Source organism: Vibrio sp. 10N.261.51.F11 (assembly GCF_041471665.1).
GTDB classification, from domain to species: domain Bacteria; phylum Pseudomonadota; class Gammaproteobacteria; order Enterobacterales; family Vibrionaceae; genus Vibrio; species Vibrio crassostreae_C.
Genome location: NZ_JBFROW010000045.1, coordinates 1 through 57671 on the forward strand (window position 1 = coordinate 1; position 57671 = coordinate 57671).

The window sequence follows — 57671 nt, forward strand, 5'->3', positions numbered from 1 at the left end:
TTATGGAACAATTAATCTCAATAAATGGAATTTAAAGATGAAGGCGATTGAACGGATTATTGATAAAGCTCATTTAGATCGTAAGCGCGTTGTTTTGAGTGAAGCGGAGGACCCGCGAGTGCTAGCTGCTGCAAGAATAGCAATCGACAAACAGCTCGCTCACATCACACTTGTGGGCGATGAATCGGCGATCATCGCTGCTGCAGAACTTCACCACATTAACCTCGCTGGCATTCATATTGTTTCTCCACAGGCGTCGTCACTCAAAGAAGTGCTCGCTGAGCGGCTGTATACATTAAGAAAAGCTAAAGGCATGACTTATGATGACGCCCTAGAGCTGGTTCAAGATCCACTTGTTTTTGCCAATTTGATGGTAAGGGAAGGACTGGTAGACGGCACAGTTAATGGCGCGGTTTATACCACGTCTGATGTGGTGCGAGCTGCGCTGCAGATTATCGGCCCTGCACCGGACAGCGAATTGGTGTCGAGTTTCTTCTTGATGATGCTGTGTGAGCCTTTCCATAATCTTAAAGGCGGTATGATTTTCAGCGATTGTGGTTTGGTGATTAACCCCACTGAAACCGAGCTGGCATCGATTGCCGTGGCCGCATCAAACAGTGCTCAAACGCTACTGATGGAAGAGCCTAAAGTAGCGATGCTGTCGTTTTCGACCAACGGGAGTGCCAAACACGAATCGGTTGATAAGGTTCGTAATGCTGCTCAACTCGTGAAACAACGTTGTCCCGGAATCGCCGTCGATCAGGACGTTCAACTCGATGCGGCGATTGTCACTGAAATAGCGGCGAAAAAGTTGCCTGATTCAGAGGTCAAAGGTCAATCTAACGTGTTGATATTTCCTAACTTAGAAGCCGGTAATATCGGTTATAAGCTTGCGGAAAGGCTAGGTGGGGCTGTTGCGATTGGCCCGTTGCTGCAAGGGCTGAATCAACCAGCGAATGACTTGTCCAGAGGCTGTAGTGCCGAAGATATCTTTAATGTCATTGCCGTTACCGCGGTACAAGCGCAGCAAGGGAAAGCATCTGACTCTAAGGCTGACTCTGAAGCTGATGTTGAAGAAAGAGAAGAGTCGGAGTTTGAATTCCGGTATTAACACTCGTTGCTTAAACTAATGCGGAATCTTGCACTCATATTTACCCCCAAATAACCTAATTAGGATAGCTAATGGAGTTACCTGTTTTACTCGCCATTCTTGCCACCATTGCGGTAGGTACTTATTTCCAAACTGTCACTGGATTTGGCCTCGGTATCATCGTGATTGGTTTGACGGTCAGCCTTAATCTGGTTTCTTTACCCGTCATAGCCGCTGTGGTCAGTATTGTGACCTTGTTCAATTGCTTGATCGCGTTGATGGGTAAACCATTACTTGGGGAGCTCAAGATTCTGGTGGTGTTAGTTATCGGTATTATTCCAGGCGTATCGATGGGCGTGTACTTGCTGGACGCGTTGAGCGAGTCGGCAACCCAAATCCTACGAGGGCTATTGGGTGCCATGGTGTTGTTCGCTGGTTTGAGCTTTATGTTTAAACCTAAAACTAGAACGGTCCGTTCGACAACCGTATCTTTCCTTGTCTCAGGATTTAGCTCTGGGTTAGCGGGGGGATTATTTGGGATGGCAGGTCCACCGATTGTTTATCATCTCTATCGGCAACCTTTTTCGCTCGATCTGGTGCGAAGCACACTGCTGATGGTTTTCGCTTGTACGTCGATGTCCCGTACGGTCAATGTCTATGCGGCGGGCGACATGGAACAGAGCATATTGTGGTTATCCGCTATTGCTGTTCCTCTGGTGGCGCTTGTCACAATGTTTGCTCGGCGTTTCCCACCGCCGTTGTCTAATGATCAACTCAGAAAGCTGGTGTTTACGGTGTTAATGCTGATAGGCGGATATTTGATGGCTGTCTCTGCATGGTCGTTGTTTGGCTCCTCGTAAAACCATTCTCGACAAAGGAGGCTAGTGATTCGCTAGCCTAAGCTTCCCTGTTTAAACACGCTTTAGCATCTCAAATATGCTCCTAGATAGCCCAAACAAGCAGCTCTCTTGTACATCTAACGTGATGTTGCTGCGATAGTACGGGCTCAAATCCACTCCCATTCCCACACCATGAATCTCAATACCGTTTTTGGTCGACTCACGTTCAATCACCTGTTTGAGATGGTTATCTAAATAGAACTGATCGTTGGCGGTACTGGTAGCGGTATCCATCGGGCAGCCGTCTGAGAACACAATCAAAACCTTTCGCTGGGCGGTGTGCTGCTGCAATCGATGACTCGCGAACTGAACCGCTTCGCCATCAATCCCTTCTTTAAAGATGTCGGCTTTACGAAGACTCGCAATGCCAAGTCGAGAACGTCTCCAATGGGTATCAAAATCCTTAAACACGATGTGCCGAACTTCGTTTAAGCGGCCCGGGTGCTTTGGTTGGCCTTGTTTAAGCCACTGCCGATAGACCTTGCCACCGTTCCAGTTATTGGTCGTAAAGCCAATAATCTCGAAAGGGATGTTGGCCAGTCCAACGGATTTGAGAATTGTATCAATCAGTAGGCTTAGCTTGTGACTGTGCTTTTGCATTGAGCCAGAGCAGTCCATCAAAAATGTGGTGGCACATTGATGAGATGTACCGATGTCAGGTTGATAAAAGACAGTGCTATCCAATGGCGATGTGACGAGCTTGGTGATGGTGGTGGCGTTAACAATGCCTTCTTCTAAATGGTCCTGACGTCGGTTCCTCTGTGGTGTGGCAACAAAGCTAGTAAGCATAGCGGCTAAACGGCGAGTGTTGACTTGTCTCGCCATGATGTCATCGGTTAGCTTTTGTCTCAGTTCGAGTAATAGGGTACGCCTGACGAGTTTGTCTGCGGCGATGACTTGATCAAATTCTGAATTAAAGACCTGATAATTGGCGCCCGACAACTCGAATACCTTGCTACTGCCTGTGATGTCGGTATCGACGTCTTGATCTTGAATGTCACCATCAACAATCAAGGCAAGCTGTGCAAGGATCTTGATGTCTTCTTCAACGGTTGGTGTGGGTGAGTTATCACTTTCCTGTTCTTGGATGATTAACTCTTGTGCAAGGGCTGCAAGCTCATTGGCACTGTGTGCAAACTGTTCTTGGTCTGTTCTATGTTGCTTTAAGCGTTTAAAGCTGTGACCGAAGGTAGGTACGATGCCGGCGCGAGTCGATTCAATGGTCTCAGCAATGGGTTCCGAAACCGGAACACCGGTTAAGCGGGTGTGGATGACTTGCATCAGAGTAAACAGCAACATGCCTATTCGTGATTCGGTGAAGCCATTCTGATGATATTGGTCGCTCCAATACGCAAAGTTGAACTGAATGCTGGTGGTCACGCCTTTTAGATAAGACGGGATTTGCGATTCAATTCGTACCTGTTCGCAGAAATCATATAACAGACGCTCGACTTCGCTTTTCGGTCGCAATGAATAATGAAGAGCAGCATCTGAAAGTAAGAGTCGTAATGCTGATGAATCGATCTTGCCTTGCATCGAAAGCTTGCTGTTTTTCAACTCGTGGCGAGAAACAAAGGTGAGATCGTTAGTATGTGCGGACTGGTAATAACAGGGGCTATTGCCTTTATAGAGACGTTCTCCCCGATAATTCAGACTCAACTCACCGCTGATCGCTCTGGCGACAGACACGCCAAGATCGAGGATCTTTTTCTGCTGGGAAGAAACATTGGCCATGGTTTACGACTCCGAATGCGAATAGTTTTGAGTAGGCGTTTCTAAATCTTCACCAAAGCAACGGAAATAATATTCGCTAACCAGTTCTTTCTCTTCGTCTTCGCAGCGATTTAAGAATGACAGTCTAAATGCCGTTGCTACATCGTCGAATATTTGGATGTTTTCGGCCCAAGTGAGTACCGTTCTCGGAGACATCACCGTTGAAAGGTCGCCAGCCCGAAACCCGTTACGCGTTAATCCTGCCGTTGCGATCATTTTCTCAACCAGTTGTCGGCCGCTTTCACTATTCAGATTTGGAAGCTTGGATAACACGATCTTGATTTCGTGTTGCGGATCTAAATAGTTGAGCGTAGCGATGATGTTCCATCTATCTAACTGACTGTGGTTAAGCACTTGAGTACCCGAATACAAACCTGAAAAGTTACCCAAGCCAAGCGTGTTACAGGTAGCAAACAGGCGGAAAGAAGGGTGAGGTGTGATCACTCGGTTTTGTTCTAAAGAGGTGTACTTTCCGTCTTGCTCTAACAACTGCTGAATCACAAACATCACATCAGGACGACCAGCGTCGTACTCATCCAATACCAGTGCGATGGGTTGTTGAACGCTCTGAGGAAGAATACCTTCTTTAAACTCAGTCACCTGCATTCCGTCTTTAATGACGATGCTGTCTTTACCAATGAAATCCAAGCGACTTAAGTGTCCGTCTAGGTTGATCCTCAAGCATGGCCAGTTCAATCTCGCGGCGATTTGTTCAATGTGAGATGACTTGCCCGTTCCGTGTGTGCCTTGAATCAGCGTGCGACGATTGGAGGTGAACCCTGCCAATATAGCCAGCGTCACTTCGGGGTCAAAACAGTAATTAGGATCGACTCTCGGCACATATTCACCCGGATGTTCAAATGCCATCACCGTTAGGTTACTGTCGATGCCAAAGCGTTCTCTCACGCTTACCGGCTGCGTTGGTACCAATTCCGCCTCTTTCATCATATTTCCCTCTATATAGCTCATCACTTGTCGCTGCTATCGCGATATGTCATCGATTATTAACAGCTCCAGTTAAGTTAACGACACTTTTTGTACGAAAAACCACCAATAATGTGATCTAGTTTTATTAATTAGAATGAATTGTTCCAATTTAATATAAAAAGTTGACGTGCAAAAATTCTACTACTAAGGTGAAAATGAATTCGAAAAAGAGACAATTCATTCCGAAAAATGAAATTTTGGTTAACTCAGGAGAATGGAAGAATGAGCGAGCAAGAAAAACGTACGGTTGTTTCCGGCACAGTAACAATGACACCATCAGAAGCGTTCGTTGAAACTATGGTTGCTAATGATGTTACCGATATGTTCGGCATCATGGGGTCGGCATTTATGGACGCAATGGATATCTTTGCTCCTGCTGGCATTCGATTGGTCCCAGTAGTACACGAGCAAGGCGCTGCCCACATGGCAGATGGTTACTCTCGTGTATCTGGTCGCCATGGCGTGGTTATCGGGCAAAATGGCCCAGGTATCAGTAACTGTGTAACAGCAATTGCAGCTGCGTTCTGGGCACATAGCCCGGTCGTAATTGTGACGCCAGAGACAGGCACTAAAACAATGGGCTTAGGTGGTTTCCAAGAATGTAACCAGCTTCCAATGTTCCAAGAGTTTACTAAGTATCAAGGACACGTAACGCACCCAGACCGTATGGCGGAATACACAGGCCGATGCTTCGACCGTGCGATGAGTGAAATGGGTCCAACTCAACTGAATATTCCACGTGACTATTTCTACGGTGAAACTCAAACCGAGATCCCTAAACCAGCGCGTTTAGACCGTGGTCCAGGTGGTGAGAAGTCTCTGAATGAAGCGGCAGACCTGATTGCTGAAGCTAAATTCCCAGTCATCATTTCTGGTGGCGGCGTGGTCATGGCCGATGCAGTTCAAGAGTGTGCAGCGTTGGCAGAAAGACTAGGTGCACCTGTAGTGAACAGCTACCTACACAATGACTCTTTCCCTGCTAGTCACCCATTATGGTGTGGTCCTTTAGGCTACCAAGGTTCGAAAGCAGCAATGAAATTGATGGCTCAAGCGGATGTGGTTATCGCTTTGGGTACACGTCTTGGTCCATTTGGTACCTTGCCTCAACATGGCATGGACTACTGGCCGAAGAACGCGAAAATCATTCAGATTGATGCAGACAACAAGATGCTTGGTCTGGTTAAGAAGATTTCGGTTGGTATCTGTGGTGATGCAAAAGCAGCAGCGGTTGCTCTATCTGAAAGGTTGGAAGGTCGTGCACTGTTGTGTGATGACAACAAAGGCGCTCGCCAAGATACCGTCGCTACAGAAAAAGCACTTTGGGAAAAAGAGCTTGATGAGTGGACACACGAACGTGACTCTTTCAGCTTGGATATGATTGAGGAAAACTCACACGAGACTCCGTTCTCTGGTGGCGAATACTTACACCCACGCCAAGTATTGCGTGAGCTAGAAAAAGCGATGCCAGAAGACGTAATGGTCTCAACCGATATCGGTAACATCAACTCAGTGGCAAACAGCTACTTACGCTTTGAGAAACCACGTAGCTTCTTTGCTGCAATGAGTTTCGGTAACTGTGGTTACGCATTCCCGACCATCATTGGTGCGAAAGCAGCGGCACCTCATCGCCCCGCTATTTCATATGCAGGCGACGGTGCGTGGGGCATGAGCTTGATGGAAACCATGACATGTGTTCGCCATAACATTCCAGTGACAGCCGTGGTATTCCACAACCGTCAATGGGGTGCGGAGAAGAAGAACCAAGTCGACTTCTACAACCGACGCTTTGTTGCCGGTGAACTTGAAAACCAAAGCTTTGCAGAAATCGCACGAGCTATGGGCGCTGAAGGTATCACGGTTGATAAGCTAGAAGATGTAGGTCCAACCCTGCAAAAAGCCATCGACATGCAGATGAACGAAGGCAAAACAACCATCATTGAAATCATGTGTACTCAGGAATTGGGTGACCCGTTCCGCCGAGATGCACTATCAACACCGGTTCGTTTCCTAGATAAATACAAAGATTACGTATAAGTCATAGGAAGTTTGTCCGGCCGTAGATATCTCGAGAGTGTTAGAGAAAGTGCTATCGAGAATGTGGTCGGGCAATACCAACGGGTATTGGCAAAGGACTTAGGTGAAGAACGTAAACGCTTAGTTCAATAATTTCCAGTTAAACATTAGAACACTAATTAAATGTTCATTAGGGAAATAAGTGGTTATTGCTATATAAACTTTGTTACTCGTTATTATTAATCGACCATTAACTCATAGCTACTTAGTGAATGGTTCTAATACTGATACTTGTTTATGAAGATATATACTTATTATCATTTTAGAAAAAATAAAATAACGACACTAGTTGACTATTGGTCAATCGTTATTATTGGTTGATTTTTATCATCGATTGATAGGGTTGTTGATATTTTGATCTTACCGAATTTAAATTAAGTGAATCGTAGTATGTATGTTGTGAAAAATAAACATTATATAAGCTCACTCGACGAGCTGTATAAAATAATCGACTCACTCATTAAAGAGTGTAATGGGCATCGTGGTTTGATTTATAACGTGTGTGATTATGAAAATAATAACTTGATGCCAAGCTTAGGTCGCTCAAATCGAAAGAATATTCGCCGTGTCGAACAAGAGTTTCTTTCGACCGTGAGAGTTTATGGCGGGCATTCGTTGAATGCACACCAGATAAACGATTGGTTATTGATGTGTTTAGCCAAGAAACAGGGGTTTCCAACCCGTTTACTTGAGTGGACAGATAACCTGATTAATGCGCTGTGGTCTGTATGTCATAGCCAAAGTAAAGACTGTATCAATATTATTAAAGCCATTGATTATCATAAGGTTAGTGTTTTTAACTCACCATGTGACTTCAATAAGACTCAGATATTCAATGTGGCTGATTGTGATCAGCAAGAGCAAAGAAAGGATAAGTGGTATTCCATTCACCCATTTAAGGAAGGTGGCAATGATGCCATTCAGCCTTTGTACGATGAGAAAGAATATTCAAACGGTCTAGTGTCCGTTCATATTCTTCCATCAGCGAAAGTAAACCTGATAAAGGAATTAACCTCCATGAATGTTTTAAATGAACCGACAGAATATATTGAAGAGAAACTGGCTGATTTGAAAAATGAAGCCCATGTAGATGGTAATCAAGCAATTAATAAAGGTGAGGGTAATATCGAATTACAAGTTAATACTCATGATCGCCAGCTTGAGCAGTATGGCCGAAAGTACCATCAAGATTTTGACTTCGACTAAAGTCTAATATTTCTAATTATTTTATTTAGACCTCGTATAAATCTAGTGAGTGACTGTGTAAATAAAATTAGAACACTAATTAATTTATAAAAAGATGAAATCTGTGAGCTTAAAAATTGTTTATAAAGTAACTCGAAGTTAGAGTGGTGAAGCTTGTTATCAAGTTGTTAAATTTCACAGATCTAGTTTAAACACTCAAATGAAAAAGTGGCGCAAAGCTACTGAAATTTAAACCAATAACGAAAACATAAAGGATTCTGGAATATGAATATGCAAACCAATGCAGCGACATTCGTGCTGGAAAACCAAGTCGACACCGCCTTTTTACAGTCTTTTAGTGATGCATGGAATAACCATGATATTGAAGCGCTGATGTCGTTTATGACTGAAGACTGTGTCTTCCACACCGTGGCAGGAGAAGGCGTACTTGGAAACACTATCGAAGGGTACGAAGCCGTTCGCAATAGCTTTGAATTGGTTTGGCAGAACTTTCCAGATGCAGCCTGGAGCGACCCTGTCCACTTTGTGTGCGGTGACCGCGCGGTAAGCGAATCAACGTTCTCTGCGACTAACCCAGATGGCACCGTCATCGAAGCTCGCATGGTCGACGTGTTTACTCTGAAAGATGGAAAAATCAGCGTAAAAATCTAAGCCCTGACGATAAGCCAATTCTTACTGAGATGTTAAATCGAGCCAAAGAAAATGGTCGTGGCGTTTACACCTATCGATGGTTAAACCCGCTGTCGAGCAAAGTGGAAACTAAGCACACTTACTATCGAGTTATCGACAATAAGTTGGTTGGGGTGGGTTATTACACAAATTCAAACAACACGTAAACGCGTTTCTACGGAACCCTCAACCCAGTTAAATAAAGGGCTAGGGGCTCGAAATGCCGGTTTGTGTAAAAAAGCAATTTAGTAAAATTCACACTGTGTAATTTTTGTTGTGAAATTGTTTCAAAAATAACAGTAGTATGAAAAACATGGAAACCACACAGTAAAGAACAATTTTGAAAAGGGTCAATTGGGATGTTTGACCTTAATGAAATTTAAAGCCGTACGAGGGATAGACTATGAATATGCTGACACTAGACAAAACAGAACTTCACAGAAACCATTCAACTTTTATTGCTGAAGCTGTCTTTGCCGTCGAAATGGTGAAAGCAGACAAGCAACTCGAAAAGCAGAAAATGGCGAAACAGTTGCTTGATACTCTATTCCCTCTCGAGTCTGGTTCTCACGAAGATGTAGTGAGCTACGAGATTGACTACCGACATGTTCAGGTTTACTTCAAAAATGGCGAACATACTGGCCTAAAACGAGCGAAGCACTTTGTTGCTTTCACCGGCGATAAGTCTAAGCCTTCAGCAATCCTATTTCGTGATGAAAGCGGTACACACGTTGAAGTGACAATCGGTGCTCGTAAAGGCACTGGCTACTTAGAATTGGTTGATATTCAAGATATCCAGTTAGAGACATGCACCACGTTTGGCCAAACTGAGGCGAGCCGTTCTTCTGGCATCCGTCACTGGGTGAGCTTAGTGAAAGGCGATGAAAGCGGTCGACCGAACGCTTCAAGTGAAGATAAAGAGTTTACGGCAAAAAATGGCGAAGACTACAACCTAGGTTTTTGCTTCGCGATCTAATGTGCTGTCCTTGAAATGTACTGTCTTTGAAATGTACAGTGCTGCTCTGCTAGACGTAGCACTGACATTTGAATACTGATTTCTCTTTTACCTTTGGTAATTTCCCCGCCCCTATAGCGGGGCTTTTTTGTTAGAGCTATAAATAAATTAGGCTGTTGTTGATTTTATCTTTAGAAAGTTTGAATGAGATTTTACGGTGCGTTATTTTAATTTAAAGCACTGTATTTAAACATTTTTATTTGTTTATTTTATTCTGTTTTTATTGGCTTAACTATCACTATTGACGGTGGTTTGGGTGACTATTGAGCTAAAACTCAGTCAAAATGCTTTGAGCTGTGCTATAATCCGCGCCTTGGGATTGAGCCAATAAGTCCATTTGTCACCAATTATTGTGATTTTTATCGCCTTTTTATTTAGGTGGTGCGGCGAGCCAATCAAGTAGTAATTGGATATGGAGAGCGTCCTTATATTCGTTAATTCGGATATGCGAACATCATAATTTATGAGTTTTAAATCAAAAAAATACAGTATTGATTCTACTGACTATCAAGTTGGTCAAGACAACGTCAGTAAATGGGGCATGGATGTCCATAACACAGTCTTCGTAGCCTCAGTAGGCTTATCTCTTCTCTTCATCATCACTCTTCTTGCTCTTCCTCCTGCAGATGCTAAAGCTGCTATTGATTCTATCAAGGGTGCTGTTTTATCAAAGTTTGACTTCCTCTTTATGTGGGGAGCTAACATCATGCTAGCGTTTGCCGTTGTTCTCGCGTTTTCACCTTTGGGTAAAATTCGTCTAGGTGGCGAAGACGCGACGGCGGATTACTCCATGTCATCTTGGATAGCAATGCTATTCGCAGCGGGTATGGGTATAGGACTTATTTTTTGGGGTGTTGCAGAGCCAACCGCGTTCTTCACGAACTGGTTCGGAACGCCACTCGGTGCAGAACCTTTTACAGAAGCTGGTCGTGAACTGGCGCTAGGCGCAACCGTATTCCACTGGGGTTTTCATGCATGGGCTATCTATGGCATGACGGCGCTTTGTCTGGCGTACTTTGTTTATAACAAAGGCTTACCGCTATCAATGCGTTCTGTGTTTTACCCAATTCTGGGTGAGCGTGTGTGGGGCAAAACAGGTGATGTGATCGACGTACTAACGGTACTGGTTACTCTGTTTGGCCTTGCGACTTCATTAGGCCTAGGTGGTACGCAGGCAGCAAGTGGTATTAGCCACGTGTTTGGCTTGGAAAACAACATCTACCTTCAGCAATCTATTATCGTTTTGATTATGGGCTTGGCGATCATCTCTGTTATGCGTGGCATGGACGGTGGTGTTAAGTTCCTAAGTAACCTGAACATGGTTATTGCGTTCGTATTCCTTGGTCTTATCGCTGTACTGAACTTCACAACCGTGCTTGATTCTGTGGCAACGGCGGTGACGGGTTATGCGAATAACATCGTAGCGTTGAGCCAAAGCTCTGGTCGTGAAGACACAACATGGCTGCATGGCTGGACTGTGTTCTACTGGGCATGGTGGGTTGCGTATGCACCTTTCTTCGGCATGTTTGTAGCGCGTATTTCTAAAGGCCGTACGGTTCGTGAGTTTTTACTTTGCGTACTGATTATCCCAACATTGGTAACGTCGGCTTGGATGGCTATCTTCGGCGGCGTGGCTATCGAGCAGGTGATTAATCATGTAGGGCAACTTGGCTTTGACCAAGGCATCACAGACGTGTCTCTAAGCTTGTTCTACATGCTAGATGCTTACTCGTTCGGTAGTATTCTGTCGGTTCTCGCAGTTGCACTGATCATTGTGTTCTTCGTTACAACGCTAGACTCAGGCTCTATCGTTATCGATGGTATGACTGCGGGTGGTAAACTAGAAGTGCCAGTGAAACAGAAAGTGGTTTGGGCGGTTATCTCAGGCGCTATCGCAATGGTAATGCTGTGGATTGGTGGTACTCAATCAATCCAAGCTCTGCAATCTATTACGATTATTGCAGCACTGCCGTTTACGATCATTCTTTTGATTGGTTGTGTGAGCTTGTTGAAAGGCCTACTGACAGAAGTCGGTAAAGGGCAAGAAACGGTTACTCCGGCCACTAAGTAAGTACCTCTAGATAGGAACTTACTCTAATCAGCAGATTCAAAGCTCCCTTGCACCGCGTGCAAGGGAGCTTTTTTATGCCGTAGAAGACATCAGCGAAAGAGAAACAAAAAAGAGCCACAAGTGAGTAGTCATTTGTGGCTCTTTTAGTTCTTGGCTCTTAGTTATTAGTCTAGGTGCCCGGTTCTAGCTATGAGCGGGTTTACGCTTACGCGTTCAATTCGTGCTGAATAACGTAATCCAAAGCACCAACAACAGCAGCAACTTGAGCATCGTTACACTCTTCGTCTGTTACTTTGTCACTGTCTGGGTAAACCTCTGTGGTTGTACCGTACTTACAGTCAGTCACGCCGCCACATAAGCCAAGCTTCTTCATTGGGTAGTTGATCACGCCGTGTTGAGTGACGTCTGAACCAATGATCTTGCCTTCGTCATCCGCAGGCGCAATGTGGGTTACTTTTTCAACTGAAGCGATGACAGCAGCTTGGAATTCAGGTTGTGGGTTTTCAGTATCGCCAACAGTGTAGAAACCGTCTGGGATCATACCTTCGATGTACTCAATGCCATCACGAGCTGCGAGTGCAGGTCGGAATTCAGTTTCATCAGAGTCAGTCGTCTCATGCAGGTCAACGTGAACCAATACTTCTGGCAGAGACGCTACTAGAGCTCGTAGGTTTGCTGATTCTTCTGCTGGCGTACCGTCGTAGAAAGAGCGGTTTGGATCAACAGCATTTGGATTCCAGCGGTTGATCACTTCGTAGCCCCAAGGGCTCACACAAGGTGCGACAACAATGTTGAAGTGCGCCGTGTATTTTTCTGCTTGAGTCGCAGCGAATTTGATCGCGCCATGCACGCCACTGGTTTCGTAACCGTGAACACCACCTGTTACCAGAATCGTCGGCTTTGACTCGTCCCAGTTTTTGCTCTTGATAGCGAAGAGTGGGAAGCGAGCTTCGTCGTAGCTCAGTGCGCCGTATTGTTCGATGTCAAAGCGGTCTGCCAGTGCTTTAATCTTTGGTACAACTTCTTGCTGGTATTCACGCTTAACCGTTCGTTGAGCTAACCATGCTTCACGTTCTGCTTGTTGCCATTTTTGCCCTAGCTTACCAATCGGGTAGGTAGATTCACTTTTCATCTATACTTTTTCTTTTATGTTCGTGAAAGATTAAGACAGATTATTCCTGTCTAACAGAGACAGCAATAGAAAACACAACTTGTGACTTTATTTTTTACAGACTCATAACTTTGATGAGTGAATTGATGGTGTTACATTTTATTGATGGTTCAATTCTTTATAAAGAGACAACAAAATGGCTGGAGCAAGTTTACTAACACTGTTAGATGACATTGCAACCGTGTTGGATGATGTCGCATTGATGTCTAAGGTAGCCGCTAAAAAAACCGCAGGCGTATTAGGTGACGATTTAGCCCTTAACGCCCAGCAGGTATCCGGTGTTTCTGCTGAAAGAGAAATCCCAGTGGTATGGGCGGTCGCCAAAGGCTCATTTAAAAACAAGCTGATTTTGGTTCCGGCAGCACTATTGATCAGTGCATTCATTCCTTGGTTGATCATGCCACTACTGGTGATTGGTGGTCTGTTTCTTTGTTTTGAAGGGGCAGAGAAAATCTTAGAAAAGCTTTTTCCTCATGCTCATCAACACGAAGAGAAAGATGAGGAAAGCAGCTCGGGTGAATCTGTTGAAGAGTATGAGAAGAGAAAGGTAGCAGGCGCGATTCGGACTGACTTTATCTTATCTGCGGAAATCATTGTAATTGCGCTGGGTACCGTAACGGGTACAAGTATCGTGACTCAGATTCTTGTGGTGAGTTTGATAGCGGTTGTGATGACGATTGGTGTTTATGGCTTAGTGGCAGGGATCGTTAAGCTGGATGATTTAGGTTTCTATCTCCAGCGAACATCGAATGGCAGTGGCATTAAAACTCGATTGGGTAACGGGCTAGTCGCGTTTGCGCCCAAGTTAATGAAGACGCTTGCGGTGGTCGGTACTGCGGCGATGTTCTTGGTTGGCGGCGGTATTGTGGTGCACAACGTTCCTGCGATTCATCATTTAATTGAACCGATTATTATGGATTTTAGTGGACATACGATTGCGACTGCGGTGGTACCAACGCTATTAAATGGTGTGATTGGGGTTTTATCTGGATTGATTGTCGTTGCTATTTGGACTGCTATCGGAAAAATTCGCGGTAAGTAATCGTTAAATTACTGCTGGGAATAAGACAGTCTTTCATCGAAACAAAAAAGGGTCACCATAATTACTATGGTGACCCTTTTCGCTAAATGGAGGGTGTTTATTTAACAGCCCAAGTGCTTATTTTACAGACCAAGCAATCGTCTCGCCGCCACGGATTGGCACAACGATGTCTGAACCGAAAGGCATGGTTTCAGCAACATTCCACTCTTCTTTAACTAGAGTGATGGTATCTGAGTTACGTGGCATGCCATAGAAGTCTGGGCCGTTGTGGCTCGCGAACGCTTCTAGGTTTTCAAGCTTACCCTCTAGTTCAAACACTTCAGTGTAAAGCTCTACTGCTGCGTGCGCAGTGTAAGAACCCGCACAACCACATGCTGACTCTTTTGCGCCTTTAGCATGTGGTGCAGAGTCTGTACCCAAGAAGAACTTCTTGCTGCCGCTTGTTGCCGCCTCGATAAGCGCTAATTGGTGAGTGTTACGCTTCAAAATAGGAAGGCAGTAGAAGTGTGGCTTAATGCCGCCAACCAACATGTGGTTGCGGTTGTAAAGCAGGTGGTGAGCGGTGATGGTTGCTGCTACGTTGTCGTTAGCGTTCTTAACGAAAGTCGCTGCGTCTGCAGTCGTGATGTGCTCAAGAACAATCTTCAGGTTAGGGAAGTCGTTCACAATCGGTGCTAGAACTGTGTCTAGGAACTCTTTTTCACGGTCAAAGATATCAACATCGTGAGCCGTTACTTCACCGTGTACCAGTAGCAACATATCCACTTCTTGCATTGCTTCTAACACGTGGTAAATCTTTTGTGCTGACGTCACGCCTGAATCGGAGTTAGTCGTCGCGCCCGCTGGGTAAAGCTTTGCAGCCACTACTGCACCAGACTCTTTCGCTTTGCGAATTTCGTCAGGAGTGGTGTTGTCTGTCAGGTAGAGTGCCATTAGAGGCTGGAATTGCTCGCTTGGCTGCTCTGCCATGATGCGTTCACGGTAAGCTAAAGCCATTTCGGTATCGGTTACCGGTGGGATGGTATTTGGCATGATTAACGCTCGACCATTGTAGCGGCTGATATCGCGCACTGTATCTTTTAATACTTCGCCATCGCGTAGATGAACGTGCCAGTCGTCAGGACGAGTAATCGTAAGTTGTGTCATTGAAGGCTCCCACCATTTGAAGTGTTATGTAGTTGGAGCCTAAACTCAGCGAAATCTGTGAAAGCAATCGCTTACGTTTAGGCGACAGGATGATAGTGGAAAAGTACTTTCATTTCATCCTATTTTTAACTCTTCATGGCTAGGAGCTTGTTTTTATGGATATTTTATTCGGTATCTATTTGTTAATAAGGGTTAGCGGGTGGCTACCCACAGACCATGGATCATTCCTGGAACCCAGAAGAAGAAAGTAAGAATGATATTAATCACCAAATCTTTCCCGGCGCCGCGAGCGAAGAACACGCCAACAGGCGGAAGCAGTACACATAAGATGATAATGACGAGTTTGTTCATGATAAATCCTTTTTATTCAATGAAAGTTCAATGCGGTAAACGTGTTCATATTATAGAACGTCTCGAGAGTGTTACGGCATTGCTGCCTTAATGTACCAAAATAGAAAGCTAAACATCTCAAGATACTAGCCTAGTATCAAGTGTTTAATGCCTGCCAGTTCGACTAAAGTTAGATTGGATGTAATAGTGAGGTTTGAGTTGAAATTGTTTAAATTGAAACATAAATAGTGTGCAGTCTAGCGTTAAACTAGTTACGAATAACTAGTTTAACGCTAGCGTCTTAGGATTATTCGGTATCAACCCAAAGCTCTAATCCATTTAGGTAGCTGTCTCCTGTGGCCCTAAAGCCTGTTAACTGCTCATCTGCGGTTAGAGTATATTCATCGCTATAGTGACCTGAGTAAGATTTGCTACCACAGGTTAACAGTAAGCCACCAGATTTATTATATAGAAAGAGTCGAGACATATCGTTTCCAGACCCAAACTCTGTGGGTCCCCAGACAGCTCTAACTCTACCTATGTCAGCAACGTTTATTGTATGTTTGGCTCCGCCAGTGCCTCCAATATGAGCACCTCCTACCTGCGAGATAGAATCTACAATAAACCCACAGCCAAACGTCACTTGAGCATTGATACGAGTATCAAATAGATAATCATTACCAATGTCATCACCAAGGAATTTAACTGGATACCCTAGAGGTGTTGCATCGACGCAAGCAGCAAATCGAACACTCGAATTGGCATCATATGTACTAACAACTCTATCTGCCATGTTTACGGAATGATGATAGCTAGTTCCACTTGCTCCTTGGTTACTAGCCCAGTAGCTAACGTCAATTGGCCAGTTGTGATTAGTAAACAAACGGCCACTAGTATTGCCATCATCATATAGGCTTCGAAGTTCCGTCACCGTTGGCAATCGTGCTCCTCTAGCTTGGCACAAGTGATTAGCAGTGTGCCAATCGTGAGAAGCCGTGGTGATACCATTTAAAGCGGTAGTACCGTTACCAACTTGAGGTGTGGCGATGATTTCAGCATCTTTAGCATCTGCGTACATCAACGGTGGTAGGTAGATATTCCCTGAGACGATTGGCTCATATGGGTTACCGACGTAACCTTGCAAAATTCCTGTGGCATAGCCCCCTTTTCCATCAGACACAACATAGGACACAGATGTTTCTCCAGGTTGGGTACTAGTGAAATCAAACTCAGTATCATTGAAAAGATTACCATCGTTGTTGGCATCGTTTGGAATTAAGATGGTTGCACCAAAGCTGTATATGTCAACGAGATGAAGAGTATCACCGTCAGGGTCACTTATAAGATCCGCAACATTGAACCTTAATTGTTTACCATAAGGAATTTTAGCTACCTCGTCACCAGAGTCTGGATCTATATAACTGATTTTCCTACGAGATTCTGCTGTTGGTGCACTGTTTGTGTCTGTTGAGACCGCGATATCAATACTACCAGCTAACACACTTGAACCATCACTATAGCTATATAGGATGCGTTCTACGCCGCTTGGTATGCCATCTCCTGGGGTGTAATCAATCGTATTAGTTGATGTGTTTGCAATAGCAGTTGAATTTGTCGCATCACCATTAGGCAATGTAACCGTGGTTGCTAATGCATATGTGCTTGTGTCTAGAGAGTCCCCCGCGTTCCCAAGCTCTTTAGCGATATCTATTTGTACAGATGTGAAAGAGGAGGTTAGTCCTGAAATCGGTGTAAGTTGCTCAGTTGACTCACCGACAGCCGCACGAACTGTCGCTTCAGCAAAACCATCTCCTGATGTTGCTGAAGTAGCGCTAATACGCGCCTCTCCATGGTTACTATGGGAGCTCATAGCGATGTCAGAAGGTAGCGCAGCGCCAACTCGATAGCGGTAGTCGCACACTTTTGCACTTTGAGCGCTAATGGTGAAGCCATTGGCATTTTGGGATACAACATTACAATCATAGCTATTATTCAAAGACGTAACTGTCGTTAATGTAACTGACGAATCATCAGATGACTCCATATTATTCGACAAATCAACAAAAAAGGTATTTGTGGGAGTGCTTTGACGAATTACATCCTGAGCATAGTAAAGGGTATCTCCTGATGTTGGAGATTCGGGTTTGGAGTTAGTAGTCGCTTCGTCGCTAGATGCACCACACCCAAACAGCGCCAATGATATCGCTACTGACAGGGATAATTTATGAAAAGGTGCGTATGTACTTATTCTCATCATGTATTTAATACTCATTAGTGAATGTTATGGGAATTAAGCAAAGAGAGCACAGCCCATTATTTATTTGCGTATTCTAACAAGGCTAAATCACTTTAAATTAGCACGAGCTAGTATCTGGCACTGGTGAGTGCCTAGTTGACAGCTGGCGCTATTAGCAATGATATAAGTTAAAACTCAAACTGTTATACGTCTCTAGTATTTATATTGAAGTGGGGTTGTTCATGTGAATAACTACTTTTATAAGATAAGACCGAAGGTGGGATCTAATACCAGTTACTAAATTAGCGAATGAGTAACCTAAGGAATTAAATGCCTAGGTTATTTTTTAGGTGAATGGTTTTCTTGCTCAAATATCCACTAGGCATATCGGAAGGTCACTTTTCTTTACTTGCTAACCAAAACGTTTATTCATTGCATATCATACACCCGAAGTTAGCAAGGGGCTAACTAATCATATTATGAATATATCGAAGGAAATAAAAGTGAAAAAACTAACACTTATTACACTGCTATCTGCAATTACATCTGTTCCAGCTTTTTCTGCACCTGGCGATACCTCTATTGGTTCTGTAGTATTCAGCGGCTTTGTTCCTGGTTTTGTATCCAACGGTGACATCCTTGTTACTGGTGCGGGCGGTAGTGAAGACCCTGCTTCTTTTGTTGGTACGTTACAGGTGAACGCTGACGGTACGTTCGCAACGACTAAAGCAGTTGTTTTGGAAGCGCATGACTACACGGGGGCTGTGCTTGGGGCTTTAACTCCAGCTAACTGGACGGTATCACAAGTAAATGTGCTTCCAGCTTCAATGGGTGAAGTACAGCCTAACATTGTCGTCGGCGATAACCTTTCAGCGACGGAACTTACTGCAGCTGACTACTTAGCTTCAACTCAACTTTCAGCAGGCGATACGATTCAACTGTATGTTGCTAACGATACAGCACACTCAACTCCAGATGATATTGCTGGTACAGAAGTTATCGTTAACGTTGATATGATTGCAACTTTGCCATAAGAAAAAATCTCATTATTTGATAGGCACTTAATTAATTAAGTGCCTTGTTTTTCGAGGCTGATGAAAATGAATATCTATATAAATTATTTCTTTCTATTATTGCTTGTTATTTTTAGTTTCAATAGCTTTGGCTATGAAAGCTATTCATTTCCAGTAAATACACAAATAAATAGAGCGAATTTGTATGACTATTCTATAAATGTAGATTTATCTGATGAGTTTATTGCACTGAAGTATGATGGTGAGAACGAAACCTTTCTAAATGGGCGTTTTTATTCTTATATTAGAACGAATATACCAACAAGCTCTGGGGATTCGTTTGAATACAGTTATAACATATCAGAGTTCACTTCTAAATGTGTTTTCAACGATAGCGGTGAGACTATGTATGATGATTTTGTCGATCTCTATATCGATAGAAAACATTACTCTGATATTTCAGATATACCAAACTTTGAATTTAATAATATTAAAAATACTGAATATGAAAACTCTACCAATGAATTTGAATTAGTGACAAATAAAAATATACCGAGTGATGAGCCATTAGATTGCAATGGTCGTATTACGTTCAATGTGGAGCTTCAACTATAATGTTTATTAGACTTTGGTTTGGTTTAAACTTAATTATCATATTTTTCTTGGCCATAATATATAGTTCAAAATCCGTCGCAAATATTCCAGATGGATTTGAAGATATGTTTGAAGAGAAGTTGATAAGAATGCCACTAATTCTCTCGGCTGATAACAACAAATTATTCTATTCGGAAGCTTTCATCTCGGGTGATGAAGTAAGAATTCCCACTTCACAAAAACAACTTGTAGCACAAGCATTGGCGAATGAACTTGGTATTGAGAAAGATGTTAGCGATGCGATGGCAACAACACTGGTAAATGGGGTTGAATCGAGCCTAGATTGTAAAGGTTATCGAAGTGAATGTGGTCTACTACCTGATTTATATGATTTTGTTTATGTGCCAGATAGCCAATCATTGATTATTCATGTTAACTCACAATTCTTAACTGAGATAATAGAAGAGTCAGAAATAAAATTTGTAAAAGAAGAGATCGATCAAAACGCGATCATTATGTCACATGGTTTGAATCTATCTGGTTCTTATAGCGACAACACTGATTATACATCGTCTTATTCTTATCAACATGAAAATTATGCAGGTTTTGGCAAGTATGGCTATTTGCATAATGATCTAAACTTTAGTGATGTCAATGGTTTCAGTTCGGATGACTCATCGTATAACTATGTTGGTGGTAATACTCGTTTCTCTGTCGGGTATAAATACCAAGAACGCCCTTGGAATAGTACTCAGTTTTTAGAAAATGGCAGCAAAACTTCTGGTTACATGTTGTCGATTGGATCGACGAGAGAGCTAGTAAAAAAATCATCTTCTAATTCTAGACGAGTATATTTGAACATTTCAAGAGCTGGTCGACTAGAAATTAATGATGATAGAGGCCGTGTTCTATTAAGTCGTAATGTGGATGCAGGGCAAGAATACTTTGACTATAACGAGCTACCATTTGGTACTTATACTGCGACAATTCGAATATTTGATGGCAGTGAAGAGTTTTACACAGAAGATAGGTTGATAGTCAATACAAGCTCTTCGTCGATTAAAACCGGCGAACTAGATTATCATATTACAGCCGGTTATTTATCAAGAGACCTGACGAATACGGGACTAGAGGACGATTTTGACCAGAAATCCATCAACTTTGCTTATGATAATTATGAAAGTCCAATGTTCACCAATGGGAAATTGAGCTATCAAGTTACGGATTTTTTTGCACTGGGTGCAGGTTCGTTTATTACAGGGGAAGATAATTATAATTATGTTGGTGGTCACTTATCTTTAGGGGAAGTGTCCAGAATATCGGCAGTAACAGGATTATTTGACGATGGATCTAGTTTTTATAATTTTGATGTGGGGATTTATAACTTAAGTGTATCTTACACAAAGTTTGATAGTGAAAATGATAATAGTATTGGAGATATTAGTTTGTCTCAACTTTTATTCAGTAACTCGAACTATACGTCATTATCAGTAAATTACAACAAGTACTTAACGAGAAATATATCATCATATATATCGGGTATATTAACAAAAAACCAATATAAAGATTTTAGTAATGGTTATAATAATGAATCAGAAAGTTGGTCTGCAAGAAGTGGCGTGCAGATATCATCATTACCACTTGACTCAAAGGTGAACTTAGAGTTATCAGCAAGTGAATCGAGCGATATAAATTATGGTGTTATGGCCTCAATAATTATTCCAATAGGCCAGGAAAACACATACACACATAGTACACAAGCACAAATAGATGATAGTGGTGATGTTGCGCTATCGCATAGAGATACAGTCTCAAGTAGTCTAATTAACAGAAACAATCTAAATGTATCAAGCTCTGCGGGACTTTATTATCAAGATTCTACTGAAGACCAAAGCAGTGCCGATTTATCATTGTCTGCAAATTATAAGAATAAATATATTGACTCAAACTCTTATACCTATATCAATTCAAGTAGCAATACAAGTGTTTCTGCATATATTGGTACAAGTAATATCGTAACTTCTCAAGGAATAGAGTTTACGAGTGAAAAGTCATCTTCTTATTTTATTTCGAATAATGATACAGGGGAACTGTCTTCGGATGGAAAATTCTTGGCGGTAGTTAACTCCGAGCAGAATGGAAAACAAAGCAATGCTTATGTTAGTGGAGATGCTTTGACGGTATATCCATTAAAAGAGTTCTATGAATATGAATTCAAGCTTGATACGGAAGCCTCTGATTTTTACAACAATGGTGAGTCTTATACGTCGGCTACTAGTTATCCAGGAACTGTTATCCGTTTGGATACGTCGTTGTCTGAGTTGAAATCATTTATATCGACGTTTAGTGATATAAATGGAAATCCAATAGACGGAGTTGAATGTATCGGTGGAGGTTGTGTTTCTACTGACAAGCTTGTTGAAGGTGTGTATCAATTTAAGGTGAAAGATAAACAACCTTACAAAATTATATCTAAGGAAAACCAATGTGTAATACCGGAGTTATCATCGGTTAATAATTTGAATTTAGGTAATAACTTCTGTATGCCATCATTCGAAGAAAATAGTGAAGGTTATCAGATAGCCCTAGTTGATGGTGTTTATTATTACTACTTAGGGCAATACAAGGATAGTAATATTGTATTGAACTATCAGAACAAACTGAACAACTCAGGTGTTGAAATTATAAACAAAAAGCTTGGCGGTTATTTGTATATATTCGCTAAGTCTCCTGAGCAACTAACTACGGCAAACAAACTGTATGTTGATGAACTCATTAATTATGCAGTTCATATGGAGATGACGCCATATGCTTATAACTAACATAGAGAAAATTATGCAACGTGTAATATTTACTTCGATACTATTAATGACGACCTCTTTTAGCCATGCATTTAGCATAGATAAAATGCTTCTTATAGCTGGAGAAGATGGTAATGGAGTTTTTACTCTGACTAGTTCGAAAACTGAACCTGAATATATAAAAGGTAACGTTAGCCAAGTAAAGGTTGAAAACGGAGAGTTAGAAAAGGTAGAGCTAACAAAAGATAATTTACCTTTATGGGATCTTGCGCTATTACCCAATAAACTGATATTAAATCCGGGGGAAAGACGTCGTGTATCAGTAAAGAATTTATGTCAGGTTAATTGTGATGATTTAGAGAAGGACAAAGTTTATCAAGTGACTTTCATGCCTAGCGTTATCGATGGAGATAAAAAAGAAAGTATAATTGGTATTAATTATGGTTATGCTCCTTATTATATTGTACCTGCAAAAAATACTAATGTTGACTACAAAGTTAAATATAACGGTTCAGAAGTTTATGTGGAAAATAATGGTAACACATTTTTCTACATACAGTTTGATAACTGTAAACCGAATTCTGTTAGTAACAAATGTAAACAAACTAATACAATACTATCTGGTCGAAAGAAAACCATAAAATTAGCAGAAGGCCTGCAAAATGTCGATTCGTTATCCGTTAAGGTAGCCAACCATGATTACAGTTATAACAAAAATATCACTATTAAAAAGAAATAGCCTAATTAGTATAGCGCTATTATTCACGGCTTTAGATAGTAGCCATGCTGCAGATGTATACGGAACGATTACAGCAAACAACTCTGTGGTTTGGAACAATGCGGCGCCAAATAGTTATTTCGGTAGTGAAGCTATATCTCCATCTGCATGGACGATAGCGCAAGAGCAACCAACGGCAGAGTGGTATCCCGCAACGATGGATAACCAACCCGTTAATAACGTTAGCTTTGTTAATCATTCTACAGGCGAAAGTTTTAACACCAGCCTGGAGTTGTTAGGCGTTGAGTATAATTTGGGTAGCTCGGCTAGTTATTTCACATCAAAAGACTACGGGTCAAATGTGGGAATGGGAGTTGCCAATGAGTGTGCAGCTACAAATATAAGTGGTTCGAGTGCGAAAGTGGGCCAAGAGTCGACTTTGTGTGTGTCGCGAATGGGTTACACAGCAACAAGCCGAATAGAGCCTTTTAAGTTTTATCGACCTGCTTTCGCTTTGCCTAATATCAGTAATGATGTGTTCGCAGCCCCTGTTGGATCTGGAACTTTTACGGCATCAATTAACCTTTCACCCACTTACTTTTTTACAAGTCAAACCGGTACGATGACTTATACCAGAGTGCCGGAGACGTTAATTATCACGATTGATTATCAAGCTGCGATCCTTGAATCATTAACGGTACTTGGAGACGGGAATATTGAACCCCAGTATGATACTGCAACAAAAAGGATCTCTGGTACAACGAGGTATGATGTTAGCTTGTTAGGGACTTTACCTACAGGCGTTATTATGACATTTAGCCCTACGTCAGGTGACTATGAGCTTACAAATATTGATAACTCGCTAGAAAAGATACCCTACACAATCACGTGTGCCATTGGCTGCGAAAGCCCTGACAAGGTGATTGTCCAAGACGGAGTACTTAATACCGTATCTTTTCCTGATTCAGAAGTGATTACAGTGAATGGAGAAGGTAGTAACAAAGTTGATGTAGCATACGATGTTAGTTTTGATGTCGATGGAAATGCACTCAGTTCAGGTAATTACCAAGGGTCGTTTAATGTTGTTTATGAGGTGAACCTGTGAACCGACTAATTAATAATATTTTTTTTATGTTTCTAGTACTAACCAGCGGTGCAGCGGTTGCTGAGAAGCCAACTGCTCATATTTTGGGGGTAGGGGCAAACTATGGCTATAATTTTGATGGAGATATGTTTGAGAATTCTCAATCTATTTATTTTCTCTACCAATATAACCGACTTCAATTGAATCTAGGTATCAAACATTATAAATTATTAGATGATTCTGAGTACATACCTGATTTAGGTTTGCTTTATAGTATACATGATGGAGAAGAAATTGATTTAAAGGTTGGAGTCGGATTTGAAGATAAATATCCAACAATAGAGTACCTTGCTGAGTATGCTTTGAATGAATATTTCGGTGCGAGTATCGCACTTAATCAAACGTTGAATGATGATTTTGGGCAAAATCAACGAGAAGCCGTGGTTGGATTATCTTATTATTTCAATGACAGCAAGCGTAAGATTGAGTCTGACCAAGTTGAACCTCGCCCTTCGTCACTTGAAATTACGAAAGCTCCGGATTGCACATCTGACCCAACTGATACGGACTGTGACTTCGATACTATGTCTAACAGTATATCCGAAGTTGCTGTTAAGCCGACATTACCTTATGTCGTACAAGAAGGTGATTGGTTATATGAACTACGTAGAAAGTTCGGCTTCGATTTAGAAGAGATCATTGAGAGTAATGATATTGAAAATCCTGATTTGATCATTCCTGGCCAAGTATTAGAATAAGCTCTTACCGGTAACCTGATCAATATTAAAGTATTACTAGACCTATTTCTTATAAGGTATGGTGATGCTTTTTTTTTGCACTCGATTAAATCTGTCTAACTATTCATCTATGATCTTACATAGCTTACGTTGATGTGAATAATCAAGTGTTGCCAAGAATCATGGTTTACATACCAGATCTTAGGTTCAGGTATTAAATATTACGAAGTTAGATAAAATTTAATTCTCTTAATGTAAAACTATTAAACTACTATGAAGACTTGCAAGATATGTATTAGCGTTTTACTCTTCGGTCTCTCCCTAAGGTTTAACTGCCATCAAATCGCTAACCAGTGCATAATATGCATAAGTCTGGTGAATTGATGTGGCCGTATCCATGCTATATCATGATCGTTATGAATGGACTTTTCTGAACAAATTAATGTTTACAAATCTAACATCACGGATGCAAGAGTGGCTGGTAGGCATTAGACTTCTTTTTTCCTGCGAATAAGCTAAACTCTCATATGTAACCAATTACATTTGAGGTGTTTATGAAGTCGTTTGTCAATATTAAGGTCGTTTTATGTTCGTTTTTATTTTTTGCAACCTCAGCGATTGCTTCTATTAGTGCTGATGATGTCACGTTTTCAGGCCGAGTCGATGGAGATATACGAGCAATTTATTCTGACAAAAGTCTAACGAATGTGGATGGCATGCAAAACACGAAAGCTGTAAGAGGCATGACTCAGAGCAGTTATGTAACATTACTAAACAATGAAGTAGATGATGTAATTGTTCGTGAGGTTGACATGTAGTCAAGCGAACATAGCATATTAGATTCTAACTTTTTACCATATGCTTTAATACTCAATCGCTTAATTACATAGTATATAGATTGTACTGATAATTTAAGTGGGAAAATAATGAGGTATATTGGTTCAATAATATCGAATACGAATGTCAAAACTGTAGAGCTGTGTTTTGAAAGATTGAAGCAAGCAGGAGTTCATCCATCAGAACTATCTTTCGATGGATTGGTACTCCTGTTAATGTGCGCGGAAAGAGACCGCTTAGCAACACTGAGAGCTAATTGAGCATGGGTTTGAACAGGTTTGACAGCCTGTAAGCAAGTTCAAGAACTCGGGTTGAGTAAATAGCTGGCTTGTTTTTATGTGCATTAAAGCTTTAGAATAATAGTGTTTACCAATTTTGATTGCACCGTTGGTTGATTTTTTCTCGTACGAAACAACAGAAAATCCCATTTTTTCGAGTACTTCTGCTGAGCTCTTTATAGCAACTGTTGTGTAGTAGTCGGTAATGTTAGCGTGTTTTGCTAGAAACCTGAATTCTCTATTTAATTGTAGACGAAAAGGTCGCTCGTACAGCGAATGATGGCTCACCGCAAAATAAGCTAATTTTCGTCTTTTATTATAAGGAACGGTTTTTCTTAAATCTATTTCATCAATCGACTTTTGAGAAAGTGTTTCAATTTCGGAGATCATACCTTCAGTCGTGAATATAGTGCCTATGTTATGTCCTAATAGCTCCCCTGTGACGCTGTCGACATATTTATAGGCAATGAAACGTTTTTCATTGCAATATTTTAAAAAATCGATTTTATAGAGTCCATGCTTAATATTCTCATCAGAGGTTTTCTCATGAAAAACAAGTACAGAATTTACAATCTCACTATCATTAGAATTTCCAATCGGATATCCACAAACAGGATTGTGTTCGATCATCGATGTTGACTGATAATTTGCTCTGGCGATCAAGTTATTTAAACTACGGTATTTCTCTTCCATCAGAGTATTGAATTGATCAACTCTATTTTTAGAACTAGGGTCTTGATGTTGTAAATGACTAACTTTAGATAGATAAGGCTCAAGATCGTTGGTAAATTCTCGCAAAACACGAATACTACGGCTAAGAGTTGGTTTAGTTGTTCCTCTTTCCCATCGACTAAGTGTAACGGTATCAATGTTCGATAGATCTCCTCCGAGTAAGTTGAGCTTTGTAGCTGCTTGACTTTGTGTTAGTTCATTCGCGATTCGATATTTTTTTAAGTATTCGCCAAACACAGTAGTTTTCTCCAATCTTTTGCATAAGGCGAAGTATTATTATGTGTAGAAACTTAAGATGGTAGGCATCTTAATTTAAAGTCTGTTTGGCTATGCCTAATGATTTTTGATTGAGTATTGGTTATCCCACTGGGTTGTTTTTATGAGGGTTATTATTTCGGGTTGAGAAAGAAGTGTCGCTGTATCAATTTCGTATAAGCAATGTTCGAATGAGCGGTTGCCTAATTTAAAACCTCCTTTTTCTGACTCAATATCAAATGCTATTTTCTTAAATCCAAGTTGCTCTAAAATTTGTCCGATTTCAGGCCATGCACTAAAGAAATAATAACGTTGAACATTTGAATAGTGAATTAGGTTTATAAATTGAGAAACTAACATACATCGAAATATCTGGAAATTAGAAGAGTAACGATTATAATTACAAACCGATAACTTAGTCGAATTTTTATAACTGACAGATTTTGTCAGGTCGATATCAATGATTTTTGAATGAGTAACTTTGTCAAAATAGTCACTTTCGAATATAAAACTAATTGAGTGACCTACCAACTGCCCGCTTTCTGTTATAAATCTTTTTAAAATAGCTCGTTTGTTTTGTTGGTAGTCATATAGATTAATGTCGAAAAAACCCTTCGGTGTATGGATGGCTGTTTCGTAAAAGATTTTAAGGCTAGATAGTATCTTGTCATCATCTTTCAAAAGAAGTGGCATCTCAGTAATTAAAGTTGATTGTGGCTCTTGTGGCTCTTCATAACTTAATGATGAAAGCTTCGTTACCCTGTTATTAAAACGAAGTTGTTCAACCTCGTCTAGTAGCTTTGTTTCGTTTGGATTAGGTATTAATTCATAAAAGTCACTCAGGTCAACCTGTAAACAACGCAAGATTCTTAGGCATTTTGCAAGTGTTGGTTTGGTTTTTCCTCGTTCCCAACGACTGAGAGTTACCACGTCTACAGAGCGAAACTCTTCATTTGCAAGGTTTAACTTAACAGCAAGCTCACTCTGAGTAAGACCTAGTGAGACTCTCAATTCCTTTAAATAGTCACCAAACATACATTATCCCTAAGCGTAATTTGATCTAATTGAAGTATAGCCATCTATGATAGTTTATGGCGTTTTTAATAACCTATCTAAATGTAACAGACTCGAGATTACCGTTTTGAAACGGCATTGTGTATTTGTACAGGAGTTCGTTTAACTACTTATGCAGTTTGTCTTCACGGTTAAGAAGTAGGCATGTAAAGCTACATATGATTTGTTCATGCTAATCCTTGCTAGTTATTGATCTGTAGTATGGATTAATCACAAAAAGAGGTTTGTTTATGAATACGAATATGTTGTCTGAAAATTTACAAGCCGAAGCACTTATTGACGATGTTAATCAGGGATTGTTTTATCCTGTTTTTCAACCGATAACTAATGGCAATGGAACTGTCGGTGCTGAGGTTTTGTTACGTTGGGAAAAAGGGCACGATGTTGAATCGTCAATTCGCTGTCTGTTAGACTCTAAGAAGATTGCATGGTTTACTCAAATATTCTTGTTAAGAGTGTCCGAGGAATTATTGTCTCAGAAGAAAATGATTGATTTTCTGACTATTAATATCTCCCCTGATCACGTTTTAAGTTTCACTTTTCTACGTGATATTTCCCCAATTTGGCAAGCATGTAATAAGTTGGGTATAACCTTATGGATTGAGCTTACTGAGAATGAACAATACCCGGTTGGCATTGACGAGAAAAGGATGATGTCCCAGTTTGGAGTATGTCGTGGTCTTGGAATTAAAATCGCGATAGATGACTATGGCAGTGGTTATAACACTGGTGAAGCACTGATTAGGGTTGTTAAACCGAACATAGTGAAAATAGATCGGTCGTTAATGAGAAACCGGAGTGATAATTCGACCTTTTGGGAGCGTCTTAGATTTTTAGCTCGGAAGTATCAGATTGAATTGTTATCTGAAGGTATAGAAAACCATGAAGATTTACGTTTTGCACAATCGCAGGGCATAGATTATTTTCAGGGCTATCACTTAGGCAAACCTGGCTCATTGAGTCAATTGTCGAAACAAGGTGCAGCATATTGCTGATCTACTTAAAAATAGCGTGAATAAATTCGGGTTACTTTTAGTGTGTAAAGCATCATCGTTAGTTTCAAGAGTTTTAGGTTTGCCGGAACATAATGCCATTCTATTAGTTTAATCATGCCTACTTAGTATCAAGTGTTTAATGCCTGCCAGTTTATCTATTTATAACCATTTGTTAGCATTGGGACAAACAACAAAACATTGGAATCGTTATGTCGCAGTCACCTTTGGATCAAAAGGCTTTGGAGCAAGAGCTTTCAGGTCAACAGCCCTCCTTATCTCAAATTAATGTGTTTCCGGTTAAATCAGTAGGTGGGATTGCACTCTCTTCTGCTTGGGTCGAAAAACAGGGCCTTACCTTCGACAGACGTTTTATGTTGGCCTTGGCTGACGGCTCAATGGTGACGGCACGTAAGTACCCTAAAATGGTCAAGGTATCTTCTAGCTTGCAACCAGATGGTTTGATCTTCACTTATGAAGCTAAAGAACCGCTGCGCTTAAAGTATGCGAGCTTCAAGATGCAAGAAGCGCCAGCAACGGTGTGGAAAGACAGCTTCACGGCATACACGACATGTGATGAAGCCGATGATTGGTTCAGTGATGTGTTGGGCGTGCGCGTTGAGCTACTGTTTTCTGGCGAGCAATCGAATCGTGTTCGTGAAAAGCTCGGTCACAATGTGAGTTTTGCTGACGGTTACCCAATGTTAGTGATCAGCCAAGCCTCTCTTGATGAACTCAATCGCCGCAGCCCTGAAACCCATTCAATGGATCAGTTCCGCACCAATTTTGTCGTCTCAAACACTGAAGCGTTTGCTGAAGATGGTTGGAAGCGCATTCGAATTGGTGAGGTTGAATTCGAAGCGGTGAAGCCTTGTGAGCGCTGTATCCTAACGACAGTCGATGTTGAGAGCGGCGAATTCAGAGCAACAAAAGAGCCACTCAATACCTTTTCTACGTTCAGAGCCAATGAACGTGGTGGCGTTTTCTTTGGTCAGAACCTTGTGGCGAAAAATGAAGGTCTGGTGAAAGCGGGTGACGTTGTTGAGGTACTTGAAACCAAAGAGAAAGAACATTACGAAGACTCTTGGGTCGAGTCACTGCACTTAACTTGCGTCGAGCGTGAAGAGATCGCTCGCGACTTCACAACCTTTTGGCTAGAGCCAGCGAAAGAGAACAATTTATTACCAAGCTATCAGCCGGGGCAGCATCTACCGATTGAAATGGTGATTAATGGCGAGAAAGTGTCTCGTCGTTACACGTTATCTTCTAGCCCTTCACGCGCAGGTCGTTTGGCGATTTCCGTGAAGCGAGTGGACGATGGTCAAATCTCAAACTGGCTCAATGATCACTTCCAAGTCGGTGACACGCTAGTTGCTCAGAATCCAGATGGCGCATTCTACTTAGAAGATAACCCAACACATCCATTACTGCTGTTATCAGCGGGAAGCGGCATCACCCCTATGTTGTCGATGCTTCGTTACTTAGCCGACCATGGTCAGATTGATGATGTGGTGTTCTATCACCAATGCAGCAGTGAAGAAGATATCCCTTATCAAGCTGAGATTGATAAGATCGCTCGCGAACATGCTGGTCTAAGTGTGATTTATTCACTAAGCCAACCAACGAAAGAGTGGGATGGTTTGTCAGGTCGTTTGAGTGTGTCTCATGTCGCCAAAATTGAGGACCTTCATAAGCGCCAAGCATTCGTGTGTGGCCCTGACGGCTTTATGGATAATGCCAAGAAATTGCTGATTCAAATGGGGCTGAATCCTCAGCATTATCATCAAGAAGCGTTTGGTGTTGCTCAATCAACGGAAGAAGCGGTGAAGCAACTGCAGTTGAGCGTTAACGGCTACCTGTTCGAAGGCAACAACCAATCAACACTACTAGAGCAAGCTGAGTCGGCAGGTGTGTCTATCGCATCAAGCTGTCGCGCGGGTTTCTGTGGTGCTTGTAAAGTGACCCTTGAGTCTGGGCAAGTTCATCAACCTGATGTACCGGCGTTGCAAGAGCATGAACGCAACATGGGGCAAATACTGGCGTGTTGCAGTGTGCCTCAAACTGATATCGAAGTTGTAGACTAACTCGGTAGGTCGGAAGGCCAGAAAGAAAAGCACATTGAATAGAAAAGGCCGGAAGTTCACTGAAATGAACTTCCGGCCTTTTTGATTCTAAGATTAATTCAAACAATTAATCGTAGATCGTTGGGATCGGTTGACGCTTGTGCTGTGTTGCTTTGTAGATGCCTACTAAGCGGTCTGACACGTCTTGAGGGACTTCTTTACCTTCAAGGAAATCATCGATTTGGTCGTAAGAAAGGTTCAATGCTGCTTCGTCGGCTTTCTGTGGATCAAGCTCTTCTAGGTCGGCAGTAGGCACTTTCTTAACCAATAGCTCTGGCGCACCTAGCGTTGCTGCAAGTTCACGAACTTGACGCTTGTTCAGGCCAAACAAAGGCGCTAAATCACATGCGCCGTCACCGTGCTTGGTGTAGAAGCCAGTGATATTTTCAGCTGAGTGGTCAGTACCGATGACAAGACCGCCAACGTAACCTGCAATTTCGTATTGTGCGATCATGCGAGCTCGAGCTTTCACATTGCCTTTCACAAAGTCGATTTTTGCTGAATCTGTTGGTAGTAGGCCTGTGCCCTCTAGAGCAATGTGAGATGCAGCGTGAAGCCCATCAACACCCGCTTTAATGTTTACAGAAACAGATTGAGAAGGCTGAATGAAAGACAGCGCAAGTTGCGCTTCGTCTTCATCTTTTTGTTCACCGTAAGGCAGGCGAACCGCGATGAATTGGTAGTCGTTGCTACCAGCGTTTTCATTTAGGCTATCAACGGCCATTTGTGCTAAACGGCCACAAGTTGTCGAATCCACACCGCCACTGATACCAAGGATCAGAGACTTGCAGCCTGACTGCTGAAGTTTCGTTTTAATAAAGTCCACACGACGAGTCACTTCGAAGTGAGGGTCAATTGAAGGTAGTACGCGCATTTCGTCACGAATTAACTGTTCCATTCGTATTCCTTTCCTGCAAGCAAATTAAAAATCTAGTGTTATCATACCTAAATCATCCGATTTAAAAACCTCTTTGCACAAGCTTAGAAAGAGAAGGCAGTAATAAACAATGGAAAAAATAGCCATTTTCGGTAGTGCGTTTAATCCACCGAGCTTAGGGCACAAAAGTGTGATTGATTCGTTGGCTCACTTTGACAAAATTCTACTCGTTCCAAGTATTGCCCATGCTTGGGGAAAAGAGATGCTAGACTTTGATATGAGATGTCAGTTAGTTAACGCATTTATTAGCGATCTTTCACTGGATCAAGTGGAGCTTTCTTTGATCGAAAAGAGCCTATTTACCCCAGGTGAAAGCGTCACGACTTATGCAGTGCTCAGTGAACTTCAAAAGTTACATCGTGACGCTGAACTGACGTTTGTTATTGGCCCAGATAACTTCTTTAAGTTCTCATCTTTCTATAAATCAGATGAGATTACCGAGCAGTGGTCTGTAATGGCTTGCCCTGAAAAAGTGAAAATTCGCAGCACAGACATACGTAATGCACTGATAAGTGGAAGCGATGTTGCAAAACTGAGTACAAAGTCAGTTACAAAGATGTTGCAAGATAGTGGACTGTATCAGATAATGTAAGTTCACTAATCAAGAGGTCAGAGGACTATGCTAAAGAGCGCGATATCAGCGACGTTGATCATGGCAGCATGTAGTATGCCTGCGTATGCTGAGTGTGATTTTTTTAGCTTAGATTCAATCATGCTGACTTCTGATGAAGATGACAATTGTCTAGATTTCTCGACCAGCATTGAGTCTTTTGGCCAACGTATGATGGAAATCAGTGGGCTGAGCGATGATGAACCTGAAAGCACACCGGACTATTGGTCTGATTGGGTACTTCAAAGTAAAGACTCGCCATTGCTGACACAAAGCATTGAGTCAAACTATGTTGGCTTGGGTATGTGGTTTCCAGAAGACCTTGAAGACGAGCAGTATGATATGTCTACAGAGGAGTGGTTGATGAATCATGGTCTTCAACTCAGCATCGGTTTTGGCGAGAAAGTCGAAGGGCAGCCGCGTATGCGCTTTGATTATCGTTGGCACGACTCACGTGACGCCGACCTAATGATGCAGGTTGAGTTGCCATTTTAGACAGGCAGATACACAGATAGATTGCTATCTACGTCTAAATAGTAAAAATTAAAAAAGCCGCAAAAACTCAGTTTTTGCGGCTTTTTAGTATCTGGCTTGCGAGTTTTAATACCAGCACTCACTTTCCGCCAAGCTATAAATCTTCACCAAAAACAAGCATACACAGTTGCTCGAACTCTTCTTCTTTACCTGAGAACAGATCATCAATCACAAGTGAACGTTTTTGACCTGACTGCATGCGCTTCTTCGCTTCTCGCATCACCATCACCAGAGTGTGCTCTTGTGGCAGGTTTGAATCATCAATGTTCCATTGATTGAATCGCTGAGAAAGAGCACTTTCACAAAGCAGTGGTTTAAACGACAACACTTCTTGCTTCAAGACAGAAAGCATATCTTTAAACGCTTGTTCCGTATTATTGGCATTGGAAGCGCGAGCTTTGGTTTGCTCTAGTTTTTCTAGTAGTGCCGAAGAGAGGTTGGTTTGCGTAATGTAACCCGCTTGTCTTGGGAATGAATCCGTCAAACGAACAGAAAAATCGACACGGTTAACCTGAGTGTTTGGAAAGTAGGTCAGTGACGTTAGGCAGTCGTGTGGAATCCAGACGCTTTGTCCTGGTTCAACGGCATACTCTTGTTTGCCTAACTTAATCAAAACCAAGCCACTTTGAACCGATACAAGGCTATGTTTAAGTACTTTCTTGCGTGGTGTGATCACCAAGTGTGAAAAGTAAGCCGATGTATATTCAATAGCGAAGTTCATAGATAGTACCTTAATTTTGGGGCGTCAAGATTACCGTTAATCTTAAAGAATGCCAACAATAACAGGGGATTTTCAATGTTTCTGGTCTGACCTTGTCAAAAGTATGGGCTCTGTAGCTGCGAGAAGTCAAAACAACGCGTAGAATGAGCCAGCTTTTTATTATATGAATTAAAAAATGACCTCTCCAACCGATCCATATGTTGATATTCGTCCTTACGGCGATGATGAAATTCCAGCGGCACTAAACCGTCTTATTAATGATGAAGAATTTATCAGTGCAATCTTGCACTACCGTTTTTCAAACCATGCGTCTTGGTTCAAAGCATTAATGAGCCCGATTTTGCGTGTGTACTTAAAAATGAAGTGGAGCAAGCTGACTAGCGTTGAATCCATTCAGATTGAAGTGAAAAAGTACTTACGCGACACGTTAGCGAAAACCACTAACGGTGTGACGTACACGGGTATCGAGTCACTGGATGCGAACCAAGCTTATCTGTTTGTATCAAACCATCGTGACATTGCTATGGATCCTGCGTTAGTAAATTACGCTCTGCATCAAAATAATCATCAGACTTGTCGTATCGCTATCGGAGACAACCTGTTGAAAAAGCCATGTGCGACTGAATTGATGCGTTTAAACAAGAGCTTCATCGTAAAGCGTTCTTTGAAAGGACCGCGTGAGATGATGAAAGCGCTAGGGCAGTTGTCTTCTTACATTAAGCACTCTCTAGAAACGGGCAACTCAATCTGGATCGCTCAAAAGGAAGGTCGTGCGAAAGACGGTAACGATTTTACTGAGCCAGCAATTTTGAAAATGTTCCACGTTGAAGGACGTAAGCAAAAAATTGCTTTCCCTGAATACGTGAAGTCATTGAAGATTGTTCCTGTGGCTATTTCTTACGAGAACGACCCATGTGACACGGCTAAAGCGATAGAGCTTTTCGAAAAAGACGTAAACGGCAGTTACGAAAAGGGTGAGTTTGAAGATATCGAAAGTATCATTCAAGGCATCATCGGTGATAAAGGACGCGTTCACGTTGGTTTCGGTCAGGTTATCGACCAAGATTTTGATACGCCTGAAGCGCTTGCTGAAGAGATCGATCGTCAGATCCACGATAACTACAAACTGTTCCCAGTAAACTTGCTGGCAGCAGAAAAAGAAGATGAGTCGATTACAGCGGCCGTTAAACAAGAGTTTGAAGCTAAACTGTCGAGCCTGCCACAAGGTGCGCGTCAGTACTTGATCGATAGCTACGCCAACCCAGTGAAGAACATTGGTTAACGAGCGTTAGTTAGCTTGCTAGTTGATTAGCAACTTGATTGAATTGAAAAAGGAGCCTTGGGCTCCTTTTTTGTTTCTGAATCACCATTTGTTGCTGCGATCGAGCATTAACGTATTAGAGCATTAGAGCATTAGAGCATTAGCCTGAATTAGCGAGCGACTGCACCACCGAGATCTAGATTGGTTGGCCATTTGGTTACGGTGTTGCCGCCCAGATAGATGTTGCCTTTGACTGTCATGGTCTCGGGGAATGTTGTAATCCCAGAACCACCTATATAAAGGTCGCCGTCAATCACGATCCCGTTGGGTAACTCGGTTAAAGGAGTGCGGATCACGCTCAGATCGCCTTTTACTCTAAAGCCATTCGGTAGCCTTTCCAGTGGAGTGTCGGTGAGGTTGATAAAGCCGCCCACTCTTACACCTCTTGGCCAGCTGGTGATTTGGCTGCCAATCAAGTCGACGTAACCTTTTATCTTAACCCCGCTCGGGACTCGAGCGAGTTGGCTGTTAGAGCCTTTAAGGCTGCCGTTCACTTCTAACCCTTTGGGTAGGCGTGTGATCGCAGTATTCTCTATATTGAGATTACCATCTACCACCAAGCCAGTTGGAAGTGATGTATAAGGCTTATTTCGTAGATATAAGTTTCCGTAATTATCGAGATGGTTCAATATTTGATAGTGATCGAGTGGTTCAGCACTGACATTTGTTATGGTTAAGGAACCAATAATAAGTGCAATTATTCTGAGCATAACAGGCTTCTTATTACGATAGACGCTTACACTATAATGGAAAAATTAATCTCGCATAGTGTTTTACCCATTTGGCGGTAGATTAACGAGGAATGGAGCAAAGATGATAGGTAAATTAATGATTAGAGTAAATATACGAATTATTAAGGTCTTTCTGATAGCCGCTTCAGTGTTTGGCTCAATGTCTGCGAGTGCCAACAAAGTAATTTCAACGCCCGGTAAAGCTGCGGTGGTGGTGACACAAGGCGGTCAACAGCAACGAGTTTGCTATTACGATGACAAGGCTTATAGCATTGGGGCAGTGTTAGAGGTGGGGGGCGTAGTGATTCAGTGCGCTGCAGAAAACGATTTTGAGCAAAATGGGTCACTGGCTTGGGTTCAATTAAAAAAAGACGAGTAATTCACTCGTCTTTTAATAAGCATATAAATGCTTATATTAACGCGCTAGAGAGCGAGTCTTAAGTTCAAAAATAATCTTCTCAGCGCTAACTTCAAATTTAAAGCGAGCGTGCAACTCTGTGCTTTCTTCAGTCATCTCTGATGCTTCGAACTCAACGTTGCTAGACACTTGTTTAGCAAGTTCAACATACTTAGCAAACTCAGCTTCAATCAGTGCTTTTGAGTTTCCGTAAACCGTTACTTCAGCAACATCGTCGCCTTCTTTAATGATGAACCCGATTTCGCCTGCACAGCCGCAAGCCTCACATACATCGTTGTTACCAATATCTTGGCTCATAAATAATCCTCTTACAAAGTCTGAGGTTATTCTAACGAGCAATTTGAACTGTATCTACAAAAATTAAAACCTTTGAACTAATTTATACTGGTATGCTATGTTGTTTGTTAAGGTGTTTAATGAATATCTACATTCGCGCCGATAAATATGTATGTGATTTACCTCACGTTTTGTTGAAAAGGAATGTTATTAATTTGTCAGAATATCATTCACTTAGTTGCGTCAGGAATGATTTTATAAGACTATCTATCGCTTGATAGGTATTTATACAATGAATTTTTCGTTGGGTATTTCATATTCGAAGTCGTTATTTAAAATTATCGACGTAGGATTGTAAGGTGATTTTCGAAGAATAATTAGACAAAGTGTCCAAAGAGGCATCACTGTAAAATTGTTCGTACATAGTATTTGTGTGAATTTAGTTATAAATACTTGCGAAAAAATACCTTGCTCACATAATGCTGATAACGATTTTCATTCTGACTTCATTTGATTGAGTTAGATGGATTTACAAAGAGAAGAGCCTGAATATGCCAAAGCGTAGTAAAGAAGATACAGAAATCACGATCCAGAAAATCATGGATGCCGTTGTAGACCAGCTACTAAGATTGGGTTACGACAAGATGTCATACACGACGTTGAGTCAACAAACGGGTGTTTCTCGTACAGGTATAAGTCATCACTTTCCAAAGAAAACGGATTTTACTGCTGCTCTAGACGGTCGTATTTTCAAGATGTTCGTGGAACACATTGACTTCGAAAATGGCCTTGACGCATTTTCAGCTAGCTGGGTTGCAGCACTTGAAGACGCTGAGTTCCTAGCAATCTTACGTTTACTTTTCCATCATATCGTTACTGCTGAGAGCGCGCATGAGTTCGCTGCAAACGGTATTGATCGTCTATACAAGCTGACTGAAACTCAGTTTGGCGATACTAGCGGTAAAGAACTAGAGTGGCTGATTGGTAAATCATTGATTCGTATGAGCCAATAATCAGCACTCAATAAAAGAAGCTCCTACGGGGGCTTTTTTTGTGCTTGCAGTTTCACTTCTTGTACGTTTTTCTCTCAATCCCACATCGATGTCGCAGTCTTGTTGATTGATGCTGAATGATGTTATTTCCTTTCTTTTTATATGCTTACGCTCGCGGCTTGTTTTACTCTTCAGTGTTAAAAGCTAAGTAACCCTAACGGGTAGTGTTCATTTCTAGAGCCTCAAATGCTCAAGGTGAGTCGTTTTGGTGCTTGCTGCTGTGGTTATTAATAAAATTGAGTTTAAGCCGAGATAGTGGCTGTGAGCCAATAAAAAGCCCCGAACAAATCGAGGCTTAGGATTACGTCATTGTTATCAAGAACGAATACTCAAAACGAGTCGCTCCTTAATCGGACTTATTGTGCGGGGTGAACCTGAGGGAAGCTCATGGTTGGGTGTTTTTCTACGATACTTTTGTAACCATACACATCTTCTATCATCGAAGGTTTCAGTGCATCCCAAGGCTTGCCATCACACACCAAATTGCCATCTTTCAATACCACCAATCGATCGGAATACTGCGCGGCTAAGTTGAGATCATGCAAAACCACGATAACCGCGGCATTGTGGTTATCGGCTAATTCTCTCGCAATCTTTAAGGTGTTGTGCTGGTGGGCAAGATCCAGTGCAGAGGTTGGTTCATCAAGCATCAAAATACATTGGTCACCAGAGTGGTGAAGCTGAGTTAACACTCGAGCCAAGTGCACTCGCTGCTTTTCACCGCCTGATAGCGAAGGATAAAGTCTTTCACTCAGGTGAGTCACATCAGCAACATCCATTTTTTGGCTAGCAATGCTGGTCAGCTTCTTGTTGGATTCTTGCAGAGGAATCCCACCAAGCTCGACAACTTCATGTGCCAAGAATGGGAAGGTCAATGTGCTGTGTTGAGGAAGCATAGCAAGGTGCTTCGCTAACTTTTGAGAAGGCCACTTGTCTTTACTGTGTCCAAAATACTGGATATCGCCGTTGCTTGATATCTCTTGGCACAAAGCTTTAAGCAGCGTGCTTTTACCTGCGCCATTTGGCCCAAGCAGTGTGGTTACCTTTCCCGCTTCAATCTCAATAGAAACGCCATCTAATATCACTTTACTGCCGAACTTCACTTCGATATCGGTCGCTTTTAAAGCTGAAGGAAACATTAAAGGATTCTCCCTTTCTGTTGAAATAGTAGATATAAGAAGAATGGGGCGCCGATAATCGCAGTGACAATACCAACAGGAAGTTCAGCCGGAGCAAGTACCACACGTGAGAACATGTCTGCGGCGGTTAGCAGCAGTGCGCCTAGTACCGCTGATAGTGGCAACAGAACTCGGTGGTCAGGGCCTGCCAACATGCGACCTAAATGTGGGATAACCAATCCAATAAAACCAATCATGCCAGACAGGCTAACTGTGATACCAACGCCCGCAGCCGTCAGTAGAATCAGCTTTCGTTTCAGCTTTTGAACTGGGATACCAAGGTGTTGCGCTTCTGACTCGCCCAGTAATAGAGCATTTAGAGACATCGCTTGGCGGTAGAAAACAACAAACAAGCCAACGAGCGTGACAGCTGCCAGCAAAATTCCTGACCACTTAGCGCCCGCCAATGAACCCATCGACCACAATGAAAGATCGCGCAGCATTTGGTCATCAGCAATGAAATTCAAGAAGCCAATACCTGCGCCAGAGAGCGCACTGATCGCCACACCCGCCAACAACATGATGGTGACAGAGGTGCCGAATTTACCTGTACCCAGCTTATACACCAGCAGCGTGGTTAAAGCGCCGCCAAGAAAAGCGAACACAGGAACCGCAGCAAAGTTCATGAAAGCAGGGTATTGAAGCGATAGCTCAGAGAACAAAACGATAGCCAGTGCAGCACCTAATGCTGCGCCCGCAGACACACCTATGATGCCAGGTTCTGCAAGTGGGTTTCGAAACAAACCCTGCATCACTGCACCACACAAGGCGAGGATCGCACCAATCAGCATGCACAAGATGGTTCTAGGTAAGCGGATCTCTTGAATCACTAAGTTGATGTGAGGTGCTAAGTCATTGTTTGGTTTAATTAAGCTTGTGGCGCTGTCCGCTAAGCTAATGTTCATTGGCCCAACAGTGATCGAGTACAGCGCGACAAAAGCTAGGGTTGCACCTAGAGCTAACATCGACGTTTTCAGTGGGACGGAGCGTAACAACATAAAGGGCCTCAATATCTATCGCTAACTTCGACCTCCTTCAACAACAGCGTGAGTCAGTTGGTGAGGGAAGCGAATTAGCGATAGCAGAAATAGGGTGGTTGAGTTATAGCGGGTAGATAAGTGCGTTTAGACGCTTTGCTTCAGAGAGGCTTTCTAGGCCAAGCCCGCCAACCAAAGCACTGCCATTTACGGTAATGATTTGCTTGTTCATACCTGCAGGCGTTGCCGCTAGCATAGGCAGTGATTTCAGGATGGCATCTGCGCCGCCCATTTTTTGATAACTACGGCCGCTTACTAAAATGACATCAGGTTGCATCTCAACGAGTGATTCCATTGAAAGTGGCTTGTAAGACGTTAAGCTCTGAGCGGCAGGGTTGATACCGCCAGCTAACTCGATGATTGCGTTTGGTGATGTTTCACCGCCAGCAACGTTGGCAGGGCGACCTTCATGCAGCAACAGGAATAGAACTTTCTTCGCTTCGTTGCTTGGTACTTGGTTCGCTTTCAGTGCTGCGATCTTTTGATTCACATCGGTTTTCACTTGCTGCGAGTGGTCTTCGGTATGGGTGATCTTTGCGATTTGGTCGATACGCTTTAATAGCCCTTCCACGTTTGCTTCAGTGTTAACAATCTCTACATCGACGCCTGCCGATTTTAATTGAGAGATAGCGTTGTCTGGTCCCATTTCATCCGAGCCAATCAATGTGGTTGGCTCTAGGGCGAGTAGACCTTCAGCAGACAGGTTTCGGTGATAACCAATCTTTGGCAGGTTTTCTGCTTGAGGAAAGTGGCTGGTCACATCAATCGCGACTAGCTGCTCTTCAGCACCTAATGCCAAAACCAATTCAGTAACGGCACTACCGGCACTGATGATTCGAGGTTGTTCAGCGTCGTTGGCCATTGCGGGTGCGCTAAGTGCCAGGCTCATAGCGGCAACTGAAAGGAGATGTGTCTTGGTCTTTAATTTATTGAGCACGTTTAAGTTGTTCATAATAAGTTCTTTATATTTTCTTTTTGTATCGCGAAGATACTCAGTGAGCAGTCCGTTCGCATTGTGAGTTCGAATCGATAGAGAGGCTTAGTTCTGTCTATTTGGTCTTAGCTATCAGGAGCCAAATTTTATAAACGCTAGGCCTCATAAAAATTGAGTGTTGTTCTAGCCATCGTCCGTGAGCAGTTGAGTCGCTGGTATTCCGTTCTCTTGAAGGAATGAAAGCAACTTCACTAGGTTTTCAACATTGGCGGCTTTATCCGCGCCAATGATGATCGGTTTTTTATCCGTTGAGCCTGTCTCTTCTAACAAGGCAATCTTGAAGTTTTCCCAGTTGATATACTCTTGGCCGTTAATCGCCCAGTAGGGGGCATGGTCTAGGATGTTGACGCTAATCGAGTCTTTGTGGACTTCAGAAACGTTTTTAACATCCGAGCTTGGTAGCTCAACTTCCAGTGACTCCAGCTTTACTGATGCCGTAAGCAATAGAAAAACCATCACGATAAAAATGATGTCGAGCAGCGGTGTTAAGTCTGGCGCTAGGCTCTGTGTGTGAGATGAGTGGGGCGTTTTAATCATGCTTGACTCACATCACCGATAGAGGTTTTGTTGATAGGCTTACCTTGAGTATCATCAGACTGATTGGTTTGAATCGACATGCCTTCTAGCCACACATTCACATAGTTCAATGTATGCTCCAATTGAGCCAGCACTCGATCGGCCCATAGCCCTAGTAGCTGAGCACCAGAAATAGCAGGAAGCGCAATCATCAAACCTGCTGCTGTGGTTCGCATTGCTAATCCAAGACCGTCTGCCAAATCATTAGGCGTGATGCTGCCTGTTGTCGCGGCAACGCCTTTAAACATCTCAATAAGACCAAGTACCGTACCAAGCAAGCCGATGAGTGGGCTGATCACGCCGATCAAACCAAGCAGTCTTAAACCTGCATGAAGCTGGTGGCGTTTTTCTTGTAGCCAGATCCCAGCGGCATCTTCACGTAACCCTTTTGAGAAAGAGTGGTGAGCAAGCAACATTGACACGCCCTTGTACAAGAGCGGGCGTTTACCTGAAATCGACTGAGCAAGCGCTTCAATCTCTTTGCTGTTGGTTGGTGAGGTTTGGTTTAACTCGCGACGAATGGCACGTTTGCCCACACCAATGCTGAGCATGACTTGGAAGACACGTTCAGCGATGATCATTGCTGTTAATGCTGAGCAGATAAGAAGAGGCCAAGTCATTAAGCCAAGTTGATCTTGTAAGTAACTGATTTGTTGCATGATTAATCCAACCTAAAACGAACAGGTATTTGTACTCGGTGAGCAATCGCTCGACCATTGACAGTGTGAGGTGAGAATTTCCATTGTTTAATGGCATCTAATGCGGCGTTATCGAGCATTAGCGCGCCTGATGAATTTACTAATGCTTGTTTAATTTGTTTGCCTTCAGCGTCTAGCCAGATCTCATACGTTGCGACACCCTCAACGCCACGGCGTCTTGCTTGGCGAGGGTAATTCGGTGGGGTAGGACGCGCAGAGAACGAAGGTTTAGTGACCAAAACCGGCTCTTGGTTTGATACGCCTTGATTTACTTCCTGAGGCTGGTTGGCAGACTCGTCCATATTCTTATCGACTTTCTTGTCGGCCAGTTTCTCTGGTTGAGTGGCTGGTTTTGGGCGTTCTTTCTTAACTACCTTTTTCTCAGTTACTGGTTTCTTTTGAACCGGCTTCTTCTCGACAACCTTTTGCTCAATCACTTTTTTCTCAACTTTCTTTGGTTGAGGTTTATTGGTGATCGCTTTTTTCTTTGGGGTTGGCTTAGCTTGCTTTGGCTCAACCGTTTTTGGTTCGGCTTGTGAGACGGTTTCTTTTATTGGCTCAGGTTTAACTGGCTCTGTGATTGTTTTTTGCTGAGCTTGTGAAGGAACGCTCTTAGGAGTGAAGTTGATCGATACCGTGTTCGATTGGCTACCTGCAGGCATCGCAAATACTTTGGATTCTTGAGCGACAAACAACAACGCGGCATGAATCACTAACGATGCACCGCCTGCAATAACATATCTAGGAACGTTCACAATCAATCCTTTACCAAATCAAAATTCTGTATCGGATTATTGCTTAGAATCTAAATAAGATCAATTATCAATTGCATTATCATTTACGTGTATTTATGATTCTCTCAGTTTTTAGCGAATAGTCTTCCAGACTTTGCTATGTAAGTGTTTAGAGAGATTATATGAGTCTTAATATTTATAAATTTGACGAATCAATCTTGGGCATTTCTAGCCCTGATCCGCTTCGTTTTGCGTTTGCGAAAAAGCATTCTGCACACGCCGGAGGAAGTTCAATTCCGGTCGACCCCAGTAAGAAGTTAGAACTCTTTGACGAACTGATGCTGAGTGAAGGGAAAAAACAGGATACGCGTTGCTTGTATATCCACATTCCTTTCTGTCGTGTGCGTTGTACGTTCTGCAATTTCTTCCAAAATGCCGCAAGCCGTAAATTAGTGGATGAGTATTTCGATGCACTGATGGTCGAGCTAAAGCAGAAAGCCAAAACACCTTGGGCTCAGTCTGGACTATTTCACGCCGTCTATATTGGTGGCGGAACTCCCACCGATTTGTCGTCTCAACAAGTTGAGCAGCTGGGTAAAGCGATTCGTCAATATTTCCCACTAGCAAACGATGTTGAGATGACATTGGAAGGGCGCATCAATCGATTTGGTGACGAGATGTTTGATCGTGCGCTTGAAGGTGGCTTCAATCGTTTCTCGTTCGGTATTCAAAGTTTCAATACTCAGGTTCGACGTAGTGCTAAGCGCCTAGATGACCGAGAGGTTGTGCTAGAACGTATCAGTTCACTAAGCCGCACCGAGCAAGCGCCAATCGTTCTTGATCTGTTATACGGATTACCACACCAATCTATGGAAGTGTTCCAACAAGATTTAGAAGACTACATGTCTACGGGCGCACACGGTATTGACCTCTACCAACTGATCGTTGCGGGCAATGCACCTATGCTTAATCTTGTTGAGAAAGGAAAAATCCCACCGCCGGCCAATACGCCTGATAAGGCGAGCATGTACTTGGCGGGTGTTGAATTCATGGCCAAGCACAAGGTCAAGCAACTGAGTGTGAATCACTGGACTCGCGATAACCGCGAACGCAGCATTTACAACAGCTTAGCGAAAACCTATGCCGAAGTGCTTCCCATTGGTTGTGGTGCTGGAGGCAACATTGGCGGTCATGGTGTGATGCAACATCGAACTTTAGACAGCTACATGGAGTCTATTAAGCAAGGTCAGTTACCGATTGCCATGATGACGAAGCAAAGCTCACTAGAGCCGACCTTCTCGACATTAAAGGCAGGTTTCGATTCTGGTGTTGTTAGAAGAAGTACGCTACCGAGATTTATGGGGCAAGATACGTTCGACTACCTCAAGCCTTTGTTCGCGCATTGGGAAAAGAACGGTTTAGTTGAGCTTTCGGAAGATTATCTGAGCCTGACTATTGCTGGCAGCTTTTGGGCGGTAAGCCTAGCGCAGAGTGTGATTCAAGTGCTTAACGCTGAATACCAAGCTATGCACCCAGCGCCTAAAGCGTCAGGTTCGGGCGTACACCCGCATGCAAGTTTGAAGCACGCTTAATATCGAATTTTTAGTTTATAACTTACTCGTTTATACGGAACATATTCAATGACAGATACAACATTAGAAATGACAGAAACTCTAGAACAACGCGTAGCTCTAATTTTAGAAGAAGAGCCAAAACTACTGCCAACAGCAATTGCTGAGAAGCTAGGTGTTTCAGAGGTTGAAGTGGTTGCTGCTTTTCCAAACGATATGGCGGTAATGCTAGATGGCAGCCGTGCTCAAGAGATTCTAGAAGGTTTAGTGGGTTGGGGCCCTGTGACCACTATCGTGCATTCATTTGGTTCTATCTTTGAAGTAAAAGCGCCATTCCCGAAAGGTAAAGTAGCGCGTGGTTACTACAACCTGATGGGCAAAGAAGGCGAGCTTCATGGCCACCTAAAACTGGATAACGTTAAACATATCGGTTTGGTGAGCAAGGCGTTCATGGGTCGTGAAAGTCATTACTTCGGTTTCTTCAGTGAAACCGGTGAGAACATTTTTAAGATTTACCTAGGCCGCAACGAAAAGCGTGAGCTTATTGCCGACCAAGTAGAGCGCTTCAAAGCGCTAAAAGAACAAGCTTAAGTTCAATTTACAGTAAATAATCAGCAGCAATCTTACATAGGGTTGCCAACTGGCTTAAACAAGACATCAATGCTCGAGGATCGTTTAGTTCGCTTATGATCGCTCAACCTTGGGCAAAAATAATAAATCAGAGAAAGTGAAGAAAGGAATTACCCATGGAACAGCAAGTAAAACAAGAACGTCTACAAGGTCGCCTAGGTCCAGAAATTAAAGAGTTTCGCCAAGAGCGCCGTACCCTTCAACTTGCAACGGTTGATGAAGAAGGTCGCCCGAACGTAAGTTACGCACCGTTCGTTCAGAACCAAGAAGGTTACTTTGTTCTAATTTCTGATATTGCTCGTCATGCTCGTAACTTGAAAGCGAACCCTCAGGTATCTTTGATGATGATTGAAGACGAAGAGAGCTCGAAGCAGCTTTACGCACGTAAGCGTTTAACGTTTGATGCTCAAGCAAGTGTTGTGGAGCGTGAAACGGAACTTTGGACTCAAGTGATTGGCCAGATGCAAGAGCGTTTTGGTGAAATCATTGATGGTTTGAGCCAACTTCAAGACTTCTCTCTGTTTAACCTTAAAGCTGAGAACGGCCTGTTCGTTAAAGGCTTTGGTCAAGCATACCAAGTGTCAGGCGACGATCTGGTGGACTTCGTTCACCTACAAGAAGGCCACAAAAAAGTATCTAACGAGTAATCTCGTTTAACCGATTTCTTCAGGAGCCCTCCAATGTGAGGGCTTTTTTATGTCTAAATCAAAGAGTTTGGTATATTGACGTTTGATGACTATTTATGTGTAAGGATCGGTACGTGAAACCAGTAAGTCGAGATTGGGACGAGTTCTGTTACCCGTTTATTTATGAAGACAGTCCTATCTGTGATTTTGAGATTTTGTCGGATGAACTTTGTTGCCGAGTTGGATTGGTGTTGTCTTTAGAGCTAGAGCCTCAGGTTCGTGAGATCCTGCAACGCTTGCAGCCAAACATCTACCATTTGAATGGCTCTGTGCGCGGTAAGCTTGCCATCACCGAGTCTGAATTGGTCGAGCTCAAGCAAGATTATCATCGTATCCGTGAGCAGTTAGAAGGGGGGTTTAAAGGCTTTGTCTTACCCGGTGGACACCGAGTGTCTAGTGAACTTCACTTGTGTCGTTGTCAGGCTAAGAAAGTTGTGCGAGCTTTGGTGAGTATTGAACATCATGAAAGCAAAAAGTCGCCAGACCCGATTCTTTTTAAATACGCCAACCTAGTCGCGAACACTCTCTATGCATTGGCCTCTTTTACCAATCATGTGAATGAAGTCGAGGAAGTGGAATTTGTGAGTAAGAGCTACTCTATGCCGAAAAAGTCTATGCCAGAAAACAAAGACTAACGGTTAGCTCTATTCTTATTAAGATTTGAAGAAAGAAGAGACTAAGAAGCTAAACCATTGAGCACTATGCCAGGTTTAGCTTCTATAACAGAGCCTAAGCAGCCGTAGAGGCGCCGTTTAAGACTTTTGCGCCGCGTAGCATAGCTTCGATTAATTCACCCGCGTTGAACTTCTCAAGCGCTTCATGCGCCCCCACCTGATTAGCACGGTCGACACAGATCTCACTGGACAGTGAGGTATGCAAAATACAGTAAGCGTGACTTAAAGCGCTGTCGTTTTGCACTTCAAATGCAAGCTCATAACCATCTAATCCCGGCATCTCGATATCACTCACCAGAAGATCAATGGCATTGCCAGCGCTGGCTTGGCGTCGCATTAGGTCGATGGCATCTAAGCCGTTGTTACATATGCTGTAAGGGATGTTGATGCTGTCTAAGGCATCAGATAACTGTTTACGTGCAATCAAAGAGTCATCCACTAATAAGATGTTCAATGCTTTGAGGCGTTCCCTTTCTACATCGGTCAGCATCGGGATATGAGCATTCTCATAAGCTGGGTAGATCTTAGAAAGCAGCAGTTCCACGTCGAGCATTTGCACAATACGGTCTTCAAAACGTGTAATACCCGTTACAAACACATTGCGACCCACACTGGTGGGTGGAGATTCAATGCTCTTCCAGTCGCATTCAATGATTTTATCAATTGAACGAACCAAGAACGCCACAACTGTTCTCAAACAGTCAGTAACGATGAGTACACAATCTTGGTATTCAGCGGGTGTTATCGGACGGAAGCCAATCGCAGCGGACATATCAATCACAGGAACTGTAAGGTCGCGGATAGTCACTGTACCAATCACGTGATGATGGGAGTAGGGGATCTGAGTCATCGGCTGAAAAGGGACGATTTCTCTGACCTTAAGCGTGCCAATCGCAAAACTTTGAGTGAGGGACAACTTGAACATCAACATTCCCTGTGACTGACTCGCTTTACTGATCGGTTTGGCCATAAGTGGCTCCTACTTAATACGCGCTTAATTTATAAGGATTAATTTAAAGGGAAATGGAAGCCGCAGCAAGTCGCGATGCGGTTTTTAATGGCCTTTAAGGCAGTTGTTTTCGGTTATAGAGTGAAGAATAGCGGTTCTTGGGTTAAAATCACGCTAAACGCTGGTTGTCGATGAATTTATGTCGATAAGCCGTTAGCGGCAAACAGATTTACAACAGTCAGTTCATTCGCGATGTTCTAAGTAATCGTCGTAAGTAAACTGGCAGCAACAAACTGAGAATTATCATGGCAAGAACAGCAGCAGCGCTTCATATTTTGGTGAAGCATAAAGAACTAGCAGAAGACATCATGACGCAGCTTAAAAAGGGCGCTAAATTTCAAACGCTAGCAAAGAAACATTCAACCTGTCCATCTGGTAAGAAGGGCGGCGACCTAGGTGAGTTCAAAAAAGGTCAAATGGTGCCTCAGTTTGATAAGGTTTGTTTCTCTGGCGAGACGCTTGTACCACACCTTGTGAAAACAAAATTCGGTTGGCATGTGGTGAAGGTTCTTTACAGAACTTAGTTATAAATATGTGTTAGATTGAATAAAAGGAGCGTATATACGCTCCTTTTTTGTGACTTTTGTGCGCGTTTTAAAGCACTACGGTTGAGTGTTCATCCCAGACGTTATGCGATAATTGGTGCTACGCCCTCAACCATCCACCGTGAGTAATTGGTAGGAGGAGGAGGGTTTTTAATGAGTAACTCATATAATAAATGCCATTCTTGAGGAAATTTATTGCAGCTTTGCCTTTTAGCCTTTGCCTTTTCTAAAAAGCTGTAAACGAGTTTGGTAGGAGAACAACATGGAGAGTTCAGCTATGTTAAGCAAACCAGCGACAGATGTCATATTGCATGCCTTTGACTGGTGCTACGCTGACGTAATGAAGAACGCCCCACTGATCCAAGAGTTGGGTTATAAATCTGTTTTAGTATCACCGGCGATGAAATCGCTGCGCGGCCCTAAAGGTTGCGATCGAAATTCTGGTACTCAATGGTGGCAACGCTATCAGCCCCAAGACTATCGTGTGATCGATAATCAGTTGGGTGACACACAAGATTTTAAAGCGATGGTCGACACGTTAAAGCGACATGGGCTTCGTACTTATGTGGATGTGGTGTTTAACCACATGGCCAACGAATCGGGTATCCGCGGTGATCTAACGTATCCCAATCAGCAAGACATGGCGTCTTATCAAAAAGATGCTGACTATTATGAATCCATACGTTTGTTTGGTGACCTTTCTGAGCCTCTTTTTGATGAGAACGACTTCGTGGAAGCGTTTGGTATCAAGAACTGGAAAGACACGTGGGAAGTGCAAAACGGGCGTATTACCGGTGGCGCCAGCGATCCTGGCCTGCCAACGCTACTCGATAACGATAATGTGGTGGCACAACAAAGAGCCTACCTAAAAGCACTGAAAGAGATTGGTGTGAAAGGGTTTCGCATTGACGCGGCAAAGCACATGACACTGGCACATCTACGCAAGGTGTGGACGGATGACATCTGCGAAGAAATGCACATCTTCGGTGAGATCATTACCGATGGCGGCGCGACAGAAGAAGAGTATGAGCTGTTCCTTGAGCCTTATCTTAAACACACTCGCTTAGGCGCTTACGATTTCCCGTTGTTCAACACCATCTTCAAAGCATTTGAAGAGCAGGGCAGCTTTAAGTCTTTGATTAACCCATACTGTTTTGGTCAGGCTCTGTCGAATATGCGAGCGATCACGTTTGCGGTCACTCATGATATTCCCAATAACGAGGTGTTTTTGGAGCATGTGATGGATGAAGTGGATGAGCGATTGGCTCATGCTTTCATTCTTGGTCGAGACGGCGGTGTGCCGCTTGTTTACAGTGAACTGAGCACCAGCGGTATTCTGGACAAGAGCGGTCAGCCTCGTTGGCTTAACGACTGGCAAGCGCCTTACATGAAAAGCATGATTCAATTCCATAACCATGTTCATGGCGAAGCGATGCGTGTGGTTGAAGCGAATGATGATTTGTTGGTGTTTGTCCGTGGCGATAAAGGCATTGTGGTGATCAACAAGTCGAAGCGAAGCAAAACAGCCTCATTAAATTGGACTGGTGCGGTAACCGATTTACTGTCGGATGATGTGTTTGAATGTGTTGGTAAGGATTTAACCATCAAGGTGGAATCGAACCAATGTATGATGTTAACGACGAATGAATTGAAGCCTGTCACGAGTTAACTTGGATAGACTAGAAAGAGAAGCCCCGCTTACTGGCAATCAGTAATCGGGGCTTTTTATTTTAAGCTATTGCTCGGTAACTAAACCAAATGGCGACTCAGCCAAACGGCAACTGAGCCAAACCTTGGTTAAACCGTAAACTTGTTCAATAGCTCGTCTTGTTGGCGAACATTGTCCGTTTGAACCTGCATTGCTGTGTTCGCTTCTTGAGCTGCGTTGGATACTTGTGTTGAAAGGTCTTTGATCTTGACAGTGTTGTTATTGATCTCTTCCGCTACCAAGCTCTGCTCTTCTGCTGCTGAAGCAATTTGAATGTTCATATCTGAGATGCGTTGAATCGCGTCACGGATACGGTCAAGTGAAGAGTTCGCTTGCTGAGCGCGTTCAACGGCATCAGTGGCTGTGTCTTTACTTTGGTTCATCGCGTTCGATACTGAGCTTGCACCCGCTTGGAGCTGTTCAATCATGTTGCGGATTTCAGTCGTCGACTCTTGAGTACGCTGCGCCAGAGTGCGAACTTCATCGGCAACGACTGCGAAACCACGGCCTGACTCACCAGCACGCGCCGCTTCAATAGCTGCATTCAATGCCAGTAGGTTGGTTTGGTCTGCAATATCGTTGATTACTTTTAGAATCGTTTCGATGTTGGCTGTTGCTGATTCAAGTACTTGTACTTCGGCAACCGCTTGGTCGATACGAGCTGAAAGGTTATCAATCGCTTGAGTGGTGTCACTTACGACAGATGTGCCGTCTAGCGTTGCTTCATCAGCTTCACGAGCCGCCGCAGCCGCGCCTTGAGCGTTGTTCGCCACTTCTGTCGCAGTCACCGCCATTTCGTTCATTGCGGTTGCTAGCTGCTCCAGCTCTTGAAGTTGCGTATTCATCGCGTTTGCTGATTCGCCTGCACCTTTAACCGTGATTTCAGTACCACGCTTAATTTCAACACCAATCGCTTTCGATTGAATGATCTGATTTTGCAGGTTTTCAGTAAAGGTGTTGAAACCTTTCGCTAGGTCAGAGAACTCTTGGTCTGTGTTGGTATCTAGGCGCTTAGTTAAATCACCTTGACCGCTCGCCACATCTTGAATGGCTTGGTTAAGCGCACCTAGTGGACGCATTAACACACGAATCAGAACAGTCAGTGCTATGATGCTGAGAATAACTGCAATCAACGAGTAGATCATTGAGCTGTTCTTCAATTCTTCAACGGTTTGGAACGCGATCTCTTCATCGAGGATTGCACCTATATACCAATCTTCACTAGGGATGTGGGTGAAATTAACTAGGAACATTTTGCCGTCGACTTCAATTTCTTGAGAGCCTTCACGAATAGTCGCTTGTGGCATGTAGCTTGATAGAGTTTCACCGTTGTTTTTCGCATTTGGGTGAGCAATCGTGGTGCCGTCGGCTGTTACTAGGAACAGGTAACCCGCATCAAACAAGTTCACTTGGTTGACCAAGGTAGCAAGGTTCGTCAATTCTAGGTCGTAGAACATACCCGCAGTAAAGCGGCCGTTGTCTTTAACTGGAGTACCTACTGATATGATGACTTTCTTACTTGATGCATCCACATAAGGAGCGGTAACAACTAAACTGTTTTTGGATTTAGCATCAATGTACCAAGGACGAATTCGTGGGTCGTAGTCTGGACCGGCATCCCAACCATCATCATTTTCAATAACGAAACCGTTTGCTTCATAACCAAAACCAACCGCTAGGAAGCTGTTTTTAAGCTTTGGCTTTTCTAAGATTTCTTTAACGTAAGCGCGATCTTCAGGGTTGATCTCGATGACTTCAGTCGTCGATTGAGCCAACGCTTTCTTGGCGTTCATCTCCGATACGACGGTATTTTTCACGCCCGAGACCATCTCTTTCAGGCTCGCATTGACGTGGTTTTCTACTGCACTTCTTACAGTGTAAAGTTGTTGTATTGAAAGCAATGATACTGTCACTAGCAGCAAGGCTGATGATGCAGCAACCACCTTATGGCTAAATTTCATTGAGTTTTCCTCTTCTCACAGGCTTTGCGAAGACTAAAGTTAATCGTGTTTTTGTAATTATATATATCGACTCAATTAAGTTTTACTTGAATGTATTTTCACAAAATAGACTACAAAAATACAACAACCTAAACAATGCAAAATTCACTAAAGCGCATATTTGTTGCTTTTAGTATTTGGTTCAATGAGTTGGGGAATGGGGCTAGACGGAGTTTAAGGAGGAATTAAGAATGTATTAATTTGATAGTTATGCGTTCAGTTTTCTATTAAAAAGAGGCGGGGTGAACAAACGATATGAAATCAAATGACATGCAGAGCTTATAAATTAATTGAACTCCAAATAATACTGTGTATATATTTTCGCAAATAAAAAGCCCCACAAAAGTGAGGCTTTATAAACTGAATCTTTATTGAGTTACATAAGTAGTATCTAATTTAGAATATTAGATGCGCTACACCAGCGATAACTGGAAGCGTAATTAACGTACGTAGAATAAAGATAATAAACAGTTCTAAGATGTTCACTGGAATCTTACTGCCTAGAAGTAGAGCGCCCACCTCAGACATGTAGATCAGCTGAGTTACCGACATTGCTGCAATAACAAAGCGAGTCATCTCGTTGTCGATAGAAGCCGCAAGGATTGCTGGGATAAACATGTCCGCAAAACCAACAACAATCGTTTCAGATGCTGCAACCGCTTCAGGAACACCAAGTAGCTCTAGGAATGGAATGAAAGGCTGACCTAGGATTGAGAACACAGACGTGTATTCCGCAATAACCAGTGCCATTGTACCTAAACCCATAACAACAGGCAGTACGCCAAATACCATATCTACGGCGTTACGAACGCCTTCGCCAAATACAGATTTAGCCGACTTTACTTGAGATGCTTTATTTACCGCTAGCTCAAGACCCCAAGAGAACGTTGAGTGACCTGCTGGGATCGCGTCAGCGTCTTTGTGCGGCTTGCTGCCATCAATGAAAGTATCTTTCTTCATGCTTAGTGGTGGAAGGCGAGGGATGATCACCGCTGCCACAATACCCGCTAAACAGATTGCTGCGTAGAAAGGTAGGAACAGGTGCTCTAGTTCTACCTGAGCAATAACCACAAGACTGAATGTGATAGATACTGCTGAGAAAGTCGTACCAACAACCGCAGCTTCACGCTGAGTGTAGAATTTCTTCTCGTACTGTTTGCTTGTAAGCAGGATACCAACACTGCCGTCACCCAACCAAGAAGCCATACAGTCAATAGCACTGCGGCCTGGTAGGTTGAAGATTGGACGCATGATTTTACTTAGTAGCGTGCCAAACAGCTCTAGTAGACCAAAGTTAAGTAGAAGCGGAAGTAGCAAACCAGCAAAGATGAATACTGAGAACAGTGTCGGAAGCAGGCCTTCTAGAACCAGACCACCAGTATTTTCTTCCCAAATAACCTCAGGGCCAACTTGGAAGAAAGCCATAACGGCTGCAGCACCACCAATTAAACGAACCAGCAACCACAGTGGAGATGGGTTGAAAAGGCCGTTTAAAAATGAATTTGATGTAATGAATGTAGGCTTAAAAATGGTGCTTAAAACTGAAGCTACAGACATGAAAGCAACGATCGCAGTGATGATAGGGACTAGATATTCACCGAAAACCGCTTGAATTGATTTGGCTAAGATAGCTACAGGGATGGTTAGATCACCTTGATAGCTGATTGGCGCCATGAAAAGGAATAAACCAATCAATGATGGGATTAAGAAAACCCAGAAACTGCCTTTAGATTTCTCTGTTTGAGCAGTATTCTTGTTGTTAGACATGTTATTGTTCTCGAATTTCTACACGTAAAAAAGCCACATCCTTGGCATTTTTATTCACTAAACGTCCGTATTTTCTCATTGGGTGCAAGATTACCCAGTATTAATATCGCTTGCAATACTATTCATCAAATATCGCTAAATATTCATACTGGTTATTCTGCAACGTATTAAGAGTTTAGAATAAAGTGTTGCGGATGTTACGTAGTTTGAGGTTATATTGCCAGATATTTATAAATTGACTGGGGTTTCAGTTCGATAGGTCAAGTATAACCAGTAGCTAAACGCAATAATGAAAGCAAAAGAGGCAGGGAAAGCCAATGCCAAGATTTCGAAGCGTTGGAACAGACAAGCGCCAATTAAGCCGCCAAACAGGAAGCCAACCACAATGAAAATTAGCAGTTTGGCTTTACGGCGGTCAAAAGGCATCCCCTTTAAGCGAGCGCCAATCATGATCCCAAGATCGGTAATGATCCCGCTCATGTGTGTTGTTCGAATGATTGCCCCGCTGTAAGTGGTGATCATCGCGTTCTGCAAACCACACGCGGCTGAAGCGAAATACTGACCTGAAGTATAGCCTTGCAACAGTGTCCACAGCGCCAAAAACAGCAATCCACCCTCAATACATAGTGCAACACCATAACGGCGTCCTAACTTCAATGCTTGGTTTTCAATAAAGAACCCGCTGAACGCCGCACCTAACATGAAGCTCATGATCACCAATAGGAGGTGAACAGAAGCCGAGGTCGGTGTAAGCAGGCTACTGCCTAGCAAAGACATGGTGCCGGAGATATGGGAGATAGCTTGATGTTGGAAGCCAAGTAAGCCGATAGCATTAACACTGCCAGCAAGACCAGCTAACAAAAGGGCGCCGTATTCAACCCAGCGAGGTAACTTAGAAATCATGTGGTTCACCCTGGGTTAAATAGAGGAGCAAGATTATAACGCTAGACAAAAGATACGCTAGCGCTGTGAAGCGGTGATATTTGATCTTAGGCAACAGTATTGCAGCTTGTTTTAATACTGTTGCTATATAAAGATAACGGTCAATAACGAGATAAAGATAACGCTCAATGACGAACTAGTTGTAATGGCTCATTTGGTGGTCGAACTTAACCCAACCGTGTTTGCGTTCTTCATAAACCGAAAAGCTCGGCAGTGGGAAGTCTTGCTCTTTAAATAATCCGAGCGGGACGATATAAAAATCAGCGGCGGCAACCGACTGCAAAAGCATGGTGGTGCCACACTTGGGACAAAACTGATAGGTGACTTCATTACCCGTATCGCTGATGCGTGAAAAAGAGGTCACTTCACCGCTGAGTGTAACTTGTTCTATTGGGAACCGAGCCTGAATGCCGAACACACTTCCGGTGCGTTTCTGACACTCATAGCAATGGCAGACAGATGTACGTTGAGGTTCACCTCGGCATACTAGGTTGACTGCTCCACAGCGGCATTCGCAACTTCTGATATTTCTATCTTTAATATGATTGATATCCATCCATGCTCCACTTCTGGTTAACCCTGTATTGATAATTATACTAAAGCCCTTTATGGTCTGCACAACTGGATGAAAACAAAAGAATATAATTGCCCATGAAAAAGAAAATCTTACCTATCCCTCTGATTCTACTGATTCCAATTGTCATGCTGGTTGTGGTGATAGTAGCGGGTATTTATCGCTTTAGCTTAAGTGATGAAGAGATCTTGGCGAAGTTTCCTTCTTCTCAAGTGAGTTATGACCCAGTCGTAGAAACCGTTTTTGATTTGAAGACGACCAATCCATGGACAATTAAAGTTCCTGAGACTAACGCCTACGCTTTTATCAATGAAGTTGATGAGCCTAGAGCCATCGCGTTTGGACGCTATGACTCAGGTGTTGAGCGCGGTGTGGTAACGGTAGACACAAATAATCTTTCAGCCGCCACGCTGGGCAAGGCGAGTTTCTTTGTCGCGCCGATGTGGATATCTAACCAAGGCAGCGGTGTGTTCTATTATCTAGGCCTGTTTAAACATGACCAGCAACGAAGCCGCGTGGTGTTAGTCGACCAACTTTTACTGGGTGACCGTATACAAATTCAGACATTGGAGGTCGCTCAGCTGCCAGATTCGCAATCACAGAATAAACTTACTGGGGAAGGTTTTATCGGCTTTACTCAGCATTCTGCGGAACAATCATTTGCAGAACCCCCTTCTGAAAAGGTGTTAATGAGTTTTTCTTTTGATACGCAATCAATTGGTAAGCAATAACGTTTTCGTGAATGTAAGGATCTGTTGTTTATGTGAGCCAAATTACATATTATCTTAGTTAGATGAATGAAATTTAGACACAGTTAGCTTTGTGTCCGCTTATTATTACAAATGGAGCTTGCGAATGATTAATAAACGTTTTTTTAAGACGAAAGATGAAGTTGAAGTGACCTTCGAGCTAGAAGCTCAGGAAGCGAACTCTGTATCCATCGTTGCTGACTTTCTTGATTGGAAAGCCACCCCAATGAAAAAACTGGCCAAAGGGAAGGTTTACAAGTTTAAAACTCGTCTACCTAAAGATGGCGAGTTTCAATTCCGCTACCTAGTTGATGACCAACAATGGGTGAACGATGCGAATGCCGATCGTTACATCCCAAATGAATTTGGTGAAGACAACTGCCTAGTGTCGACGGTAAACGCATAATCTTTTCTTAAAACCAGCGACTAATTCGCTTCGTTTATTAATTATTCGAAACGGAATAACGTCAACCAATAGAAAGCAGAAACTAGCCGTTTCTGCTTTTTTATTTTTAAATTTAGCGGTTAATTTTATTTCTTATCTAGTGGCTCTTCATCTACGGCAACTCAATGACTTAGGCTAAGTTGGGAAGATTCACATCATATTATGACAATGCATTGATGATTTATGCGTTTGAAAAGCATATCCTATGCCTTTATATCGTAGAAAGACCTGTTTACCGTGTATTCAAAAATATTTCCCTCTCCGTTTGCTGAGCTTTCACCTGTAAAAAAAGTAGCTATTTTGGGACTGCCACTTATTGCTGCGATTGGTGTTGCTTTGCAATCGTCACAATCGGATCTGACGAAAACGATCGATATTGATTTGCCCGACTCAACCGTTATTGAGTCAATTCTGTCACCATCTTCTGTTACCGTTATTGAGCCGCCGACATTTGAGTATCAAATTCAAACGGGCGATAACTTGAGTAGCATCTTCACTCAGCTTGGATTTTCTTACAAATCGATGATGAGCGTGATGGAAACCGATTTAAACTTCCTTGCGTTAGACACGCTTCGCCCAGGTAACACATTGCGTTTTTGGCGTGATGAAGCGACGGGCGACCTTTCCAAAATGGAACTTCAATTTAGTGTTGCAGATAAAGTGGTTTACCGACTGCTTGAAGATGGTACATACGAGTTTGAAGATATCTCTATTCCGGGCGAGTGGAAGCAAAAACCTTTAGTGGGTGATATTCAAGGCAGCTTCTCTATGTCGGCGAACAAGGTTGGCCTGAATAGTCTTGAGATTGACCATATTGTGACTCTTCTTAAAGACAAGCTGAACTTCAGCCGCGACCTACGTGCTGGCGATCAGTTTGAAGTGCTTCAAAAAGCGCAATATGTTGATGGTGTTGCAACCGGAAAACGTGAAATTGAAGCAATTAAGATCATGAATCGTAACCGCGTTGTGTCAGCATACTTACACACCGACGGACAATATTACGATGCTAATGGCGATAGCCTTCAACGTGCTTTCCAACGTTACCCAGTGAGCAGTAGCTGGCGTCAGAGTTCTCAATTTAACCCTAAACGTCTACACCCTGTGACTGGCCGAGTCTCACCTCACAACGGTACAGATTTCGCGACGCCAATTGGTACGCCAGTTCAAGCGACGGGTGATGGTAAAGTGATCATGACGCGTAAACACCCTTATGCGGGTAACTATGTGGTGATTCAACACGGTAGCACTTATAAAACGCGCTACTTGCACTTAAGCAAGATCCTTGTTCGTAAAGGACAAACGGTATCTCGTGGTCAACGTATTGGCCTATCGGGTAAAACGGGTCGAGTGACAGGTGCTCACTTGCACTATGAACTGATCGAACGTGGTCGCCCTGTTGATGCGATGAAAGCGAATATCCCAATGGCCGATTCTGTGCCTAAAAAGGAAAAAGCGACATTCACAGCCGCGAGAGATGAAGCCGACAAGCTATTGAAGGCAGCGTTAGAAACGCGCAATCTAGCAATGGTTAATAATGCTAGTAAGTAGCTAGCCATTAAACTGTTTTAAAGCCGCAAGAGCATCACAAAGCACAGTCAGTGTTAAGTG

General features: G+C 42.8%; 54 protein-coding genes and 1 pseudogene. 32 read left to right on the plus strand and 23 right to left on the minus strand.

The window, feature by feature from the left end; translation table 11 throughout:
• The first annotated feature begins 37 nt into the window (after positions 1–37).
• Positions 38–1111 (plus strand): phosphate acetyltransferase, encoded by a 1074-nt coding sequence (gene pta / locus AB4351_RS15105; protein WP_102332700.1) that lies wholly within the window; start codon positions 38–40, stop codon positions 1109–1111.
• Between the two features lie 71 nt (positions 1112–1182).
• Entirely contained in the window at positions 1183–1950 is a 768-nt protein-coding gene (locus AB4351_RS15110; protein WP_372126447.1) for a TSUP family transporter, read from the plus strand.
• A gap of 51 nt (positions 1951–2001) precedes the next feature.
• On the opposite strand, the gene AB4351_RS15115 is transcribed toward AB4351_RS15110, so the two are convergent.
• Complete coding sequence (locus AB4351_RS15115; protein ID WP_372126449.1) at positions 2002–3723, minus strand: cobaltochelatase CobT-related protein; 1722 nt, start codon at positions 3721–3723, stop codon at positions 2002–2004.
• Positions 3724–3726: 3 nt separating this feature from the next.
• Positions 3727–4710, minus strand: a complete 984-nt coding sequence (locus AB4351_RS15120) for an AAA family ATPase (RefSeq protein ID WP_372126451.1) — start codon at positions 4708–4710, stop codon at positions 3727–3729.
• Positions 4711–4971: 261 nt separating this feature from the next.
• Here AB4351_RS15120 and xsc point away from each other — a divergent pair, with 261 nt between their 5' ends.
• The 6 genes and pseudogenes from xsc to AB4351_RS15150 all read left to right on the plus strand — a co-directional run bounded on the left by xsc (position 4972) and on the right by AB4351_RS15150 (position 11783).
• On the plus strand, positions 4972–6783 hold the full coding sequence (gene xsc / locus AB4351_RS15125; protein ID WP_004731917.1) for a sulfoacetaldehyde acetyltransferase: 1812 nt from the start codon (positions 4972–4974) through the stop codon (positions 6781–6783).
• 429 nt (positions 6784–7212) lie between these two features.
• Positions 7213–8028 (plus strand): FRG domain-containing protein, encoded by an 816-nt coding sequence (locus AB4351_RS15130; RefSeq protein WP_104216198.1) that lies wholly within the window; start codon positions 7213–7215, stop codon positions 8026–8028.
• 264 nt (positions 8029–8292) lie between these two features.
• Complete coding sequence (locus AB4351_RS15135; protein WP_372126453.1) at positions 8293–8679, plus strand: nuclear transport factor 2 family protein; 387 nt, start codon at positions 8293–8295, stop codon at positions 8677–8679.
• Positions 8673–8864 (plus strand): annotated as a pseudogene (locus AB4351_RS15140) (cache domain-containing protein); the annotation flags it as partial. The gene AB4351_RS15135 and the pseudogene AB4351_RS15140, both read left to right, overlap by 7 nt.
• A gap of 236 nt (positions 8865–9100) precedes the next feature.
• Positions 9101–9673: a hypothetical protein gene (locus AB4351_RS15145; RefSeq protein ID WP_372126454.1), complete on the plus strand. Its 573-nt coding sequence runs from the start codon at positions 9101–9103 to the stop codon at positions 9671–9673.
• Between the two features lie 502 nt (positions 9674–10175).
• The gene (locus tag AB4351_RS15150) at positions 10176–11783 is read left to right on the plus strand and encodes a BCCT family transporter (RefSeq protein WP_372126456.1); all 1608 of its coding nucleotides are present in this window, start codon (positions 10176–10178) and stop codon (positions 11781–11783) included.
• A gap of 205 nt (positions 11784–11988) precedes the next feature.
• Here the strand turns inward: AB4351_RS15150 and AB4351_RS15155 are convergent, their stop codons facing one another.
• Complete coding sequence (locus AB4351_RS15155) at positions 11989–12915, minus strand: M14 family metallocarboxypeptidase (RefSeq protein WP_372074943.1); 927 nt, start codon at positions 12913–12915, stop codon at positions 11989–11991.
• Between the two features lie 175 nt (positions 12916–13090).
• Between AB4351_RS15155 and AB4351_RS15160 the strand changes: the two genes are divergently transcribed.
• Positions 13091–13996 carry a DUF808 domain-containing protein gene (locus AB4351_RS15160; protein ID WP_372126458.1) on the plus strand — a complete coding sequence of 302 codons (906 nt, stop codon included), beginning with the start codon at positions 13091–13093 and terminating at the stop codon, positions 13994–13996.
• A 117-nt stretch (positions 13997–14113) separates the two neighbouring features.
• On the opposite strand, the gene pyrC is transcribed toward AB4351_RS15160, so the two are convergent.
• The 3 genes from pyrC to AB4351_RS15175 all read right to left on the minus strand — a co-directional run bounded on the left by pyrC (position 14114) and on the right by AB4351_RS15175 (position 17744).
• Positions 14114–15142: a dihydroorotase gene (pyrC, locus tag AB4351_RS15165; RefSeq protein WP_102499739.1), complete on the minus strand. Its 1029-nt coding sequence runs from the start codon at positions 15140–15142 to the stop codon at positions 14114–14116.
• 192 nt (positions 15143–15334) lie between these two features.
• The gene (locus AB4351_RS15170; RefSeq protein WP_017059962.1) at positions 15335–15493 is read right to left on the minus strand and encodes a YqaE/Pmp3 family membrane protein; all 159 of its coding nucleotides are present in this window, start codon (positions 15491–15493) and stop codon (positions 15335–15337) included.
• 286 nt (positions 15494–15779) lie between these two features.
• Positions 15780–17744: an adhesion domain-containing protein gene (locus AB4351_RS15175; RefSeq protein WP_372126460.1), complete on the minus strand. Its 1965-nt coding sequence runs from the start codon at positions 17742–17744 to the stop codon at positions 15780–15782.
• Positions 17745–18211: 467 nt separating this feature from the next.
• Here AB4351_RS15175 and AB4351_RS15180 point away from each other — a divergent pair, with 467 nt between their 5' ends.
• The 7 genes from AB4351_RS15180 (at position 18212) to AB4351_RS15210 (ending at position 25473) form a co-directional block, all read left to right on the plus strand.
• Entirely contained in the window at positions 18212–18742 is a 531-nt protein-coding gene (locus AB4351_RS15180) for a hypothetical protein (RefSeq protein ID WP_102321323.1), read from the plus strand.
• Positions 18743–18808: 66 nt separating this feature from the next.
• Positions 18809–19336 carry a hypothetical protein gene (locus tag AB4351_RS15185; protein ID WP_240800848.1) on the plus strand — a complete coding sequence of 176 codons (528 nt, stop codon included), beginning with the start codon at positions 18809–18811 and terminating at the stop codon, positions 19334–19336.
• Positions 19336–22137 carry a CS1-pili formation C-terminal domain-containing protein gene (locus AB4351_RS15190; RefSeq protein WP_102321324.1) on the plus strand — a complete coding sequence of 934 codons (2802 nt, stop codon included), beginning with the start codon at positions 19336–19338 and terminating at the stop codon, positions 22135–22137. The genes AB4351_RS15185 and AB4351_RS15190 overlap by 1 nt, the downstream gene beginning before the upstream one ends.
• A gap of 13 nt (positions 22138–22150) precedes the next feature.
• Positions 22151–22855: a hypothetical protein gene (locus tag AB4351_RS15195; protein WP_229648578.1), complete on the plus strand. Its 705-nt coding sequence runs from the start codon at positions 22151–22153 to the stop codon at positions 22853–22855.
• The gene (locus AB4351_RS15200; protein WP_102321325.1) at positions 22812–23939 is read left to right on the plus strand and encodes a hypothetical protein; all 1128 of its coding nucleotides are present in this window, start codon (positions 22812–22814) and stop codon (positions 23937–23939) included. The genes AB4351_RS15195 and AB4351_RS15200 overlap by 44 nt, the downstream gene beginning before the upstream one ends.
• Positions 23936–24676: a LysM peptidoglycan-binding domain-containing protein gene (locus AB4351_RS15205; RefSeq protein WP_065584792.1), complete on the plus strand. Its 741-nt coding sequence runs from the start codon at positions 23936–23938 to the stop codon at positions 24674–24676. Before AB4351_RS15200 ends, AB4351_RS15205 begins: the two co-directional genes overlap by 4 nt.
• A 533-nt stretch (positions 24677–25209) precedes the next feature.
• Positions 25210–25473 (plus strand): hypothetical protein, encoded by a 264-nt coding sequence (locus AB4351_RS15210; protein ID WP_017062773.1) that lies wholly within the window; start codon positions 25210–25212, stop codon positions 25471–25473.
• 255 nt (positions 25474–25728) lie between these two features.
• On the opposite strand, the gene AB4351_RS15215 is transcribed toward AB4351_RS15210, so the two are convergent.
• Positions 25729–26739 (minus strand): helix-turn-helix domain-containing protein, encoded by a 1011-nt coding sequence (locus AB4351_RS15215; RefSeq protein ID WP_372126462.1) that lies wholly within the window; start codon positions 26737–26739, stop codon positions 25729–25731.
• 96 nt (positions 26740–26835) lie between these two features.
• Positions 26836–27792, minus strand: coding sequence for a helix-turn-helix domain-containing protein (locus AB4351_RS15220; RefSeq protein WP_102321328.1), 957 nt, complete (start codon positions 27790–27792; stop codon positions 26836–26838).
• Positions 27793–28061: 269 nt separating this feature from the next.
• Here AB4351_RS15220 and AB4351_RS15225 point away from each other — a divergent pair, with 269 nt between their 5' ends.
• Together AB4351_RS15225 and AB4351_RS15230 are read left to right on the plus strand one after the other, a co-directional pair.
• Positions 28062–28826 (plus strand): EAL domain-containing protein, encoded by a 765-nt coding sequence (locus AB4351_RS15225; protein ID WP_017062770.1) that lies wholly within the window; start codon positions 28062–28064, stop codon positions 28824–28826.
• Positions 28827–29035: 209 nt separating this feature from the next.
• Positions 29036–30907 carry an MOSC N-terminal beta barrel domain-containing protein gene (locus AB4351_RS15230; RefSeq protein WP_372126464.1) on the plus strand — a complete coding sequence of 624 codons (1872 nt, stop codon included), beginning with the start codon at positions 29036–29038 and terminating at the stop codon, positions 30905–30907.
• Between the two features lie 106 nt (positions 30908–31013).
• Here AB4351_RS15230 and nadE read toward each other — a convergent pair whose 3' ends face one another.
• Positions 31014–31844, minus strand: coding sequence for an ammonia-dependent NAD(+) synthetase (gene nadE / locus AB4351_RS15235; protein WP_102393916.1), 831 nt, complete (start codon positions 31842–31844; stop codon positions 31014–31016).
• Between the two features lie 109 nt (positions 31845–31953).
• Here nadE and AB4351_RS15240 point away from each other — a divergent pair, with 109 nt between their 5' ends.
• Positions 31954–32475 carry a nicotinate-nicotinamide nucleotide adenylyltransferase gene (locus tag AB4351_RS15240; protein WP_017067959.1) on the plus strand — a complete coding sequence of 174 codons (522 nt, stop codon included), beginning with the start codon at positions 31954–31956 and terminating at the stop codon, positions 32473–32475.
• A 27-nt stretch (positions 32476–32502) separates the two neighbouring features.
• Positions 32503–32988 (plus strand): hypothetical protein, encoded by a 486-nt coding sequence (locus tag AB4351_RS15245; protein WP_137001460.1) that lies wholly within the window; start codon positions 32503–32505, stop codon positions 32986–32988.
• A gap of 133 nt (positions 32989–33121) precedes the next feature.
• Here AB4351_RS15245 and AB4351_RS15250 read toward each other — a convergent pair whose 3' ends face one another.
• Complete coding sequence (locus AB4351_RS15250) at positions 33122–33748, minus strand: hypothetical protein (protein ID WP_017067957.1); 627 nt, start codon at positions 33746–33748, stop codon at positions 33122–33124.
• 175 nt (positions 33749–33923) lie between these two features.
• Between AB4351_RS15250 and AB4351_RS15255 the strand changes: the two genes are divergently transcribed.
• Positions 33924–35030 (plus strand): 1-acyl-sn-glycerol-3-phosphate acyltransferase, encoded by a 1107-nt coding sequence (locus tag AB4351_RS15255; RefSeq protein WP_017062764.1) that lies wholly within the window; start codon positions 33924–33926, stop codon positions 35028–35030.
• Positions 35031–35179: 149 nt separating this feature from the next.
• On the opposite strand, the gene AB4351_RS15260 is transcribed toward AB4351_RS15255, so the two are convergent.
• Positions 35180–35779 carry a hypothetical protein gene (locus tag AB4351_RS15260; protein WP_017062763.1) on the minus strand — a complete coding sequence of 200 codons (600 nt, stop codon included), beginning with the start codon at positions 35777–35779 and terminating at the stop codon, positions 35180–35182.
• 103 nt (positions 35780–35882) lie between these two features.
• On the opposite strand from AB4351_RS15260, the gene AB4351_RS15265 reads away from it, so the two are divergent.
• The gene (locus AB4351_RS15265) at positions 35883–36179 is read left to right on the plus strand and encodes a YnjH family protein (protein WP_017067955.1); all 297 of its coding nucleotides are present in this window, start codon (positions 35883–35885) and stop codon (positions 36177–36179) included.
• 36 nt (positions 36180–36215) lie between these two features.
• Here AB4351_RS15265 and AB4351_RS15270 read toward each other — a convergent pair whose 3' ends face one another.
• Positions 36216–36515, minus strand: a complete 300-nt coding sequence (locus AB4351_RS15270; protein ID WP_017062761.1) for a YfcZ/YiiS family protein — start codon at positions 36513–36515, stop codon at positions 36216–36218.
• 530 nt (positions 36516–37045) lie between these two features.
• On the opposite strand from AB4351_RS15270, the gene AB4351_RS15275 reads away from it, so the two are divergent.
• Positions 37046–37507, plus strand: a complete 462-nt coding sequence (locus AB4351_RS15275) for a TetR/AcrR family transcriptional regulator (RefSeq protein WP_017062760.1) — start codon at positions 37046–37048, stop codon at positions 37505–37507.
• 395 nt (positions 37508–37902) lie between these two features.
• Here the strand turns inward: AB4351_RS15275 and AB4351_RS15280 are convergent, their stop codons facing one another.
• The 6 genes from AB4351_RS15280 to AB4351_RS15305 form a co-directional block, all read right to left on the minus strand.
• On the minus strand, positions 37903–38685 hold the full coding sequence (locus AB4351_RS15280; RefSeq protein ID WP_017062759.1) for a heme ABC transporter ATP-binding protein: 783 nt from the start codon (positions 38683–38685) through the stop codon (positions 37903–37905).
• Positions 38685–39722, minus strand: a complete 1038-nt coding sequence (locus AB4351_RS15285; RefSeq protein WP_017064312.1) for an iron ABC transporter permease — start codon at positions 39720–39722, stop codon at positions 38685–38687. Before AB4351_RS15285 ends, AB4351_RS15280 begins: the two co-directional genes overlap by 1 nt.
• A gap of 103 nt (positions 39723–39825) precedes the next feature.
• The gene (locus AB4351_RS15290; RefSeq protein WP_017064313.1) at positions 39826–40713 is read right to left on the minus strand and encodes a hemin ABC transporter substrate-binding protein; all 888 of its coding nucleotides are present in this window, start codon (positions 40711–40713) and stop codon (positions 39826–39828) included.
• Between the two features lie 165 nt (positions 40714–40878).
• Positions 40879–41292, minus strand: coding sequence for a biopolymer transporter ExbD (locus AB4351_RS15295; protein ID WP_017064314.1), 414 nt, complete (start codon positions 41290–41292; stop codon positions 40879–40881).
• Positions 41289–41990, minus strand: a complete 702-nt coding sequence (locus tag AB4351_RS15300) for a MotA/TolQ/ExbB proton channel family protein (RefSeq protein ID WP_065583702.1) — start codon at positions 41988–41990, stop codon at positions 41289–41291. Before AB4351_RS15300 ends, AB4351_RS15295 begins: the two co-directional genes overlap by 4 nt.
• Positions 41991–41992: 2 nt before the next feature.
• A complete protein-coding gene (locus AB4351_RS15305) occupies positions 41993–42784 on the minus strand; it encodes an energy transducer TonB (RefSeq protein ID WP_017062754.1) in 792 nt (263 codons plus the stop codon).
• A 161-nt stretch (positions 42785–42945) separates the two neighbouring features.
• Here AB4351_RS15305 and hutW point away from each other — a divergent pair, with 161 nt between their 5' ends.
• The 4 genes from hutW to AB4351_RS15325 all read left to right on the plus strand — a co-directional run bounded on the left by hutW (position 42946) and on the right by AB4351_RS15325 (position 46285).
• Entirely contained in the window at positions 42946–44355 is a 1410-nt protein-coding gene (gene hutW, locus AB4351_RS15310) for a heme anaerobic degradation radical SAM methyltransferase ChuW/HutW (protein ID WP_372112161.1), read from the plus strand.
• 48 nt (positions 44356–44403) lie between these two features.
• The gene (gene hutX, locus AB4351_RS15315) at positions 44404–44925 is read left to right on the plus strand and encodes a heme utilization cystosolic carrier protein HutX (RefSeq protein ID WP_016784265.1); all 522 of its coding nucleotides are present in this window, start codon (positions 44404–44406) and stop codon (positions 44923–44925) included.
• Between the two features lie 155 nt (positions 44926–45080).
• The gene (gene hutZ, locus AB4351_RS15320; protein ID WP_004731858.1) at positions 45081–45611 is read left to right on the plus strand and encodes a heme utilization protein HutZ; all 531 of its coding nucleotides are present in this window, start codon (positions 45081–45083) and stop codon (positions 45609–45611) included.
• A 113-nt stretch (positions 45612–45724) separates the two neighbouring features.
• Positions 45725–46285, plus strand: a complete 561-nt coding sequence (locus AB4351_RS15325) for an ATP--cob(I)alamin adenosyltransferase (RefSeq protein WP_048610703.1) — start codon at positions 45725–45727, stop codon at positions 46283–46285.
• 94 nt (positions 46286–46379) lie between these two features.
• Here AB4351_RS15325 and AB4351_RS15330 read toward each other — a convergent pair whose 3' ends face one another.
• The gene (locus tag AB4351_RS15330; protein ID WP_017062751.1) at positions 46380–47294 is read right to left on the minus strand and encodes a chemotaxis protein; all 915 of its coding nucleotides are present in this window, start codon (positions 47292–47294) and stop codon (positions 46380–46382) included.
• Between the two features lie 281 nt (positions 47295–47575).
• On the opposite strand from AB4351_RS15330, the gene ppiC reads away from it, so the two are divergent.
• Both ppiC and AB4351_RS15340 read left to right on the plus strand, forming a co-directional pair.
• Positions 47576–47857 (plus strand): peptidylprolyl isomerase PpiC, encoded by a 282-nt coding sequence (ppiC, locus tag AB4351_RS15335; protein ID WP_258185064.1) that lies wholly within the window; start codon positions 47576–47578, stop codon positions 47855–47857.
• A 283-nt stretch (positions 47858–48140) separates the two neighbouring features.
• Entirely contained in the window at positions 48141–49547 is a 1407-nt protein-coding gene (locus AB4351_RS15340) for an alpha-amylase family glycosyl hydrolase (RefSeq protein WP_017062749.1), read from the plus strand.
• Between the two features lie 128 nt (positions 49548–49675).
• On the opposite strand, the gene AB4351_RS15345 is transcribed toward AB4351_RS15340, so the two are convergent.
• The 4 genes from AB4351_RS15345 to AB4351_RS15360 all read right to left on the minus strand — a co-directional run bounded on the left by AB4351_RS15345 (position 49676) and on the right by AB4351_RS15360 (position 54914).
• On the minus strand, positions 49676–51547 hold the full coding sequence (locus tag AB4351_RS15345) for a methyl-accepting chemotaxis protein (protein WP_372126466.1): 1872 nt from the start codon (positions 51545–51547) through the stop codon (positions 49676–49678).
• Between the two features lie 435 nt (positions 51548–51982).
• Positions 51983–53353: a YjiH family protein gene (locus tag AB4351_RS15350; RefSeq protein WP_017067418.1), complete on the minus strand. Its 1371-nt coding sequence runs from the start codon at positions 53351–53353 to the stop codon at positions 51983–51985.
• Between the two features lie 228 nt (positions 53354–53581).
• Positions 53582–54256: a YoaK family protein gene (locus AB4351_RS15355; RefSeq protein WP_017062746.1), complete on the minus strand. Its 675-nt coding sequence runs from the start codon at positions 54254–54256 to the stop codon at positions 53582–53584.
• A gap of 175 nt (positions 54257–54431) precedes the next feature.
• Positions 54432–54914, minus strand: coding sequence for a GFA family protein (locus AB4351_RS15360; protein ID WP_170791798.1), 483 nt, complete (start codon positions 54912–54914; stop codon positions 54432–54434).
• Positions 54915–54946: 32 nt separating this feature from the next.
• Here AB4351_RS15360 and AB4351_RS15365 point away from each other — a divergent pair, with 32 nt between their 5' ends.
• From AB4351_RS15365 to AB4351_RS15375, 3 genes are all read left to right on the plus strand, one after another.
• A complete protein-coding gene (locus AB4351_RS15365) occupies positions 54947–55600 on the plus strand; it encodes a hypothetical protein (protein ID WP_017062744.1) in 654 nt (217 codons plus the stop codon).
• Positions 55601–55724: 124 nt separating this feature from the next.
• A complete protein-coding gene (locus AB4351_RS15370; protein ID WP_009845720.1) occupies positions 55725–56024 on the plus strand; it encodes an isoamylase early set domain-containing protein in 300 nt (99 codons plus the stop codon).
• 276 nt (positions 56025–56300) lie between these two features.
• Positions 56301–57611 (plus strand): peptidoglycan DD-metalloendopeptidase family protein, encoded by a 1311-nt coding sequence (locus AB4351_RS15375; protein ID WP_372126467.1) that lies wholly within the window; start codon positions 56301–56303, stop codon positions 57609–57611.
• Positions 57612–57671: the final 60 nt, after the last annotated feature.

Bases quoted from the DNA above. Each gene is read 5' to 3' on its own strand.
- pta (WP_102332700.1), top strand. From the start codon at position 38: ATGAAGGCGATTGAACGGATTATTGATAAAGCTCATTTAGATCGTAAG.
- AB4351_RS15110 (WP_372126447.1), top strand. From the start codon at position 1,183: ATGGAGTTACCTGTTTTACTCGCCATTCTTGCCACCATTGCGGTAGGT.
- AB4351_RS15115 (WP_372126449.1), bottom strand. From the start codon at position 3,723: ATGGCCAATGTTTCTTCCCAGCAGAAAAAGATCCTCGATCTTGGCGTG.
- AB4351_RS15120 (WP_372126451.1), bottom strand. From the start codon at position 4,710: ATGATGAAAGAGGCGGAATTGGTACCAACGCAGCCGGTAAGCGTGAGA.
- xsc (WP_004731917.1), top strand. From the start codon at position 4,972: ATGAGCGAGCAAGAAAAACGTACGGTTGTTTCCGGCACAGTAACAATG.
- AB4351_RS15130 (WP_104216198.1), top strand. From the start codon at position 7,213: ATGTATGTTGTGAAAAATAAACATTATATAAGCTCACTCGACGAGCTG.
- AB4351_RS15135 (WP_372126453.1), top strand. From the start codon at position 8,293: ATGAATATGCAAACCAATGCAGCGACATTCGTGCTGGAAAACCAAGTC.
- AB4351_RS15145 (WP_372126454.1), top strand. From the start codon at position 9,101: ATGAATATGCTGACACTAGACAAAACAGAACTTCACAGAAACCATTCA.
- AB4351_RS15150 (WP_372126456.1), top strand. From the start codon at position 10,176: ATGAGTTTTAAATCAAAAAAATACAGTATTGATTCTACTGACTATCAA.
- AB4351_RS15155 (WP_372074943.1), bottom strand. From the start codon at position 12,915: ATGAAAAGTGAATCTACCTACCCGATTGGTAAGCTAGGGCAAAAATGG.
- AB4351_RS15160 (WP_372126458.1), top strand. From the start codon at position 13,091: ATGGCTGGAGCAAGTTTACTAACACTGTTAGATGACATTGCAACCGTG.
- pyrC (WP_102499739.1), bottom strand. From the start codon at position 15,142: ATGACACAACTTACGATTACTCGTCCTGACGACTGGCACGTTCATCTA.
- AB4351_RS15170 (WP_017059962.1), bottom strand. From the start codon at position 15,493: ATGAACAAACTCGTCATTATCATCTTATGTGTACTGCTTCCGCCTGTT.
- AB4351_RS15175 (WP_372126460.1), bottom strand. From the start codon at position 17,744: ATGAGTATTAAATACATGATGAGAATAAGTACATACGCACCTTTTCAT.
- AB4351_RS15185 (WP_240800848.1), top strand. From the start codon at position 18,809: ATGAATATCTATATAAATTATTTCTTTCTATTATTGCTTGTTATTTTT.
- AB4351_RS15190 (WP_102321324.1), top strand. From the start codon at position 19,336: ATGTTTATTAGACTTTGGTTTGGTTTAAACTTAATTATCATATTTTTC.
- AB4351_RS15195 (WP_229648578.1), top strand. From the start codon at position 22,151: ATGCAACGTGTAATATTTACTTCGATACTATTAATGACGACCTCTTTT.
- AB4351_RS15200 (WP_102321325.1), top strand. From the start codon at position 22,812: ATGATTACAGTTATAACAAAAATATCACTATTAAAAAGAAATAGCCTA.
- AB4351_RS15210 (WP_017062773.1), top strand. From the start codon at position 25,210: ATGAAGTCGTTTGTCAATATTAAGGTCGTTTTATGTTCGTTTTTATTT.
- AB4351_RS15220 (WP_102321328.1), bottom strand. From the start codon at position 27,792: ATGTTTGGTGACTATTTAAAGGAATTGAGAGTCTCACTAGGTCTTACT.
- AB4351_RS15225 (WP_017062770.1), top strand. From the start codon at position 28,062: ATGAATACGAATATGTTGTCTGAAAATTTACAAGCCGAAGCACTTATT.
- AB4351_RS15230 (WP_372126464.1), top strand. From the start codon at position 29,036: ATGTCGCAGTCACCTTTGGATCAAAAGGCTTTGGAGCAAGAGCTTTCA.
- nadE (WP_102393916.1), bottom strand. From the start codon at position 31,844: ATGGAACAGTTAATTCGTGACGAAATGCGCGTACTACCTTCAATTGAC.
- AB4351_RS15240 (WP_017067959.1), top strand. From the start codon at position 31,954: ATGGAAAAAATAGCCATTTTCGGTAGTGCGTTTAATCCACCGAGCTTA.
- AB4351_RS15245 (WP_137001460.1), top strand. From the start codon at position 32,503: ATGCTAAAGAGCGCGATATCAGCGACGTTGATCATGGCAGCATGTAGT.
- AB4351_RS15250 (WP_017067957.1), bottom strand. From the start codon at position 33,748: ATGAACTTCGCTATTGAATATACATCGGCTTACTTTTCACACTTGGTG.
- AB4351_RS15255 (WP_017062764.1), top strand. From the start codon at position 33,924: ATGACCTCTCCAACCGATCCATATGTTGATATTCGTCCTTACGGCGAT.
- AB4351_RS15260 (WP_017062763.1), bottom strand. From the start codon at position 35,779: ATGCTCAGAATAATTGCACTTATTATTGGTTCCTTAACCATAACAAAT.
- AB4351_RS15265 (WP_017067955.1), top strand. From the start codon at position 35,883: ATGATAGGTAAATTAATGATTAGAGTAAATATACGAATTATTAAGGTC.
- AB4351_RS15270 (WP_017062761.1), bottom strand. From the start codon at position 36,515: ATGAGCCAAGATATTGGTAACAACGATGTATGTGAGGCTTGCGGCTGT.
- AB4351_RS15275 (WP_017062760.1), top strand. From the start codon at position 37,046: ATGCCAAAGCGTAGTAAAGAAGATACAGAAATCACGATCCAGAAAATC.
- AB4351_RS15280 (WP_017062759.1), bottom strand. From the start codon at position 38,685: ATGTTTCCTTCAGCTTTAAAAGCGACCGATATCGAAGTGAAGTTCGGC.
- AB4351_RS15285 (WP_017064312.1), bottom strand. From the start codon at position 39,722: ATGTTGTTACGCTCCGTCCCACTGAAAACGTCGATGTTAGCTCTAGGT.
- AB4351_RS15290 (WP_017064313.1), bottom strand. From the start codon at position 40,713: ATGAACAACTTAAACGTGCTCAATAAATTAAAGACCAAGACACATCTC.
- AB4351_RS15295 (WP_017064314.1), bottom strand. From the start codon at position 41,292: ATGATTAAAACGCCCCACTCATCTCACACACAGAGCCTAGCGCCAGAC.
- AB4351_RS15300 (WP_065583702.1), bottom strand. From the start codon at position 41,990: ATGCAACAAATCAGTTACTTACAAGATCAACTTGGCTTAATGACTTGG.
- hutW (WP_372112161.1), top strand. From the start codon at position 42,946: ATGAGTCTTAATATTTATAAATTTGACGAATCAATCTTGGGCATTTCT.
- hutX (WP_016784265.1), top strand. From the start codon at position 44,404: ATGACAGATACAACATTAGAAATGACAGAAACTCTAGAACAACGCGTA.
- hutZ (WP_004731858.1), top strand. From the start codon at position 45,081: ATGGAACAGCAAGTAAAACAAGAACGTCTACAAGGTCGCCTAGGTCCA.
- AB4351_RS15330 (WP_017062751.1), bottom strand. From the start codon at position 47,294: ATGGCCAAACCGATCAGTAAAGCGAGTCAGTCACAGGGAATGTTGATG.
- AB4351_RS15340 (WP_017062749.1), top strand. From the start codon at position 48,141: ATGGAGAGTTCAGCTATGTTAAGCAAACCAGCGACAGATGTCATATTG.
- AB4351_RS15345 (WP_372126466.1), bottom strand. From the start codon at position 51,547: ATGAAATTTAGCCATAAGGTGGTTGCTGCATCATCAGCCTTGCTGCTA.
- AB4351_RS15350 (WP_017067418.1), bottom strand. From the start codon at position 53,353: ATGTCTAACAACAAGAATACTGCTCAAACAGAGAAATCTAAAGGCAGT.
- AB4351_RS15355 (WP_017062746.1), bottom strand. From the start codon at position 54,256: ATGATTTCTAAGTTACCTCGCTGGGTTGAATACGGCGCCCTTTTGTTA.
- AB4351_RS15365 (WP_017062744.1), top strand. From the start codon at position 54,947: ATGAAAAAGAAAATCTTACCTATCCCTCTGATTCTACTGATTCCAATT.
- AB4351_RS15370 (WP_009845720.1), top strand. From the start codon at position 55,725: ATGATTAATAAACGTTTTTTTAAGACGAAAGATGAAGTTGAAGTGACC.